The 51,730-nt window shown below is 71.8% G+C and carries 58 protein-coding genes; 35 read left to right on the top strand and 23 right to left on the bottom strand.

Translation table 11 applies throughout. The features are described from left to right. Together AC061S_RS33230 and AC061S_RS33235 are read left to right on the top strand one after the other, a co-directional pair. On the top strand, positions 1-751 hold a 751-nt coding region (locus AC061S_RS33230), incomplete at its 5' end, for an IS200/IS605 family accessory protein TnpB-related protein (RefSeq protein ID WP_478689589.1). Positions 752-766: 15 nt separating this feature from the next. Then, positions 767-1,240, top strand: a complete 474-nt coding sequence (locus tag AC061S_RS33235; protein ID WP_478689642.1) for a DUF6461 domain-containing protein — start codon at positions 767-769, stop codon at positions 1,238-1,240. A 41-nt stretch (positions 1,241-1,281) separates the two neighbouring features. Here the strand turns inward: AC061S_RS33235 and AC061S_RS33240 are convergent, their stop codons facing one another. From AC061S_RS33240 to AC061S_RS33250, 3 genes are read right to left on the bottom strand one after another with little or no spacing between them, the layout of a single operon-like run. Then, positions 1,282-1,860 (bottom strand): O-methyltransferase, encoded by a 579-nt coding sequence (locus AC061S_RS33240; RefSeq protein WP_478689590.1) that lies wholly within the window; start codon positions 1,858-1,860, stop codon positions 1,282-1,284. A 59-nt stretch (positions 1,861-1,919) separates the two neighbouring features. Continuing rightward, positions 1,920-2,111 (bottom strand): DUF397 domain-containing protein, encoded by a 192-nt coding sequence (locus AC061S_RS33245; RefSeq protein ID WP_478689591.1) that lies wholly within the window; start codon positions 2,109-2,111, stop codon positions 1,920-1,922. Beyond that, on the bottom strand, positions 2,108-2,965 hold the full coding sequence (locus AC061S_RS33250; RefSeq protein ID WP_478689592.1) for a helix-turn-helix domain-containing protein: 858 nt from the start codon (positions 2,963-2,965) through the stop codon (positions 2,108-2,110). The genes AC061S_RS33245 and AC061S_RS33250 overlap by 4 nt, the downstream gene beginning before the upstream one ends. Positions 2,966-3,120: 155 nt before the next feature. On the opposite strand from AC061S_RS33250, the gene AC061S_RS33255 reads away from it, so the two are divergent. Further along, positions 3,121-3,771, top strand: a complete 651-nt coding sequence (locus AC061S_RS33255; RefSeq protein WP_478689593.1) for an ATP-binding protein — start codon at positions 3,121-3,123, stop codon at positions 3,769-3,771. A 26-nt stretch (positions 3,772-3,797) separates the two neighbouring features. Beyond that, the gene (locus AC061S_RS33260) at positions 3,798-4,856 is read left to right on the top strand and encodes a helix-turn-helix domain-containing protein (protein ID WP_478689594.1); all 1,059 of its coding nucleotides are present in this window, start codon (positions 3,798-3,800) and stop codon (positions 4,854-4,856) included. A gap of 28 nt (positions 4,857-4,884) precedes the next feature. On the opposite strand, the gene AC061S_RS33265 is transcribed toward AC061S_RS33260, so the two are convergent. Both AC061S_RS33265 and AC061S_RS33270 read right to left on the bottom strand, forming a co-directional pair. Further along, positions 4,885-5,280, bottom strand: coding sequence for a hypothetical protein (locus AC061S_RS33265; RefSeq protein WP_478689595.1), 396 nt, complete (start codon positions 5,278-5,280; stop codon positions 4,885-4,887). A 59-nt stretch (positions 5,281-5,339) separates the two neighbouring features. After that, positions 5,340-5,936, bottom strand: a complete 597-nt coding sequence (locus tag AC061S_RS33270) for a DinB family protein (protein ID WP_478689596.1) — start codon at positions 5,934-5,936, stop codon at positions 5,340-5,342. A 220-nt stretch (positions 5,937-6,156) separates the two neighbouring features. On the opposite strand from AC061S_RS33270, the gene AC061S_RS33275 reads away from it, so the two are divergent. The 4 genes from AC061S_RS33275 (at position 6,157) to AC061S_RS33290 (ending at position 11,140) form a co-directional block, all read left to right on the top strand. Then, positions 6,157-8,025 (top strand): AMP-dependent synthetase/ligase, encoded by a 1,869-nt coding sequence (locus AC061S_RS33275; protein WP_478689643.1) that lies wholly within the window; start codon positions 6,157-6,159, stop codon positions 8,023-8,025. Positions 8,026-8,074: 49 nt separating this feature from the next. Next, positions 8,075-8,392 carry a WapI family immunity protein gene (locus tag AC061S_RS33280; RefSeq protein WP_478689597.1) on the top strand — a complete coding sequence of 106 codons (318 nt, stop codon included), beginning with the start codon at positions 8,075-8,077 and terminating at the stop codon, positions 8,390-8,392. A gap of 181 nt (positions 8,393-8,573) precedes the next feature. Further along, complete coding sequence (locus AC061S_RS33285; RefSeq protein ID WP_478689598.1) at positions 8,574-9,350, top strand: hypothetical protein; 777 nt, start codon at positions 8,574-8,576, stop codon at positions 9,348-9,350. A 227-nt stretch (positions 9,351-9,577) separates the two neighbouring features. Beyond that, on the top strand, positions 9,578-11,140 hold the full coding sequence (locus AC061S_RS33290) for an alpha/beta hydrolase (RefSeq protein ID WP_478689599.1): 1,563 nt from the start codon (positions 9,578-9,580) through the stop codon (positions 11,138-11,140). Positions 11,141-11,188: 48 nt separating this feature from the next. Here AC061S_RS33290 and AC061S_RS33295 read toward each other — a convergent pair whose 3' ends face one another. Further along, the gene (locus tag AC061S_RS33295; RefSeq protein ID WP_478689600.1) at positions 11,189-12,367 is read right to left on the bottom strand and encodes a lipase family protein; all 1,179 of its coding nucleotides are present in this window, start codon (positions 12,365-12,367) and stop codon (positions 11,189-11,191) included. Positions 12,368-12,594: 227 nt separating this feature from the next. Here AC061S_RS33295 and AC061S_RS33300 point away from each other — a divergent pair, with 227 nt between their 5' ends. The 6 genes from AC061S_RS33300 to AC061S_RS33325 all read left to right on the top strand — a co-directional run bounded on the left by AC061S_RS33300 (position 12,595) and on the right by AC061S_RS33325 (position 16,381). After that, positions 12,595-13,110 (top strand): hypothetical protein, encoded by a 516-nt coding sequence (locus AC061S_RS33300; protein ID WP_478689601.1) that lies wholly within the window; start codon positions 12,595-12,597, stop codon positions 13,108-13,110. Between the two features lie 128 nt (positions 13,111-13,238). Further along, positions 13,239-13,892: a DUF6232 family protein gene (locus tag AC061S_RS33305; protein ID WP_478689602.1), complete on the top strand. Its 654-nt coding sequence runs from the start codon at positions 13,239-13,241 to the stop codon at positions 13,890-13,892. Then, entirely contained in the window at positions 13,889-14,542 is a 654-nt protein-coding gene (locus AC061S_RS33310; RefSeq protein ID WP_478689603.1) for a DUF6232 family protein, read from the top strand. Before AC061S_RS33305 ends, AC061S_RS33310 begins: the two co-directional genes overlap by 4 nt. A 1-nt stretch (position 14,543) precedes the next feature. Continuing rightward, positions 14,544-14,930: a hypothetical protein gene (locus AC061S_RS33315; protein ID WP_478689604.1), complete on the top strand. Its 387-nt coding sequence runs from the start codon at positions 14,544-14,546 to the stop codon at positions 14,928-14,930. Between the two features lie 187 nt (positions 14,931-15,117). Then, positions 15,118-15,666: a hypothetical protein gene (locus AC061S_RS33320; RefSeq protein WP_478689605.1), complete on the top strand. Its 549-nt coding sequence runs from the start codon at positions 15,118-15,120 to the stop codon at positions 15,664-15,666. Between the two features lie 58 nt (positions 15,667-15,724). Further along, on the top strand, positions 15,725-16,381 hold the full coding sequence (locus AC061S_RS33325; RefSeq protein WP_478689606.1) for a hypothetical protein: 657 nt from the start codon (positions 15,725-15,727) through the stop codon (positions 16,379-16,381). A 50-nt stretch (positions 16,382-16,431) separates the two neighbouring features. On the opposite strand, the gene AC061S_RS33330 is transcribed toward AC061S_RS33325, so the two are convergent. Next, entirely contained in the window at positions 16,432-17,451 is a 1,020-nt protein-coding gene (locus tag AC061S_RS33330; RefSeq protein WP_478689607.1) for an AraC family transcriptional regulator, read from the bottom strand. A 119-nt stretch (positions 17,452-17,570) separates the two neighbouring features. Between AC061S_RS33330 and AC061S_RS33335 the strand changes: the two genes are divergently transcribed. Next, positions 17,571-19,394, top strand: a complete 1,824-nt coding sequence (locus AC061S_RS33335; protein ID WP_478689608.1) for an AMP-dependent synthetase/ligase — start codon at positions 17,571-17,573, stop codon at positions 19,392-19,394. 55 nt (positions 19,395-19,449) lie between these two features. On the opposite strand, the gene AC061S_RS33340 is transcribed toward AC061S_RS33335, so the two are convergent. Then, positions 19,450-20,199, bottom strand: a complete 750-nt coding sequence (locus tag AC061S_RS33340) for a class I SAM-dependent DNA methyltransferase (protein WP_478689609.1) — start codon at positions 20,197-20,199, stop codon at positions 19,450-19,452. Between the two features lie 188 nt (positions 20,200-20,387). Next, on the bottom strand, positions 20,388-21,302 hold the full coding sequence (locus AC061S_RS33345; protein WP_478689610.1) for a hypothetical protein: 915 nt from the start codon (positions 21,300-21,302) through the stop codon (positions 20,388-20,390). A 282-nt stretch (positions 21,303-21,584) separates the two neighbouring features. Between AC061S_RS33345 and AC061S_RS33350 the strand changes: the two genes are divergently transcribed. The 3 genes from AC061S_RS33350 to AC061S_RS33360 all read left to right on the top strand — a co-directional run bounded on the left by AC061S_RS33350 (position 21,585) and on the right by AC061S_RS33360 (position 23,618). Then, a complete protein-coding gene (locus tag AC061S_RS33350; protein ID WP_478689611.1) occupies positions 21,585-22,166 on the top strand; it encodes a hypothetical protein in 582 nt (193 codons plus the stop codon). A 598-nt stretch (positions 22,167-22,764) separates the two neighbouring features. Continuing rightward, positions 22,765-23,286 carry a DUF6232 family protein gene (locus AC061S_RS33355; RefSeq protein WP_478689612.1) on the top strand — a complete coding sequence of 174 codons (522 nt, stop codon included), beginning with the start codon at positions 22,765-22,767 and terminating at the stop codon, positions 23,284-23,286. Next, entirely contained in the window at positions 23,286-23,618 is a 333-nt protein-coding gene (locus tag AC061S_RS33360) for a hypothetical protein (protein WP_478689613.1), read from the top strand. The genes AC061S_RS33355 and AC061S_RS33360 overlap by 1 nt, the downstream gene beginning before the upstream one ends. A gap of 46 nt (positions 23,619-23,664) precedes the next feature. On the opposite strand, the gene AC061S_RS33365 is transcribed toward AC061S_RS33360, so the two are convergent. Continuing rightward, complete coding sequence (locus tag AC061S_RS33365) at positions 23,665-23,910, bottom strand: DUF397 domain-containing protein (protein WP_478689614.1); 246 nt, start codon at positions 23,908-23,910, stop codon at positions 23,665-23,667. After that, positions 23,910-24,779 (bottom strand): helix-turn-helix domain-containing protein, encoded by an 870-nt coding sequence (locus AC061S_RS33370; RefSeq protein WP_478689615.1) that lies wholly within the window; start codon positions 24,777-24,779, stop codon positions 23,910-23,912. The genes AC061S_RS33365 and AC061S_RS33370 overlap by 1 nt, the downstream gene beginning before the upstream one ends. A gap of 124 nt (positions 24,780-24,903) precedes the next feature. Between AC061S_RS33370 and AC061S_RS33375 the strand changes: the two genes are divergently transcribed. After that, on the top strand, positions 24,904-25,326 hold the full coding sequence (locus AC061S_RS33375) for an ATP-binding protein (protein WP_478689644.1): 423 nt from the start codon (positions 24,904-24,906) through the stop codon (positions 25,324-25,326). An 18-nt stretch (positions 25,327-25,344) separates the two neighbouring features. Here AC061S_RS33375 and fxsT read toward each other — a convergent pair whose 3' ends face one another. The 3 genes from fxsT to AC061S_RS33390 all read right to left on the bottom strand — a co-directional run bounded on the left by fxsT (position 25,345) and on the right by AC061S_RS33390 (position 29,335). Then, positions 25,345-27,873 (bottom strand): FxSxx-COOH system tetratricopeptide repeat protein, encoded by a 2,529-nt coding sequence (fxsT, locus tag AC061S_RS33380; protein WP_478689616.1) that lies wholly within the window; start codon positions 27,871-27,873, stop codon positions 25,345-25,347. A 50-nt stretch (positions 27,874-27,923) separates the two neighbouring features. Then, positions 27,924-28,361 carry a hypothetical protein gene (locus AC061S_RS33385; RefSeq protein ID WP_478689617.1) on the bottom strand — a complete coding sequence of 146 codons (438 nt, stop codon included), beginning with the start codon at positions 28,359-28,361 and terminating at the stop codon, positions 27,924-27,926. Between the two features lie 173 nt (positions 28,362-28,534). Further along, on the bottom strand, positions 28,535-29,335 hold the full coding sequence (locus AC061S_RS33390) for a thioredoxin domain-containing protein (RefSeq protein ID WP_478689618.1): 801 nt from the start codon (positions 29,333-29,335) through the stop codon (positions 28,535-28,537). A 291-nt stretch (positions 29,336-29,626) separates the two neighbouring features. Between AC061S_RS33390 and AC061S_RS33395 the strand changes: the two genes are divergently transcribed. After that, positions 29,627-31,366 carry a lytic transglycosylase domain-containing protein gene (locus AC061S_RS33395; protein WP_478689619.1) on the top strand — a complete coding sequence of 580 codons (1,740 nt, stop codon included), beginning with the start codon at positions 29,627-29,629 and terminating at the stop codon, positions 31,364-31,366. Positions 31,367-31,462: 96 nt separating this feature from the next. Here the strand turns inward: AC061S_RS33395 and AC061S_RS33400 are convergent, their stop codons facing one another. Beyond that, on the bottom strand, positions 31,463-32,074 hold the full coding sequence (locus AC061S_RS33400; protein ID WP_478689620.1) for a TetR/AcrR family transcriptional regulator: 612 nt from the start codon (positions 32,072-32,074) through the stop codon (positions 31,463-31,465). A gap of 141 nt (positions 32,075-32,215) precedes the next feature. On the opposite strand from AC061S_RS33400, the gene AC061S_RS33405 reads away from it, so the two are divergent. Both AC061S_RS33405 and AC061S_RS33410 read left to right on the top strand, forming a co-directional pair. After that, a complete protein-coding gene (locus AC061S_RS33405; RefSeq protein ID WP_478689621.1) occupies positions 32,216-33,019 on the top strand; it encodes an alpha/beta fold hydrolase in 804 nt (267 codons plus the stop codon). After that, on the top strand, positions 33,016-33,633 hold the full coding sequence (locus AC061S_RS33410) for a dihydrofolate reductase family protein (RefSeq protein ID WP_478689622.1): 618 nt from the start codon (positions 33,016-33,018) through the stop codon (positions 33,631-33,633). The genes AC061S_RS33405 and AC061S_RS33410 overlap by 4 nt, the downstream gene beginning before the upstream one ends. A 119-nt stretch (positions 33,634-33,752) precedes the next feature. On the opposite strand, the gene AC061S_RS33415 is transcribed toward AC061S_RS33410, so the two are convergent. After that, the gene (locus AC061S_RS33415; protein ID WP_398417652.1) at positions 33,753-33,959 is read right to left on the bottom strand and encodes a cold-shock protein; all 207 of its coding nucleotides are present in this window, start codon (positions 33,957-33,959) and stop codon (positions 33,753-33,755) included. Between the two features lie 237 nt (positions 33,960-34,196). Here AC061S_RS33415 and AC061S_RS33420 point away from each other — a divergent pair, with 237 nt between their 5' ends. The 5 genes from AC061S_RS33420 (at position 34,197) to AC061S_RS33440 (ending at position 39,094) form a co-directional block, all read left to right on the top strand. Beyond that, positions 34,197-35,060 (top strand): menaquinone biosynthetic enzyme MqnA/MqnD family protein, encoded by an 864-nt coding sequence (locus AC061S_RS33420; protein ID WP_478689623.1) that lies wholly within the window; start codon positions 34,197-34,199, stop codon positions 35,058-35,060. A 250-nt stretch (positions 35,061-35,310) separates the two neighbouring features. After that, positions 35,311-36,132, top strand: a complete 822-nt coding sequence (locus AC061S_RS33425) for an MBL fold metallo-hydrolase (protein WP_478689624.1) — start codon at positions 35,311-35,313, stop codon at positions 36,130-36,132. A 153-nt stretch (positions 36,133-36,285) separates the two neighbouring features. Further along, positions 36,286-37,047, top strand: a complete 762-nt coding sequence (locus AC061S_RS33430) for a prepilin peptidase (protein ID WP_478689625.1) — start codon at positions 36,286-36,288, stop codon at positions 37,045-37,047. 180 nt (positions 37,048-37,227) lie between these two features. Beyond that, positions 37,228-38,427, top strand: a complete 1,200-nt coding sequence (gene mqnC / locus AC061S_RS33435) for a cyclic dehypoxanthinyl futalosine synthase (RefSeq protein WP_478689626.1) — start codon at positions 37,228-37,230, stop codon at positions 38,425-38,427. Between the two features lie 7 nt (positions 38,428-38,434). Continuing rightward, on the top strand, positions 38,435-39,094 hold the full coding sequence (locus tag AC061S_RS33440) for an imidazolonepropionase-like domain-containing protein (protein WP_478689627.1): 660 nt from the start codon (positions 38,435-38,437) through the stop codon (positions 39,092-39,094). Here AC061S_RS33440 and AC061S_RS33445 read toward each other — a convergent pair. The 4 genes from AC061S_RS33445 to AC061S_RS33460 all read right to left on the bottom strand — a co-directional run bounded on the left by AC061S_RS33445 (position 39,060) and on the right by AC061S_RS33460 (position 41,852). Then, entirely contained in the window at positions 39,060-39,506 is a 447-nt protein-coding gene (locus tag AC061S_RS33445) for a response regulator transcription factor (RefSeq protein ID WP_478689628.1), read from the bottom strand. The genes AC061S_RS33440 and AC061S_RS33445 overlap by 35 nt on opposite strands. After that, positions 39,503-40,354: a DUF3152 domain-containing protein gene (locus AC061S_RS33450; protein ID WP_478689629.1), complete on the bottom strand. Its 852-nt coding sequence runs from the start codon at positions 40,352-40,354 to the stop codon at positions 39,503-39,505. The genes AC061S_RS33445 and AC061S_RS33450 overlap by 4 nt, the downstream gene beginning before the upstream one ends. Positions 40,355-40,432: 78 nt before the next feature. Continuing rightward, on the bottom strand, positions 40,433-41,386 hold the full coding sequence (locus AC061S_RS33455) for a hypothetical protein (RefSeq protein WP_478689630.1): 954 nt from the start codon (positions 41,384-41,386) through the stop codon (positions 40,433-40,435). 67 nt (positions 41,387-41,453) lie between these two features. Continuing rightward, positions 41,454-41,852 (bottom strand): hypothetical protein, encoded by a 399-nt coding sequence (locus AC061S_RS33460; protein ID WP_478689631.1) that lies wholly within the window; start codon positions 41,850-41,852, stop codon positions 41,454-41,456. Positions 41,853-42,168: 316 nt separating this feature from the next. Between AC061S_RS33460 and AC061S_RS33465 the strand changes: the two genes are divergently transcribed. From AC061S_RS33465 to AC061S_RS33495, 7 genes are all read left to right on the top strand, one after another. Then, the gene (locus AC061S_RS33465) at positions 42,169-42,690 is read left to right on the top strand and encodes a hypothetical protein (protein ID WP_478689632.1); all 522 of its coding nucleotides are present in this window, start codon (positions 42,169-42,171) and stop codon (positions 42,688-42,690) included. Then, on the top strand, positions 42,687-44,210 hold the full coding sequence (locus AC061S_RS33470) for an efflux RND transporter periplasmic adaptor subunit (RefSeq protein ID WP_478689633.1): 1,524 nt from the start codon (positions 42,687-42,689) through the stop codon (positions 44,208-44,210). Before AC061S_RS33465 ends, AC061S_RS33470 begins: the two co-directional genes overlap by 4 nt. After that, positions 44,207-44,974, top strand: a complete 768-nt coding sequence (locus tag AC061S_RS33475) for an ABC transporter ATP-binding protein (RefSeq protein ID WP_478689634.1) — start codon at positions 44,207-44,209, stop codon at positions 44,972-44,974. Before AC061S_RS33470 ends, AC061S_RS33475 begins: the two co-directional genes overlap by 4 nt. Further along, positions 44,971-46,296, top strand: a complete 1,326-nt coding sequence (locus tag AC061S_RS33480; RefSeq protein WP_478689635.1) for an ABC transporter permease — start codon at positions 44,971-44,973, stop codon at positions 46,294-46,296. The genes AC061S_RS33475 and AC061S_RS33480 overlap by 4 nt, the downstream gene beginning before the upstream one ends. Positions 46,297-46,350: 54 nt before the next feature. Then, positions 46,351-46,731, top strand: a complete 381-nt coding sequence (locus AC061S_RS33485) for a hypothetical protein (RefSeq protein ID WP_478689636.1) — start codon at positions 46,351-46,353, stop codon at positions 46,729-46,731. Between the two features lie 146 nt (positions 46,732-46,877). Further along, positions 46,878-47,573: a demethylmenaquinone methyltransferase gene (locus AC061S_RS33490; RefSeq protein ID WP_478689637.1), complete on the top strand. Its 696-nt coding sequence runs from the start codon at positions 46,878-46,880 to the stop codon at positions 47,571-47,573. A gap of 21 nt (positions 47,574-47,594) precedes the next feature. Next, on the top strand, positions 47,595-48,506 hold the full coding sequence (locus tag AC061S_RS33495; RefSeq protein WP_478689638.1) for a glutaminase: 912 nt from the start codon (positions 47,595-47,597) through the stop codon (positions 48,504-48,506). Positions 48,507-48,904: 398 nt separating this feature from the next. On the opposite strand, the gene AC061S_RS33500 is transcribed toward AC061S_RS33495, so the two are convergent. Then, the gene (locus AC061S_RS33500; protein ID WP_478689639.1) at positions 48,905-49,447 is read right to left on the bottom strand and encodes a GNAT family N-acetyltransferase; all 543 of its coding nucleotides are present in this window, start codon (positions 49,445-49,447) and stop codon (positions 48,905-48,907) included. Positions 49,448-49,544: 97 nt separating this feature from the next. Here AC061S_RS33500 and AC061S_RS33505 point away from each other — a divergent pair, with 97 nt between their 5' ends. After that, positions 49,545-50,828, top strand: coding sequence for a geranylgeranyl reductase family protein (locus tag AC061S_RS33505; protein ID WP_478689640.1), 1,284 nt, complete (start codon positions 49,545-49,547; stop codon positions 50,826-50,828). Positions 50,829-50,886: 58 nt separating this feature from the next. Here AC061S_RS33505 and AC061S_RS33510 read toward each other — a convergent pair whose 3' ends face one another. Further along, positions 50,887-51,333, bottom strand: a complete 447-nt coding sequence (locus AC061S_RS33510) for a PIN domain-containing protein (protein WP_478689641.1) — start codon at positions 51,331-51,333, stop codon at positions 50,887-50,889. Then, on the bottom strand, positions 51,330-51,572 hold the full coding sequence (locus AC061S_RS33515; RefSeq protein WP_383452376.1) for a hypothetical protein: 243 nt from the start codon (positions 51,570-51,572) through the stop codon (positions 51,330-51,332). The genes AC061S_RS33510 and AC061S_RS33515 overlap by 4 nt, the downstream gene beginning before the upstream one ends. Between the last annotated feature and the right edge of the window lie 158 nt (positions 51,573-51,730).

Here is a 51,730-nt window from a genome sequence, read left to right on the forward strand (position 1 = left end):
CATTCAGACGATCCCGCTAGCCACCGCGCGCGCGAAGGGCATGGTGGGTGTCGATACCAACGCCGACCACTTCGCCGCCTACCGACTCGACCCGCACGGCAACCCCATCGGCGAGCCACACCGCTTCGCCTACGACCTCAGCGGATCGGCCGACTTTCGCGACGCCCAGATCCGGCACGCCATCACCCGGCTGCTGCACTGGGCGAAGAGTGTCGGTGTCGGGGCCATCGCGCTCGAAGACCTCGACTTCACCGCCGAGAAGACACGGGAGAAGCACGGCAGCAGGAAACGGTTCCGGCAGCTCATCTCAGGGATCCCGACCGGCAAGCTCAAAGCCCGGCTCGTGTCGATGGCAGCTGAGCAGGGGCTGTCGGTCGTCGCGGTTGATCCCGCGTACACCTCCCAGTGGGGAGGCCGGCACTGGCAGAAACCGCTGGCCACCCCCCGCCGCAGAATGTCCCGTCACGATGCCGCAGGCATCGCGATCGGACGACGCGCCCTCGGACACCCGATCCGGCGACGGACAGCACCGCCCCGTAGCGACCAGAGCGATCGCTACGGGCATCGGACCGTCCAGGCCGGACCAGGAGCCCGTGGACGTGAGGGAAACCGCCCACCCGCAACGGACCACGCCCCCAGAGACGTGCCGCCGAGCGGGAAGAGAACGCGGGGACCCAGTGCATCCAAAACCGTTCGGGATGCGCCCAGTAAGCATGAATGGGTCCAAGACTCACTCCTGCACACTGGCTAGGAACGGTTCCACGGCCTGGTCTTCGAGCACACGGAGGTCCTCGACGCCTACGGGTACTCGCCCGATTCCTTCCTCGCGGGGGCCTTCACCGTGCCGGGCGAGGGCGGAGACTGGACCCTCGTGCTGGAGTTCGGCGGCGACGTGGGGACGCGGCCGCGGTTCATGGAAGCCCTGTCCGCCGGTTCGCGCGCCGTCTCGCACACGAGCAACGGGGGGAAGCCGATGGACTTCTTCCACTGGTACGAGGACGGCGAGTTGAGGGTGACCTTCGAGTACCCGGCGGACCGCACCGGCAGCACCCCCGACGAGCTGAACGGCGTACTGAGCGCGCTCGGCCTGAACCCGACGGGCGACTCGGACCCCGATGTCGACGAGAAGGCGGCGGTGTTCGCGCTCGCCAAGCGACTCACGGGCGTCCGGGTGACCGAGGAACTGCTGCGGGATGCCGCGTACGTGACCGGAGAGGTCCGGGAGGAGTCCGTGGCCTGACGGCGGTCTGACAGTCCGGCGCGCGAGGGGGACCGGCCCGGTCAGGCTGTGCGTACCGCCATCAGCAGTCCGCTCGCCCATGCCAGGCGGACGCACCGGAAGTCCCCCCGCTCGTCCAGCTCGGCCAGGAGGCGCTCGACGGACGCCTTGTGGTCCTGCGGCCAGCCGGGCTGGGGGAGGAGGTCGTCGATCAGGTAGGTCCCGCCGGGAGCCACCAGTTCCAGGGCCCGGTCGAGGTGGGCGAACTTGCCCGGCCAGGTGTCCGCGAAGACGAGGTCGAAGGGGGCGCCGTCGAAGTCCTCCAGCCACGTACCGCCGTCACCGGACACGAAGGTCACCCGCGGGTCGGCGCCCAGCTGTTCCCGGGCGACGGCCTGGACGGTGGGGTCGAGTTCGACGCTGGTCAGGCGGGAGGCGTGGTCCATGCCGCTGAGGAGCCAGGCGGTGCCCTCGCCCACCCCGGTGCCGAGTTCCAGGATCCGGCCTCCGGGCCGGGCGGCGGCGAGCGCTGCCAGGAGGCTGCCGGTGCGGTCCTCGCTGGACAGGGTGAAGCCCGCTTCGGCCGCCTTGGCTCGCAACGCGGGCAGGGCGGAGGGGAGTTGGTTCGGCGTATCGTCCATCCGGAGATCATGCGAGGGCCGCGCGCTCCCGGGCAAGGCCGTTTAACCGGGCCGAGCGGTCAGCCGGTGGAGGCGTGCACGAGGAATCCGGCCCAGGCGTGGGGCGCGAAGGCCAGGTGTGGCTGGTGGAGGTCCTTGGAGTCGCGGACGTGGATCGTGGCGGGGGTGGTGGCCACCTCGACGCAGGAGTCGCCTTCGCTGCCGCTGCTGTAGCTGCTCTTGAACCAGTCGAGCTCGGGATTGTCGATCATGTCTCTCCCAGCAGTTCCTTGATGAAGTCCTGCGACTCCCGCGGCGTGAGAGCCTCAGCCCGGATGATGCCATAGCGCAGTTCAAGGACTCGGAGCTGCCTTGGATCGGAGACCGGGCGGCCGTTGAACGCTCCTTCGGAGCGCCCGACGGCCGTGCCGTCCCCGAACTTCAGGATCTCGATTCCGCCGCCCATCCCGGCATGGGCCTCCCGGCTGTTCGGCATGACCTGGAGAGTCACGTGTCGCAACCGACCTACTTCCAAGAGCCGTTCGAGCTGTTGGCGCCATACCAGTGTGCCTCCGATAGGACGTCGCAGAGCGGATGCCTCGTGGACGAAGCTGACCGCTGGGGCAGGCGTCCGACTGAAGACGGACTGACGGGCCACGCGTGCTGCCGTGTACCGCTCCACCTCGTCCTGTGAGTACGAGGGCTGCCGCATCTCGAAGAGCGCCCGGGCGTGGTCCGCTGTCTGCAGCAGCCCGTGTACGACGTGCGTGCTGTAGACGCCGATCTCGACCGCCCTCCCCTCCAGCTTCGCCAGATCGCGGACCTTCTTCGGGTAGCGGACCTGCTCCATGTCCGCCTTCATCGCGGCGATCTTCCCGCCCGCCCGCAGCGCCTCGTCCGCCCTGTCCAGGTACTCGGGGCGGGGGATCCGCTTGCCCGCCTCGACCTTGCGGACCAGATCCTCGCCGTAGCCGATCTCCGTGCCGAAGTCACCGGCTCGGATGCCCGCCTCCTCGCGCCAGGCCTTGAGCTGGCGGCCGAGCGCGGCCAGGACCGCCACTCCCTGTTCGTCCTCGGGATCGACGTCCCAGCCGGCGTCTTCCGTACCGTCACTGTCCACACTCATGCGTGCCCCACCTTCAACGCACCGAATTCCTCAGCGCTCTGTTCCCGAGGCCCGGACGGGACAGGCACGACAGCACCGGACAACGACCGGACAGAAGCCGGACGCTCGGGCGGTTCCGCTTCTCACGGTACGCACGCCCCACCACGCTCGGTGACATGAATACGCACATCCGTGACTCCGCGCTCCAGTTCACCGCCCAGCTCGCCGGTACGCCCCTCGGTGCACGCCAGGCCCGGCGGCTCGCCGTCGAGACGCTCGACGGGTGGGGGCTGCCCAGCGAGGGGCCCGCGCTCATCGTGGCCGAGCTCGCCGCCAACGCGGTGACCCACGGCCGGGTTCCCGGGCGGGGCTTCCGGATCGGGCTCGCCGTCCGGGGCGGGGTGCTGCGGATCGAAGTGGTGGACACGCGGGGGGACCGGATCCCCGGTGTACGGGAGGCGGGCCGGGGCTCGGAGGCCGGCCGGGGGCTGGTGCTGGTCGATGCGCTCGCCGACCGGTGGGGGGTGGACGTCGGGTTGCCGCCGTGCAAGGCGGTCTGGGCGGAAGTGGACTTGGCGGGGGGGAGGGCCTGGCGACCGGGTCCCGGGTATCCAGGACCCGGCCCGGTTGGACGTAACCCCCTGAAAGGACGGGCCGAAACCAACCCAACCCACCCCTCCGGCTCCCCGTGGCGGCCCGTCACCCGCATGGGTGAACTGTGCCAACTCGGCTGGATTTCGGGAGGGTTGCCGGGCATATGCTCGCCCCACACAACATCAGACATGAGACGGCCCCCGCCGGGACTGCAATCCCGAACGAGGGCCTGACCAAAGTAGGAAGCTTCACCTTCCCCATGGCTCTTCCGCACCTTAGCGCGCCCTCGCGCGCCTCGTCCCGTGTTCCCGCCGGGACCCCCCGATCCGGTGTCGACCACGTCAACATCCGGCACGAACGCCACTTCACCGTGATCGGCAACCACCTCATCCAGCACCGCGAGCTGTCGCTGACCGCGATCGCCCTCGGCGCCTACATCCAGTCGCTGCCCAGCGGGGCCCGTGTCGGGATCAAGAGGCTGCGGGAGCGCTTCCCGGAGGGGGAGGTCCGGATCTCCGGCGCCCTGCGGGAGCTGGAGGAGTACGGGTACCTGGAGCGCACCCGGGTCCGGCTGGCGAGCGGGCAGGTGATCACCCGGACGGTGTCCTACAACCACCCGTCCGCGAAGGTCGTTTCGGGGACGGGGTCGGCCGTGCGGGAGGCGGAGCCTCCGGAGCTGGATCCCGAACCTGACCCCGAGCCCGAACCTGACCCCGAGCCCGAGCCCGAGCCCGAGCCCGAGGCCGTATGCCCGCCGGAGCCTGAGCCTGACTACGAGTCCGTGCCGGACTACGAGTCCGTGCCGGACTACGAGTCCGTGCCGGACTACGAGCCCGAGCCGGACTACGAGCCGGACTACGAGCCGGAGTACGAGTACGAGCCCGAGTACGACCCCGAGTCGGACTCCGGCGCGGAGCCCGGTTCCGTACGGCCGTCGGAGGCGTCGGAGGCTTCGGTGGGGCCGCGGCGGGAGGCCTTCGTGTTGCTCGCGCGGTTGCGGGAGGACGACCCGCGGCTGCTGCTCGCCGACCGGGACGTGCGGAAGCTGGCGCCGGGGGTCTCGGCGTGGCTGGAGCGCGGGGCGGATCCCGCGGCCGTACGGCTCGTCCTGGCCTCGGGGCTGCCCGACGACCTCCGCCATCCGGCGGCCCTCGTCGCGCACCGGCTCAAGGCCTGGCTCCCGCCCCACCTTCCCGCCGAAGCGCCCGTACGGCCCGGCAAGCGGCCGGACCCGATGCAGAACTGCGACGGCTGCGAGCGGGGCTTCAGGGCGCCGCGGCCGGGAACCAGGTGCCGCGACTGTCCTCCCGCCGACTGACCGTCCGGGGTGCCCTACCCCCAGGGGCTCAGGCTGCGGCTTCGCCGGGGTCCTCATCCGGGGAGCCGCCCCGCTCGTAAGGCCCAATGTCAATGACCCGCCCGTCGCGAAGGGTCCTCGTGTGCCCGGACACCTGGTGCTTGACGGGGCCGTTCCGTCGCTCGTCCACGGCTGCGGGGTCCGCGATCGACCCGGCGTCCTCGGAGTCCTCAGAGTCCTCAGAGTCCGCGGTGTCGTCGGAGTCCTCGGCATCCTCGCCGGCGTTCTGGTCGACGGCGTTCCTGGCGATCACGACGGCAACGGCCAGGGCCGTGCCGGCGAGGGCGACGCCGGCATGAATCTTCCCCTTGTGCTTCTCGTACAGGTGCTTCGTCTTCTCGGCGAAGGAGGTGGGCTCGCCGTCCTCGGGCGTGGAGTCGTTCACGCGCACACATCTACCGGACCCGTCCCCCACCTGTCAGGCAATCACCCGACATCGCCCGATCAGGCCTCGCCGCCGTCGGCCTCCCGCGCCGCCTGCTCCAGGCGGGCGTGGTGGGCCTGCCACCAGGTCGGGTCGGACTGGGGGAGGCCGGGGTTGGTCGGCTGCATGCCCGTGGTGCCGTCCAGGAGTTCGCGGAGGATGTCGGCGTGACCGGCGTGCCGGTGGGTGTCGGAGATGACGCGGACGACGGCGTGGTGCAGGGAGATCTTGTTGTTGTCGCTCGGCCACCACGGGACGGTGCCGATCGCGTCCAGCGGCAGTGCGTCCAGCGTCGCGTCCGCGTGCGCCCACGCGCGGTGGTAGAGGTCCACGATGTCCGCGCGTGACTGGTCGGCGGTGGCCCACATGTCGGCGTTGGGTTCGGCGTCCTCCGCGGCCCAGGGCAGGGGTTCGCCGGAGGGGCGGGCGAAGGTGTCGCCGAAGTAGCCCAGCTCCGTGGTCGCCGCGTGTTTCACCAGGCCCAGGAGGTTGGTGCCGGTGGGAGTCAGCGGGCGGCGGGCGTCGTATTCCGAGAGGCCGTCGAGCTTCCAGAGGAGGGCTTCGCGGGCGGACTGGAGGTAGAAGTGGAGGTCGGCCTTGGGGTCCGGTTCGGTCATGGGTGCATTCTCCCGGACGGGTGATCTTGCGTCATCGCGTTTACGCGGCACCTGTGCGCGGCACCTGTGCGCACGAGGTGGGGGTGTGGGCGGCGTGGCGTGGAGCATCGGTGAAAAGGCGGGCACAGGGGTGTTCAGACGTGGTTACCGCTGAGTAAATTACCGGCGGTAACACTCCGTCCGGCCAGGGAGGCACGCCGTGACCGCCGAATCGAGCCTGGTGAGGGTCGTCAAGCCGCCAAAGCCCGTCGAGCCCGTCAAGACCGTGATCGAGGGGCGGGTCCGTGAGGTGTGGGTGCCCGCGCTGGCCCCGGTGCCGGTCAGCGGGTCCCTCGGGGACATCCCCTTCGACAATGCCCGGGAGGCGCCGAGGGAGCCCGTACTCGCCCGCAAGGAGCGGGACGGGACCTGGCGGGACGTCACGGCCGCCGAGTTCGCAGGCGAGGTGCTCGCCGTCGCGAAGGGGCTGATCGCGGAGGGGCTGCGGCCCGGCGACCGGCTGGCCATCATGGCGAGGACCACCTACGAGTGGACCCTGCTGGACTTCGCGGGCTGGGCGGCCGGGCTGATCACCGTACCCGTCTACCCGACCTCCTCCGCGATCCAGGCGCGCTGGATCATCCAGGACTCGGGCGCCGTGGCCTGCGCGGTGGAGGACACCGCGCAGGCGCGCATCATCAGCGCGGAGCGGGCCAACCTGCCCTGGCTGCGCCACCTCTGGGAGTTCGACACCGGGGCCGTGGCCCGGCTGGTCAAGGCCGGGGAGCACGTGCCCGACGAGGTCGTGGCGGCCCGGCGGGCCGGGTGCGCGCCGGAGTCCGTCGCGACGCTGATCTACACCTCCGGGACGACCGGGCAGCCCAAGGGGTGCGTGCTGACGCACGCCAACTTCTTCGCCGAGGTGGACAATTCGGTGGAGCTGCTGCACCCCGTCTTCAAGTCCGTCAGCAAGGATCCGGCCTCGACCCTGCTCTTCCTGCCGCTGTCGCACGTCTTCGGGCGGATGGTGGCGGTCGGGTGCATGCGGGCGCGGGTGAAGCTGGGCCACGCGCCGAGCATCAGCAGCGAGGACCTCCTCTCCGACCTGGCCGGTTTCCGGCCGACGTTCCTGCTGGCGATCCCGTACGTCCTGGAGAAGGTCTACAACACCGCGCGGGCGACGGCCGAGAAGATGGGGCGGGCCTCCTCCTTCGACCGGGCGGCGCGGATCGCGCGCAGCCTCGGCGAGATCGCGGTCGTGGAGGGCAAGCGGCCGGGGCTGGGCCTGCGGATGGCCCGGGCCCTGTACGAACCGCTCGTGTACCGGCGGATCCGGGCGGCGCTGGGCGGGCGCGTGCGGTACATCCTGAGCGGCGGCTCCCCGCTCGGCCGGCGCCTCGCCGCCTTCTACACGGGCGCGGGCATCGAGGTCTTCGAGGGCTACGGGCTCACGGAGACGACGGCGGCGGCGACCGTCACCCCGCCGCTGCGGCCCCGGCTGGGCACGGTGGGGTGGCCGCTGCCGGGGACGGCGGTACGGATCGCGGACGACGGGGAGGTGCTGTTGCGCGGGCCGCACGTGTTCGCGGGGTACTGGAACAGCGGCGTGGCGGTCGGCGGGGAGCAGTGGCTGTGCACGGGGGACATCGGGGAGCTCGACGCGGACGGGTACCTGACGATCACCGGGCGGAAGAAGGACCTGATCATCACCTCCGGCGGCAAGAACGTGGCCCCCGCACCCCTGGAGGACTGGCTACGGGCCCACCCGCTGGTCGGCCAGTGCATGGTGGTCGGCGACAACCGGCCCTACGTCACCGCGCTGATCACCCTGGAACCGGAAGGGCTCCAGCACTGGCGGCAGATGCGGAAGAGGGTGGGCGTGCCGATCCGGGAGCTGGTGGAGGACGAGGACCTGCGGGCGGACCTCCAGCGGGCGGTGGACGAGGCGAACCGGCTGGTGTCGCGGGCGGAGTCGATCCGGCGGTTCGTGGTGCTGCCGGGTGATTTCACGGAGGAGCGGGGGCACTTGACGCCTTCGCTGAAGCTGAAGCGGGGCGCGATCGCGCGGGACTACGCGCGGGAGATCGACTCCCTGTACCGCCGGGCGTAACGGCCCGGGCCCGAGCCCGGGCCTGGGCAGGGGCCCGTGCCCCTGCCCCGTGCGGAGCCGTCGCCGGGGACCAGCCCCCGGTGACAGCGTCGAGCTCCGCCCGCTGAACTATCAGTTCGCTGCGGCCCAGGGCGACCACTACGACGACAACTGGCTCGTCATTGGTGGCACGGTGACGACTCCCGACGGAAGCTGGTCCTTCGCCGATCCGGCTCTGCTGACCGACGAAGCCCGCGCGGTCAGCGCGTGGATGCGTGCGGCAGCCGCGGGGACAGTAGCCTTCATGGAAGTGCGTGTGAACACAGCTGCACTGCTTCACGCAGCAGACCAGTGGGATCTTGCCCTGGCTTCCTTCCCGACCCGCTAATCGACGTCAGTCTCACGGACGCGATCTTGCTTTCAAGGGGAACCGGGGGCGGCACCTCCGCGGGGGTGGACCCAAGTGGGCGCTAGGGGTCGCACCCTGACATGGCATCAGGGTCTACTGGGGGTACGCCAAGGGGTCGCCCCGATAGCCCGCGGTACGGGCCCGCACGCAGGCTGAACGCATGCAGATCACCACTGACAAGCGCCCGCATGCCGCACTTCGCCGCACCGCCGCCGGAGTCGCCTTCGCCGCCGTGCTCGGCGCCGCCGCCTTCGCCGCCCCCGGTGTCGCAGCGGCCGCAGAGGCACCCGCCGCGTCCGGCTTCACGGACTTCACCGACTGCCCCGCCATCCCCGCCGGGGTCGACGCGACCCACTGGAAGTGCGAAGTCCTCACCGCCACCGGCTCGTTGACCCTCGGCAACCGAACCATCCCCGCGCTGGCCCCGATGACCATCACCCACGCCGAGGGCCCCCTCCCCGACGGCTCGAAGGGCCAGGTCTGGGGCGCCCTGCGCGGCGGGCCGACCGCCGTCCCCGGCGGGATACTCGGCGGGCCCGCCGGCGCGCACAACCCGAGGATGGCGCTGTCCCTCCAGCCGGAGTACGGCGGCCGCTCCGACTTCTACTCGGTCGGGAACAACATGGGCCTGTTCACCCTGCGCTTCCGCGCGATCAGCCCCGCCCTGCCCGAGGGCTGCGTCATCGGCGGCGGCGACACCCCGGTCGAGTTCCGCCTCAAGCGCTCGGGCAGCTCCCAGTGGATCTCCAAGACCCCGCCGGTCATCAAGTTCGACGCGTACGACGACACCTTCACCACCCCCGCGGCGACCGGCTGCGGCCCCCTCGGCGGCCTCGTCAACAACCGCCTCGGCCTCCCGGCCGCGACCGGCAACTCGATCACCCTGTCCGCGCACTACACGTTCAAGACGTACGACCAACTCCCGCCCCGCGGCTAGGCCGTCTCTTTCGGATCGTGGCCCCGATCCAGCCCCGCCGGCGTTTGAGGCGCGGGTCCGGGCGGAGCCCGGGGAACGGTGGAAGGGCGGGTAGGGACGGCCCCGCGCAGCGGTGTCCCGGGCTCGGTGTGTCAAGGGCCGGATGGGTGATGGGCTCGCGGAGCGGGGTGAGCGGGGCGCGCCTATCGTGAGCTCACTGGTTCGGGGGGTCGCCCCAGGAGGGTGCAGTGCACCGTTCCCGCCTCCGTTCACGTTCCTGCTCCCTTTCCCGGACGCGTACCCGGATAGGCGCCGGGATCGTCGGCACCGTTCTGGCCGGGGCCCTGCTCGCCGCCGTGCCCGGGGCACCGGCGCCCGCCGGTACGGGGATCCAGTGGGGCGCGTGCCCCGAGAAGCCCGTGCCCGCCGGGATGCGCTGCGGCACCCTCACCGTGCCGCTCGACTACGAGGCCGAGGGCCAGGGGCAGCGGACGGTCGGGATCGCCGTCGCCAAGCTTCCCGCCACGGGGCCCGGCGGCAAGCGGATCGGCTCCCTCGTGCTGAACTTCGGCGGACCCGGCGCCCCCGGCGTCTCCACCCTCGCCGCCGACCCCAACGGCTTCGCGGAGCTCAACAAGCGCTACGACCTGGTCGTCTTCGACCCCCGCGGTGTCGGCCACAGCGCCCCCATCACCTGCGGAGGACACCCGCAGGAGGGGGACGCGGCCCCCGACGGGCCCGCCGCCCAGCTCGCCGCCCTCCGGGCCGTCGCCAAGCGCTGCGCGCTCGGCTCCGGGCCGGTGCTCCCGTACGTCGGTACCGTCAGCGTGGCCCGCGACATGGACCTGCTGCGCCAGGCCCTCGGGGAGGAGAAGCTCGACTTCCTCGGCTTCTCCTACGGCACGCGCCTCGGCGCGGTCTACGCCGCGCTGTTCCCGCGCCGCACCGGGCGGATGGTCCTCGACGGGGTCGACACCCTCACCGAGCCCCTCGGCGAACAGGCCCTGCTGTCGGCGGTCGGCCAGCAGCGGGCGCTGGACAACTTCCTCGTCTGGTGCGCCCACCGGCAGGGCTGTGTCTACGGGACGAACACCCGTACCGCCAAGGAGAAGGTCCAGGCCCTCGTCACCCGTCTGGACGCATCGCCGCTGGCCGGCGAGGGCGGCCTGCGCTTCACCGGGCAGGACGTGGCCGACTCCATCGGGGCCGCCCTGTACTCGCAGAAGACCTGGCCGGACCTCGCGGACGCGCTCGCGCTGGTCGAGCGCAAGGGCGACCCCGTGGGGCTGATGCAGCTCGGCGGTCCGGACGAACCGCCGCCGCCCCGGGAGGAGACCGCCGGGGGCGCCGCCGTCCCCGCGGACAACGCCTCCGCCGCGCTCGTCGCCGTGAACTGCGCCGACGACCCGGACCGCGGCGACGCCAAGGCCTCCCCGGTGGCCGTCGCGCGGGAGCTGGAGGCGCTCCAGCCGGCCTTCCTCGCCGCCTCGCCGATCTTCGGACCGCGCCAGCTGATGACGGTGCCGGCCTGCTACGGGCGCCCCGCCGGCACCGATTTCATCCGCAAGATCGACCGCCCCGCCGGCATCCCGCGCATCCTGCTCGTCGGTACGCGCGGAGACCCGGCCACCCCGTACGAGTGGACGGAGGAGACGGCGAAGCGGCTCGGCAACACCGTGGTCGTGGACTACAAGGGCGACGGGCACACCGGGTACATGGCCTCGCGCTGTGTGCAGGGGTACGTGGACCACTTCCTGATCGACGGCCGGCTGCCCTCCGGGACGCGCTCCTGCCCCGCCGAGGAGGAGTGAGGAGTGAGGCCGTAGAAGAACGGCTCCTCCCGGCGGGGCAACAGCAGGTCAGCAGTTGGGGCGCGGCGCACGGCCCGCGAAGCGGTCCGCCAGCCAGTTGCCCGCCGCCGGGGACTGGGTGATGACGCCGCTGACGTGCTCGCCGATCCAGATGGTGTCGAATTCGAGGTTCGCGCCCCGCGCGCACCAGTCGGAGCGCAGCCGGCTCCCGACGGAGTACGGGATGAGCTCGTCGGCGAGCGCGTGGTACTGGAACACGGGCGCGGCCGGGGCAGTGCGCCCGAGCTTGCTCTGGTTCAGCCGGGCCTGCCAGTCCGGCTGCGCGAGCGGGTTGCGGGTGGTCAGGTCGGAGATCCGCTTGAAGGAGCCGGCGATGGCGTCGACGGCGACGCAGTGGTCCTTCATGGCGCCGACCAGCAGCTTCCCGGCCGGGTTGAGGTAGGAGTCGAGCTTCAGTTCCGGGAAGGCCGCGTCCTGGCCGGCGGCGGCCATGAAGATGAGGCCGGAGCCGTAGGAGCCGTTGTTGAAGTCGGCCACCTTCAGCAGATCGGCCGGGACGCCGCCCGTCGCGGTGCCCTTGACCTGCAACTCCGGTGCGTACGAGCCGTGCAGCTCGGCCGCCCAGCTGCTGGCCTGGCCGCCCTGGGAGTACCCCATGATGCCGACGGGCGTGTTGGCCGGCAGCCCGGCCTCGGGGAGGCGGGTGGCGGCGCGGGCGGCGTCGAGGACGGCGTGGCCGGCCGAGGGGCCGACGGTGTAGGTGTGCACGCCGGGGGTGCCGAGGCCCTCGTAGTCGGTGACGACGACGGCCCAGCCGCGCAGGGTGAGCTGCTGGATGAGGTTGGCCTCCATGGAGGTGCCGTACGGGAGGTTGTTGCTCGGTGCGCAGGAGTCGCCCATGCCGACGGTGCCGACGGCGTAGGTGACGAGGGGGCGCGGGCCGGTGCGGCCGTCCTGCGGGACGATCACGGTGCCGGAGACCACGTTCGGGGCTCCGTCGGCGGTCGTGGAGTTGTAGTGGATCTTCCAGGCCTTGGTGTGGGTGGGCTGGCCGGGCAGCGGGTGGAACGCGGAGGGCGCGCTGCTCACGATGTCGCCGGGGCGGGCGGCGGTCGCCCCGGCCTCGGAAGTGGTGATGCTCTCCTGTGCGGCGTCGGCCGTGCTGGGGATCGCGGCCGAGAGGGCCAGTGCGGCCAGTGCGGCGAGTGCTGAGCTTCGGATGCGCATGGGGCGGCTCTCCCAAGGGTCCGGTGGGGGTGGTAGGTGAGGAGAAGGTAGTGACCGACCGGTAGGAACGTCGCTGACCGCACAGCTCAGCTTTCCTGACCCGGGACCGCATCCCTGCCGTGTCGCCCACCCTGCCTGCCCGCCCACCTTGTCGGCGTGGCCGCGGGTGCGGTACAAACGCGCGACACGCAGGGCGGAATTCAGCCATGCGGACCATCAGGCTTGGCATGAACACACCATTTGGGGGAGTTGTGGCGGTCGCGACGCGCGCACAGAAGTTCAAGAACCGGGCGACCATGGGCCTGGTCCTCGCGGGGATCGGCCTCGCCGCGTTCTTCCTCGTCGGAATGGCCTCCCAGCAGCCCGCGGGCTGGGGCGCGGCCTACGCCTTCGCCGACCCGGTGACGGTCCAACTGCCGCGCAGCTGCGGGGTGGAGACGATCGTGCGCAGCGGTGGCGGATCGAGTCGCGGCACCGGAAAGTGCGAGGGCACGGCGTGGACGGCCGACGGGAAGGCCCGGACCGGCACGCTGTACTCGTACGCGGACGAGATCGCCCGCGACGGCTCGGGCAAGCTGGCGTACAAGGGCGAGGCCCGCGCGCTGGGCGACCGCGCCTACGGCAAGCCCGAGCTGTGGATCACCATCGTCCACCTGGCGGCGGTGGGCGTGGCCGCCCTCGGCGTGGTCGTCGTGCTCTTCGCCGCGCTGGCGGCGATGGTGCCGGGCCGCAGGCGGTCCTGACGGACCAGGTGGAGCCAAACACCCTTTACTCACTGATGAGTTGGCGGGTAATTGACGCTTACACAGTGAGGGGTCGGGGTGCTTAATGGTTCCCCGCGCAGTCAACTGTGCGGGGAACTGGGGGAATCATGGAATTCAACGGGGCCACAGGACCGCCGCCACAGCTGCCTTCGCAGCCACCGCAGCCACCGCAAGGACCGCCTCTGCCACCCCTGCCGCGGGGCGCGGGGGCGAGCGGTGTCCAGCTGCGGATCAGCCGGCGGCTGCTGTGGGTGGGGCCGGCCGCCTATCCGCTGCACAACATCGTCCGGGTGCAGACCGCCATGCTGACGCCGAACCGCGTGAAGGCCGTCATCGACTTCCTGAAGTGGGCGGGCGCCCTGGTCGGCGCCTACATCCTGCTCGCGCTGTTCGCCGACGACAGCCCCAGCTACGCGTACGGCAACTCCGCGGACAACACGAGCTCCACGTTCGAGGCGGTGGCGGGCGTCGGGTCCCTCGTGGGGATCTTCCTCGTGGGCCTGCTCGTCTACCGGCTGACCAGGCCGGACCTGCACGTCATGGTCGTGGAGGTGGCCAGCGCGTCCATCGCGCTGGTGACGATGGAGGACGAAGGCCAACTGGAGGCGGTCGTCCAGCACGTGGTCCACGCCATCGACCACCCGGAGGCGGAGTTCTCCATCCGGATGGACCGGGTGGAGCTGAACCTGAGGAGCTACCACCTCGGCGACAGCGTCAACATCTACGGCGGTGTGGGCAACACGGGCGTGGTGAAGACGTGACCGTGCCGCCGCAGGGGCCGCAGGGGCCGTACGAGCCGCAGGGGCCGCAAGGCCCGGCGCAGCCGCCGCAGCCGCCGGGGGTACCTCCCGCACCGCGGCCGTTCGCGCAGGCGCAGGCTCCGGGCCAGGGGGCGCCGGGGTGGAATCAGGGGATGGGTCAATCCGGCGTCTCATTGCGGATCAGCCGGCGCCTCCTCTGGGTGGACGACGCCGTCTATCCCCTGCACAACGTGGTCCGGGTGCAGAGCCTCGTGCTCAAACCCAACCGCAGGAGTGCGGTGATCCAGTTCGGCCTGTGGATGGTCCTCGTGGTGGTGCTCTTCGTCCTGCTCTCGGGCTTCGGGAACGGATTGCCGTTGATCCTCCTCGCGTCGATGATCTTCCTCATCGTGCAGCTCGTGCAGAGGCTGACCAGGCCGGACGTGCTCGCCATGGTCGTGGAGACCTCCGGCGCGCCCGCCGCGGTGGTGACGCTGGCAGAGCGCGAGGACCTGCGCAGGCTGGTGCGGCGCATCGCCGAGGCCATCGAGAACCCGGAGAGGGAGTTGTCGGTCTACGTGCACCAGCTGCACGTGAATCTCGGTCACTACCACTTCGGCGACACCGTCAACATCAACGGCGGCAGCCGCAACCAGGGGATACTGAACTGAAGTGACGGACAGAGGCAGGGACAGGGACAGGGGCGCGGACGGCGGCGCCTCGTACCGCTACGGCGACAACGTCACCATGAACGGCGGCCGGGGCAACATCGGCATCGTCAAGAACCACTCCCCGACGATCGCCCAGCAGGCGGCGCCCGCCACCCCCGAGGAAGCGATCCAGCAGCTGGAGCAGCTGCTCCTGGAGCTCCGCCGGCAGGTGACACCGGCCGACGCGGGCACCATCGACACCAGCCTGCCGGTGATCGCCTCCGCGGAGAGCACGCCGGAGGCGCGGCGCGGGGCGCTGATGGCCGTACTGGGCATCGCGACCTTCGCGGGCGAGGTCGGGCAGCCGATCATCGAGGCGGTGGGCCGGCTGCTGGAGCTGTTGGCCTAGCCGAGGCCGTCTCTTTGCTAACCGAATAGGTTCCGCCTCTGCGGATTCTTTGTTCATTCGGCCGGAAAGGCTTGCCTTCTTAGGGAAGGCAAGCCTTTCTTGCGTGTTTCCGATTTGCATTCATATACGAGTTAATTGCTAGAGTCCGCCTCGGAAAGCGATTCCCACCCCGCCCAGGAGGCACCAGATGAACGCGGCAGTGCGACAGACGGCCAAGCGTCGGGTCATCCACCGGGGTCCCGCCCCCACCCTGCGGACCGCGCTGCGCGTCGCCGACATCGGCACCCTCCGCCGCGACGGCCGCACCGCGCCGAGCGCCCGCGGCGCCCGCGCCTGTGACTGCGGAGAGCGCACCGAGCGCGGCGGCTGTGGCAGCGGTACGCAGCTCTGCGTGTCCTGCGGTGTCAGCGCCTGCCGGGGCTGCACCGCCCCCGCATCGGCCTGTACGGCGTGCGAGCTGAACGCCTGCACCTCCTGCGACGTCGCCGGCGAGGCCTGCGCCACCTGTGCGGTCAGCGCCTGCCGCGGCTGCAACGCCCCCGCCTCCGCCTGCCGCAGCTGCGAGATGAACGCCTGCCGCTCCTGCGCGGGCAACACCTGCGCCGAAGCCGCCCCCACGGGCTGCTCCGCCCAGGCCCCGGCCGCCGCCACGACCCCGAAGGGCTCCTGCGCCACCGGCAAGGGCGGCTGCGACTGCGGCCTGTTCACCCTCCAGGTCCCGAGCGCCGCCCGCTAGGGCCTGTCGTGCCGTAAATGCGATGACCTGCGATGACGGGCCGTGGCACAGTCGCGGCATGTCCGACGACGTCGCCTATCCCGTGTTCCGCACCCCCGACCCCGCACTCGCCCTGACCACCGCGCGCCGCCTCGTGGAGTTCGGCCGCTGCGCGTACTCCAAGGTCTCCGTGTACGCGGAGTTCCGCTCCGTCGCCGAGCTGCGGCGGGTGGCGAAAGACCTGCCCGCGGGGTGCTTCCGGGGGCAGGAGGAGTACGGAGAGTTCGACGGGGTGCCGCTGGAGGACCAGCCCCCGCTGGTCGTCGGCGTCCAGGCGGCCGACCTGCCGGGCGACCCGGCCGCGTACGAAGGGCGGTTTCCGGTGGAATACGAGCTGCTCAACCTGCCGGTCGGGAGCATCGAGGACGCCTTCACGGCGGCGATCGGCCCGAACACCGGCGAGATCAACGGCGAGATCAACGGCGAGATCAACTGGGACGCACTGTGCTGGCCGGACGCGCCGGAGCTGGGCTTTCACGGCGAGTCCAAGCACGCCGAGGTGACGCTCCTCTTCAACACGCCCACCCGTCACCTCAACGAGGCGGCGGACGACTGCACCGTCCTCGTCCACGTCCGCAGCGCCAGGGTCAACGGCCGCCAGAGGAGGGAGCCGTACGCCCACTGGCTCGCCGAGCAGGTGGGACTCACGGTCATCGGGCCCGAACAGCGGTCCTGAAGCCGCCCGCGCCGCACGGCCCGCCCCACGCCTCGCCCTACGCCGGCGCCCTACGCCCCGCCCGACGCGATCCGGTACGCACCCGGCGTGGTGCCCGTCCAGCGGCGGAACGCCCGGTGGAAGGCGGTGTCCTCCGAGAAGCCCAGGCGGGCCGCCAGTTCCGCGATGGGTTCGCGGCTCTCCGCCAGGCCGGCGATCGCCGCATCGCGCCGCACGTGGTCCTTCAGCTGCTGGAAGGACGTGCCCTCCTGCTGGAGCCGCCGCCGCAGCGTCGCCGGAGACACCGCCAGGCGCGCCGCCACCTCGCCCAGCTCGGGCAGCCGCGGCGAACCGCGCAGCGCCTGGGTCAGGGTCCGGCGGACCTGCTCCGCGACCGTGGTCCCGTACGCCGGCCGGGAGAGGAGGTCGAAAGGGGCCCGCCGGAGCATCGCGTCGAGTGCGGCCTCGTCCCGTACCAGCGGAGCCGTCAGCCAGTGCGCGTCGAAGGCCACGGCCGCGCCCGTGCGTGCCTCGCCGAAGCGGACCGGACAGTCGAAGAGCAGCTCGTACTCCTCCGCGTGCGGCGGCGCCGGATACGCGAAGGAGGCGTGGGCCAGGGGGATGCGCCGACCGATCAGCCAGCTGCTCAGCCGGTGCCAGATGGCGAGCACGCACTCGGTGAGGAAGCGCTCCTCGTCCCGCGCGAACTCGTTGCGCACCGCGAACCACGCCTGCCCGCCCTCGACTTCGAGCGCCAGCTCGGGCCCGCCCGGGAACAGCCCGTAGAAGGTGGCGGAGCGCTCCACCGCCGCACCGAGATCGCGGCAGCCCAGGGAGGCCCTGCACATCATCGCGAAGGTCCCGGGCCGGCTGGGGACGGTGGACAGGCCCAGGAACTCGTCCTGCGTGGCCCGGTACAGCGCCCGGAACAGCCGCGCGAACTGTGCCGGCGTGACCCGCGCCCGGTCGTCGCCCAGCAGCAGCGGCGGAATCTGCGCCTCCTGGAGCAGCGGCACGGTGTCCAGCCCGCTGCCGCGCGCCCCCGCGAGCACGGCACGCACGTGGTGCACGGTGACAGTCCGCCTCCCCATGGGTCCGACGGTAGCCGCAATGAGCGCTGAGGTCAGCGGGGGTGACGCTTCCGGTCATGCCGCGGACGCCTCCCCGGTGCCTAGCGTCATCGGTACGACCCGAGGGGGAGGCGAGCCCGATGAGCCCGATGGCTGGGAGCGAGACGGACGGATCCGTGCGGCCGCGCACGCTGGCGCTGTTCACGGAATGGACGGGCGAGCGGTACGCGCCCGAGACCGCGCTGCGCCACAAGACCGGGGAGGCCGGCGGCGGGGCCGGGGGCGGGGGCGGGAGCGAGGGCGAGGGCGGGAGCGAGGCCGGCGGCGGGGGCTGGGCCACCGTCTCCTACGGGCAACTGCGCGCCCGCGTACGGGAGTCAGGGCGCGCCCTGCTCGCCCTCGGGGTCGCCCCCGGCGAGCGCGTCGCGGTGCTCGCCGAGACCCGGCCGGAGTGGACGTACACCCACTTCGGGGTCCTGGCCGCGGGAGCCGTCCTCGTGCCGGTGTACCCGACGGCCGGGGAGGAGGAGCTCGCCTGGGTGCTCTCGGACTCCGAGGCCGTGGTGGTCGTCTGCGACGACGCCGCCCAGGCGGCCCGGGTGGAGGCGCTGCGGCCGAAGCTCCCCGCGCTGCGCGCGGTCGTGGCCATGGACGGGCTGCGTGCCCTCCCCGACCTGGCGCCGGAGGCCGAACTCCTGTCCCGCGCCGCGGCGGTGGACCCCGCGGCCGACGCCGCCATCGTCTACACCTCGGGGACCACCGGCCTGCCCAAGGGCTGCCGCCTCACGCACGCCAACCTCGGCGCGATCCAGGACGCCACCCTGCCGCTCGTGAAGGGCGGCCCGGGGGACTCCACGTACCTCTACCTCCCCCTCGCCCACCTGCTGGCCCAGCTGATCCAGTTCACCACCCTCCTGGAGGGCGGGGAGCTGTGCTACTTCGGCGGCCGCATCGAAGACGTCATCGGCGAGCTCGCCGAGGCCCGGCCGACCCATCTGCCGTCCGTGCCGCGCCTGTTCGAGAAACTCCACTCCGTGGTCCTCTCCCTCGCGGAGTCCCAGGCGGGCGGCTCGGACCGCTTCGCCGAGGCGGTCCGCCTCGGGGTCCTGGCCTCCGAGGGGCGCCTGCCGGCCGCGGACCGCGCCGCGTACGAGGCCGCCGACGCATCCCTGTACTCCCTGGTCAGGGGCGCTTTCGGGGGCCGCCTGAAATGGGCGCTGACGGGCGGCGCCCCGATCGCCCCGGCCACCCTCGACTTCCTGCGGGCCTGCGGGATCGCGGTCTTCGAGGGTTACGGCATGACGGAGTCGGGCGGGGTCATCAGCCTCAACCACCCGGACGGGATCCGCTACGGAACGGTGGGCCGCCCGATCGTCGGCTGCGAGGTCCGCATCGCCGAGGACGGGGAGGTGCTGGCCCGGGGCCCGATGATCTTCCCGGGGTACCACGCCAACGACACCGCGACGGCGGAGGCGCTGGACGGGGAGGGCTGGCTGCACACCGGCGACCTGGGCGAGGTCGACCCGGACGGCTACCTCTCCATCACCGGCCGCAAGAAGGAGCTGATCATCACCTCGGCGGGCAAGAACATCACCCCCACCGAGCTGGAGTTCGCCGTCCAGCGCTCCCGCTACGTCTCCCGCGCGGTCATGATCGGCGACCGCCGCCCCCACCCGGTGGCCCTGATCACCCTGGACCCGGAGGAGATCGCCTCCTGGGCGGCCCGCGAGTCGGTGGCCCTGGACCCCGCCGCCCCCGGCGACCACCCCGCCGTACGGGCCCTCGTGGCGGAGGCGGTGGAGGCGGCCAACGCCACGGTCTCCCGCCCGGCCCGCGTCCGCGCCTTCCGGGTCCTGCCGGGGGAGTTCACCGTAGAGGCGGGCACCCTCACCCCGACCCTGAAACTCCGCCGACGGGCGGTGGCGGAGCGGTACGCGACGGAGATCGAGGAGCTGTACGGCTGACCGGTGCTCCTGCATGAAGGCGCGGGGCGGGTGGTGGCGGGCGGTGGCGGGTTCCTCAGGCCGGCTTGCGCCACACGGAGATGTGCTTCGCGGAGTCCTCGGTGAACGGCGCCCCGCCCCAGTCCGCGACGCGACGTTCCCTCTCCAGTCCGGCGATCCGTGCCATCAGGTCGAGCTCCGCCGGCCAGGCGTAGCGGTGCCGGGAGTTGTCGCGGCGGTAATGGCCGTCGCCGTCGCCCTCGCCGTCTCGGGTGAAGTGGTTCGAGACGAGGATCTGCTCGACGAGGTCGAAGGTGTCGAAGCCGAGATGCTGCTCGGAGACGTCGAACGGCACCGCGACCTGGCCGGGCGGCAGGAACCGCAGCGGCGGCACGCCCAGCTCGATGACGAACCGGCCGCCGGGCGCCAGGTGGCGTGCGGCGTTGCGGAAGCACTCGACCTGCTCGTCCTGCGTGAGCAGGTTCGTGATGGTGTTGTAGACGAGATAGACCAGGGCGAACTCGCCGGGAACGACGGTGGTGGCCATGTCCCCGATGGCCACCGGGAGAGTCTCCTCGTCGATCTTGCGCCGCAGCACCGCCGCCATGTGCTCGGACAGTTCGATGCCCACCACCGGCACGCCGCGTTCCCGGAGCGGGACGCCCACGCGTCCGGTCCCGATGGCGAACTCCAGTGCCCGGCCGTCTCCGGCGAGTTCGCAGAGGAAGTCGAGGGTTGGTCCGAGAACGGCGGCCGAGGACGTCTCGGCCTCCTCGGCGTCGTAGCGGTCGGCGGTCGCGCGGGTCCACAGCTCACTGCTCGTCACGGGCGGCCACTCTGCCGGGTACAGAGGGGCGCTGTCGACGCATTTTGACGTGGACGTCGACCGGTGGCTGCGAGGGTCGCACCCCCGTGGCATCCCTCGCAGCCGGTATCCGGACGGGCCGAAGCCCTGGGAGCACCCGGAAGGCCCTCGGAAGGCCCGAGGGCCTTCCGAGGGCAGGACGGTGAGGCTCAGCGCTGCTGCGCCGAGCGGCGGCGGAGCAGGACGAAGCCGGCGGCCCCGAGGACCGCGGAGCCCGCGCCGGCCGCGCTCCACGCGAACGTGTCGTCGGCGGAGTCGGCCACATCGGCGCCGGCCGCCACACCGCCCTTGGGGACCACCGAGGTCTGCGAGCCGCCGTGGGCGGAGACCGCGGGCTTCGGGGTGGCGGAGGGCTTGGGCTGGGTGGAGGGCTTGACGCCGCAGTCCTTGAGGGGCTTGGGGAAGCTGATGCCCAGCCACGGGATCACGCCGTCGGCGACGCGCATCTGGAGGTGCGGCGTCAGCGGGTCGTCACTGGCCTTGATGCGCGCGCCTCCGGCGAGGCCGACGGGGTTGGCCTTGTTGAGCGTGGCCAGCGTCCGGGACCCCTTGGCGTCGATGAGCTTCGCGACCGGGCCCGACGGGCCGTTGGAGAGCTCCAGGCTGACGCCGGCGAAGGGGGTGGCCATGTGGGTCGACACCGTGCAGCCCTGCCGCGTCTCGCTGCCACCCTGCGCGAACCCCCGGGACTCCGGGTTCTTCCACGACTGGACCTGGCCCTTGCTGTTCAGGGTGACCCACATGCCGGCGATCTGCTCGCCGTCCTCCGCCTGCTCGCCCGGACCGCCGACGCTGATGCTGCCGAGCTGGCTGCTGCCCTCGGAGTAGACGTCCAGCCCGTACGAGCCCTTGCCCTTCTTCCACAGGTCCGCCTTGGTGCCGTTGGCCAGGACGAGGTGCTTGACGAGCTCTCCGCCCGGGCCCTGGACCGAAGCGCCGGCCTTGGGCGCATCGGCCGCGAAGGCGGTGCCCGGCGCGAGGAGCGCTCCCGCGAGGGCGGCGGTGGCGACGGCGGAGCGGAGGAGGGTCTGGCGGCGGGTGCGGGTGCGGGCGCTGATCGACATGGGGGACTCCGTGGCGTGGCAGTTGGTGGAAGAAGGAGAGGTCGCAGGGCACCTTCTCTGCCAGTCGGAACTGTCGAGGCTGGGGCGGGGCTGCAAGAAGAAAATTACGGACGGCGTGTAGACGAAGCGTCCGCTCCATGTCACCGGACTGTCACAGCGGTTGGGCCCCGGTGAACCTGCGTTGACCTGCACTTATCGGGCCGTGTGGGCCGCCTCGATGCCCCCTGTGCCAGACTCCCCCCCTGATCACGGGGGCGAACGCCCCCTGGCTTGGGGGGCACTGTGAACAGGACGAAGTGGGCCGCCGTGGCGGCAGCGGCCATCGCGCTCGGAGCCGCGGGCTGCGGGCCGAGCAACGCCGGCACCGGAGGGGCCGCGTCGGCGTCCGCGTCGGCGTCCGCGTCGGCGTCCGCGTCCGCCGCGGCATCGCCCCGCCCCGAGGGCACCGGGCCGCTGACGAGGGAGGCCGTGCGTACGGACCTCGACACCTCGGCGGCGGCCGCGGGTGCGCCGGCGAACGACCCGGATTACGTCCGCATGAGCGAGAACGCTCCGGCCGACTCGGTGACGTCGTGCGCCGTCTCCTTCAAGGGGTTCGGGACCGAGGCCGCGCCGGTCGACCTGGCCCGGTTCGAGGCGACGGTGCGCGAGCTGCGCGAGCGCGACTGGAAGGACGCCGGGAAAGCGGAGCAGCGCAAGGACAAGCGCGGCGAGGTGTACGTCTCCAAGGTGCTCCTGGAGCAGCGCGGCTGGAGGATCGGCGCCGAGTACATGGACACCCCGGACGGCGGCACGATCGGGTTGACGGCCTTCGACAACGCCTGCATGAAGGCGCACGGCAGAGAAGCGGGTCCGGTCGGCTGACCGGCCACCCCACCCGTACGCCTGCGGCGAGCAGTCCCACGTACGTCACGAACAGCCCCGCCACCAGCACGTTGTCGCCGATGTCGGCACCGGTGTTCTCGTACTCGTCCAGCGAGTACAGCTCCCCCTTGTGGTCGCCCTCGGCGAGCATGAAGCCGATGTCCCGGCCGAAGCCGGTGTCCGGGTCGTAGCACGGGGCTTCGAGGCGGGCGTCCCGGTCGGGGTCGCACCGGTAGGCGCCCGCGCGGTCCCGTGCGGCGTACGGGTCGTGCCGGCGCACCTCGCAGCGGCCGTCCGTGTCCTCGTTGAGGACGGTCAGGTCGATCTGGCGCAGCTCGGGAAGCGGGGTTGCCTCGTACAGGCCCGCCGAGAGCCCGATCAAGGCGATTCCCGCCACCAGGACCCACCACCAGGACCACGGTGCTCCGACCACCCCCGCCTCCCGGCCGCAGGGGAACCCGGCATTCCGCCGTGCGGCGTGTCAAGCGGAATCCGGAATGGATCATGACTACGTCGAAATGGTCCAATCCCTACTTGGCCGGTCGGACCCGCCCTACACTTCGTGCCGTCAACGCCAAAAAGAGCCAGGGGGCGCGATATGGCGGGTAGCAATTCGACGGTCCAAGTCCGTGTACAAGAGGGTGTGCTGTGGGTCGACGGTGAGGCTTATCCGTTGCACAACATCTCCCACGTAGGGCAGCGTGTATTGGAGGTGGACAAGGGGGCGGCTTGGCGCAGGTTCATCGGCCGGTCCTTCCTCTGCCTCATCATCGGCGGAATCGCGGCGGCCATCTTCGGGAACGTCGCCGGAGTCATCGCGGTCGCCGTCTTCGGGCTGCTGATCTGGCAGCTCGTGAAGGTGATCAGCAGGCCCCCGGTGTACGGCCTGGTCCTCAACACCTCGGGCATCCAGCGCGAGGCGGTGTGGTCCCTGGACCGCGCCGAGATCGAGAACCTGGTCTTCGAGATCACGAAGGCCATCGGCCGGCCCAACGCCGCCCCGGTGACCATCAACATCAAGGAAGCCGTCATGGGCGACCAGATCAAGCAGTACGGAGCCGGCAGCATCGGCCGGGCCGAGCACAGCGGCTCCGGAGACATCCGGGGAGGTGGTCGGTGATGGCCGGCGACAGCTACACGCAGCACGGCGACGGAAGCATCGGAAACGCCACGCACAGCGGCTCCGGAGACATCGTGGCCGGAGGTAAATACGTCGGCGGAAAGCCGCCGGAAGCCTTGGCGATCGAAAAGCTCCTCGAAGAAGTCCAGGCGATGAGGCAGCACCTGGACGAGGCCGACCGGGCGGAAGTCGACGCGGCGGTGGAAGAACTCCGTGAGAATCCCCCCGAGGCGAGATTCAGGAGAATCCTCGGGACGTTCTCGGGAATTGCGACACTCGTCGGAGAAGCCGGAGTTCCGGTGATCGCGGCGGTCAAGGCCCTGCTGGGCTGACCCGCAAACGGAAGGCGAGGGGGCCACGCGCTGTGGCCCCCTGGTCCTACGCCGTGGCGACCCCGCCGAGGAACGCGGCCCACGCCCCGGGGGCCACCGCGAGCCGGGGTCCGGCCGGGACCTTGGAGTCCCGGATGTGCACGGAGTCGGCGCAGCCGGCGACCTCGACGCACTGGCCGCCTTCGCCGCCGCTGTAGCTCGACTTCCGCCAGTCGAAGGCGACTTCGAGGCACTCGCCGCCCTCGCCGGAGCTGTAACTGCTCTTGAACCAGGCCAGGTCCGTGGTGTTCATTACCGTTCTCCCAGCATCTTCTCGATCAGGGCAAGGGACTCGTGGGGCGTGAGTGCCTGTGCCCGGATGATTCCATAGCGCTCGCTGTAGACCCTCACCTGTTCTGGATCGGTGATGAGGTTCGCGTGACCGTAACTCTCGGTGTAGGCAACCTCGTTACGCCCCTTGTGGCGTAGCAGGGTGAAGGCGCTGTCCAGAGCGGGGTGTTCGTCGCGGTCCAGCGGCATCACCTGGAGCTGGACGGTGCGCAGGCTGCCCACGCTCAGCAGGCGGCGCAACTGAGCACGGTGGACGTCGTTGCCGCCCGTCGGGCGCAGCAGGACGGACTGCTCCAGCACGAAGCTGAAGGTGGGTGCGGGCCACCGTTCCAGGATCACCTGGCGGGCGAGTCGGTCCGCCACGCGTTTTTCGATGGTCTCCTCGTCCAGTACGGGACGGCGGTGCCGGAACAGGGCCCGGGCATAGGCCTCGGTCTGAAGCAGCCCAGGAATCGCCTGCACTCCGTAGTAGTGCAGCGCCACTGCCCTCGACTCCGCGTCCGCGAACTTCCGGAACCAATCCGGATGCCGGGTCCGCGCCCGCTTCAGCGCCTCCTTCACGTCCGGGATGGCCGCGTTCAGGACGCCCCCGGCGCCAAGCGCCCGGTCCATGTTCTCCAGGAAGTCCGGCTGGGGTGTCCGTACGCCCCGCTCGATGGCGGACACCAGGTCCTCTCCCACATGCACGAGCGCGGCGAGCTCTTTCTGCTGCAAGCCCGCCCGTTCCCGCAGCACCTTAATGATTTTGCCGAGCGCCTTGAAGAGGTACGCGGTGCCGTCGACCTCCACCGGTCGCTCCGGCTCCTCTTCGCGCTCCGACAGGTCGTTCATACGCTGAACCGCCCTCGTCCGTACAGGCCGTACACGCAACCACCGCCAGCCCTACGGGGGTTCCCCGTAGCGCCGCCGTTCCTGGAAAGCGTACGGCGGACCGGCCACGCTCGGTGACGTGACGATGGAATTGAGTGACATGGCACCGGCGGAGTTCCGGCAGCTCCTCTCCGCCACCCCGCGCGGGGCCCGGCTCGCCCGGCGGCTGGCCGGGGTGCAGCTCGCGGCCTGGGGGATTCCGCACGGCTGCGCCCTCGCGGAGGACGTGGAGCTGGTGGTCGGGGAGCTGGCGGCGAACGCCGTGCTGCACGGGCGGGTGCCCGGCCGGGACTTCGAGGTGCGGCTCGGCTACGACGGGCTGCGGGTCCGGATCGAGGTGAGCGACGCCCGGGGGGACCGGCTGCCGCCCGAGGCGGAGGCGGCCGTGGACCCCTGGTCGGCGGAGGGCGGGCGCGGGCTGGTGCTCGTACGGGCCCTGGCGCGGGAGTGGGGCGTCGCGCCGAGGGCGCAGGGCGGGCCGGGGAAGACGGTGTGGGCCCGCCTGTGACCGGGGGAGCGGCGGCGGTCATCGCTCGCTGGCCTCCCGGCGCCAGTGGGCGAGATAGGCCCGGGTGGTGAGGGTCTGTGGATGCTCCGGTCCCAGCACGCGCAGGTGGTCCTCCAGCAGCATGGTGAGTGCGGCGGCGGCTCCGGTCGGATCCCCGGCCTCGCCCCGCATGTTGGCGAGGCTGTTCCCGGTGGCGAGGGTGTGGCGGTGGTCCGGTCCCAGCACGCGCAGGTGGTCCTCCAGTAGGGCGGCGATTTCGCCTGTGGCCCCGGTCGGATCCCCGGCCTCGCCCCGCATGTGGGCGAGATTGTTGCGGGTGGCGAGGGTGTTGGGGTGGTCCGGGCCTAGGACCCGCAGGTAGTCCTCCAACAGGGCACGAAACGCGGCAGCGGCCCCGGCCGGATCACCCGCCCTCCCGCGCCGGCTCGCCAAGTTGTTCCGGGTGGCGAGGGTGTCGGGGTGGTCCGGTCCCAGGACTCGCAGGTAGTCCTCCAACAAGGCGCCGAACGAGGCAGCGGCCCCGGTCGCATCTCCAACCTCGCCCCGCATGTGGGCAAGGTTGCTCCGGGTGGCGAGGGTGTCGGGGTGGTCCGGTCCCAGCACGCGCAGGTGGTCTTCCAGCAGGGCTGCGAATGCGGCAGCGGCCCCCGCCGGATCACCGGCGATCCCACGCCAGCTCGCCAAGTTGTTACGGGTGGTGAGGGTGTTGGGGTGGTCCGGGCCTAGGACCCGCAGGTAGTCCTCCAACAGGGCACCGAAGGCGGTAGCGGCCCCGGTCGCATCCCCAGCCTCTCCGAGCCAGAAGGCGAGGTTGTTCCGGGTTATGAGGGTGGCGGCATGGTCCTGGCCCAGGACCTTCGATTGGTCGTCCAACAGGGCACCGAACGAGGCAGCGGCCCCGGTCGCATCCCCCGACCTCCCCTGCAAGGTGGCTAGGTTGGAACGCGTGCTGAGGGTGTTGGGATGGTCGGTACCCAGAACCCTCAGTCGGTCCTCCAGCAGGAGGGCGAATGCCTCCGCTGCCCCAGCGATGTCCCCAGCGTCCCCACGCCAGAGGGCGAGGTTGGACCGGCTGGTGAGAGTGCTGGGGTGGTCCGTGCCCAAGTAGTGGGTGGCGGTGTCCGAGAGGTGCTGGAGGTAGTGGATGGCGGCAGCCACTTGCCCGGACTGCCCGAGGCTTTCCCCCAGGCGGTACAACACCCGGTGGACGGAACGCTGGAGCAGGGCGCCCTCGGCACACGCGATCAGGGCGGTGGTGTTGGCGCGCAGGGCGCTGGCCAGGCCGGTGTCGCGTTCGGTGTCGGGCCAGGCTGCGGCCAGGGTATCTGCCGCAACTCGGGCGAGCAGGTCCCGGTGATCGGGGGAGAGCGGGTCGCGGACGGCCCGTTGGACGATCTGGTGGACGCGTACGGCCTGGTGGGCCTCTTCGGGGGAGTGGTCGATCAGGCTCAGCCGGTGGAGCGCCCGTAGCGCGCCGGTCGCGTCCTCCTCGGTGACCGCGGGGGTTTCCGGGTCGGTGCTGTGGCGGTGCAGGAACGCCCGGTGGGCCGTGAGGTAGCTGAGGGCCGGATCGCCGGTCAGGACCTCGTGCGGGATCCCGTTCGGGTCGAGCATCGCGGCGAGTTGGAGCATGGGTCGGGCCAGGCCCGCCGGGCGGAGCTCGTCCGCACGGTCCACGGACAGGGCCCAGGCGGCGGCCGCGGGAGCCGACTGGTCGTCGGGGAGGCAGCCGGGCTCGGGGAGCAGGTCGGCCAGGTGGCGCGCGCGGTCGGCGAGGCGGGCGCGGTAGCGGGCGACCGTGATGTGGGTGTCGGTGAGGTAGGCGGCGGCCGGGGACAGGGCGAGCGGCAGGTGACCCAGGTCCCGGGCCAGGGCGGCGAGGTTCGCTTCGGGTTCGCGGCGCCCCTGGGCGGCCAGGGCGTGCTCCAGGTGGGCCGTGGCTTCGGCCGGGGTGAACAGGCCCACCGGGACCAGCCGGCCGTGGGTGGCGAGGGCGGCGTCGCGGCGGCGGGTGGTGACCAGGGTCCGGCCGTGTAGATGGGCAGGCGGCCACAGGTCGCGCAGGTCGGCCGGGTCGGCGACGTCGTCCAGGACGATCAGCCACCGGGGCCGCCCGGGCGCGGGTTCGAGCCAGGCCAGGAACGCCTTCGCGGCCCGCTCCGGGTCGGCGGGGTCCGCGTGCAGGACGTCGGCGGCGGCCTGGGCGTAGGCGTCGATGACGGCCTGGCGGGTGGCGGCGGTGACCCACACCAGCAGGTCGACCTGCCCGTCGGCCCAGGCGTGGCGGGCATGGTCGGCCGCGAGCTGGGTCTTGCCCACCCCGCCCATCCCGGCCAGGACTTGGCAGACCACGGCCGTACCCCCGCCCTCCACGGCGGAGCGCAGGCGGTGCACCTCGGCCCGGTCCTGGAACGAACCGGCCCGGCGGGGGATCACCCCGACCTGGTGCGGCCAGGAGACGGCAGGCCGGGGAGCGGGAGCGGCCTGGTAGGTGACGTGGTCGACGCGGTACGCCGCCAGGCTGCCCTGCCCGGCCTGGACCCGCACACTGCCGACGGGCGGTGTGCCGTCGGGAGGGCTTGAGAACGCCGGTCCGGTCAGCCCCGGGACGGATCCGGCACGGGAGGGGGGCCGATGTGCGCGCCTCCGTGCAGCACGGCCGCCGCGATCGATCCGCCCTCGGCCGTCACGGTGACGTCCCGCCCGGCGGCGACTCCGCCGGCTCCGGCGGCGACCCCGCGGGCCGCCGCGGTGTCCTCCAGCAGGGCGCGCAGCTCGGCGGCGGCCTGCTCCCGCTCCGTGTCGTCGGCCAGGCCTTCCAAGAGATCCTCGATGCGGGTCTGCCACGCCCTCGCCTGAAGGCTCCGTTCCTGTTCCCGTTCCTGCTCCGAGCCGCCGCCGGCCGCGAGTTCGGCCGCGGTGCGGTCCAAGCGCTCCAGTTGCACGCGCTCCCGCCCGCCGTCGCCGCGCCCGAACCACTGCGCGACCCGGTCGCGCAGCTCCGTCCAGGCGTCCGTCGTCGCGGCCTGCACCACTGCGGTGCCCCCAACCGCGGCCAACGCCGCCAACGATTCCGCCAGCACCCCGCCCACCCCCGTGCTCCCCGGGTCCGCCGTGCTCCCCGGATCCCTCGTACGCGGCCCCCGACGAGCCCCTGACGAACGTACTTCCGCGCGGCGGTGCGCACGGAGCTTTCGCCCAAGACGGGTTACTTCAGGTTGTCGGCGATCAGCTTCTTGAACTCGTCCGGGGTGATCGAGTCGATCCCCTTGCCGGAGTTCACCGTGAGCTTGGTGCCGTCGATGGAGACGTCCGGAGTGCCCTTCATGTCCTGGTCGTAGAAGGCCTGGCCGACCTTTTCGACCCACGGCATGTAGGTGAGTTCCTTGACCGCCTTGTTGAAGGCGGGCGTCCGCAGGCCCGGGACCTGCTCCGCGAGGTCCAGCAGGGTGGCCGTGGAGCCGAACTTGTCGTCGGATTCCTTCTCCGGGTGGTTCTTGTAGAGCACCTGGAGGTACTCCATGAACTTCTCCGGGCTCTCGTTCACCGCGGCGCCCAGCGCGTTGACCGCCCGCTTGGAGCCCTTGCCGCCGCCCAGCGCCTTGTCCAGGAACGTGGCGAAGTGGTACTCGACGCGGTACGTGCCCGCGTCCGCCTGCTCCTTGATGGTCTTCCCGAGGCCGATCTCCACGCCCGCGCAGTAGGGGCAGCGCGGGTCGAGCCAGACGGAGAGGACGTTCTTCGCGTCGGCCTTGCCGTACGGGATGACGATCCCGTCCTTGCCGGTGGTGTTGGCCGGCTGGACGAAGGGCTTGCCGGCGGCCTCGTCGCCGGAGTCCGAGGAGTTCGCCGCGTACACGCCGATGCCGACCGCGAGGGCCAGTACGGCGACCAGCGCGCCGCCGATCAGCACGCGCCCGCGCAGCTTCTCGCGCCGGGCCCGGGCCTCGCGCTCCTCGCGCATCCGGTCGCGGGCCTCGCGCCGCTGGTCCTTCTTGCTGCTTGCCATTCCCCAAGGGTAAAGATCGTAGAGCGGTCAAGTAGGTGCCATTGGTGCGAATCGGGCAGAGGCGTAAGTCCTTTGTCCGTTTCGGGACAAGGTCCCGTGAAGGTCAGGCGAAGGGTGGGACACATCTCCCGGGGCGGCGGCGAGTCGCGTGCGAAGAACTGATAGACACTTAACCTCCACGGCCCGATCGGCCGTCCGCACGAAGGTGTTCGGGGCGTGCGGAGCGTTATACGACTTTTTACGTTTTACGGGGGCCTGGATCGGCCGCCGCTCTGGGGGGATCGCCGCACTGTGAAGCCACTTCACCGTCACCTCGTCAACACCTCGCGCAAAGTCATGTGCACGGCCGCCCTCGCGGCCAGCCTGACCACTGCCGCGGTCGTGACCAACACACCGATCGCGGGCGCAGGAGAAGCCGAGCCGACCCCCGACAGCCCCCAGGCCGCCGATCGCGGTGACGCCCGGCTGGACCTCCCGGACCTGGTCGCCGACCCGCCGCCGGCGCCCCCCGGCGCCGCCAGCCCCGACGGGGCCACCGCCGGCATACCCGCGACCGCCCTCGACGCCTACAAGCGTGCCGAGATCTCGGTGGCCGCCGCGCTCCCCGGCTGCCGCCTCCCCTGGCAACTGCTCGCGGGCATAGGCAGGGTGGAGTCCGTGCACGCCTCGGGCTACGGGCTGAAGGCGGACGGGTACACCGAGAAGCCGATCCGCGGGCCGCGCCTGGACGGCAACGGCTTCGCCGAGATCAGGGACACCGACAAGGGCGAGTGGGACGCGGACGCCGAGTACGACCGCGCGATCGGCCCGATGCAGTTCATCCCCTCCACCTGGTCGACCTGGGGCGCCGACGGCAACGCCGACGGCAAGCGCGACCCGAACAACATCTACGACGCGGCGCTGGGTGCGGGCCTCTACCTCTGCGCGGGGCAGCGCAACCTCTCCGACGCGGGCGACCTCGACAAGGCGGTCCTCAGCTACAACAGGTCGCGCGAGTACGTGAACACGGTGCTCGGCTACATGCGGCAGTACCAGGCCGGCCAGGGCGCGACCCCGGTGCCGAACCCGCCGCCGGGCAACTACCCGACGCCGAACCCGCCGTACCTGCCGACGCCTACCCCCGTGCCGACGCCGACTCCCACCCCGACGCCCACGCCGACCCCGACCCCGACGCCGACTCCCACGCCGACGCCGACCCCCACGCCGACCCCCACCCCGACGCCGACGCCCACCCCGACCCTGGACAAGCTGGTCCGGATCGGCACGGCCGAGCTCACGGCCGAGGCCGGGACCCAGTTCCCGCACACTCCGCTCATCAAGGCGGTGCTGACCGACGGCATGCCGGCCGTCGACCAGGTGATCGTGATCTCGGTCGACGACGACACCACCGGCCGCACCGTCTTCGCGGCCGACGGCAAGGACTTCGCGGTCCTGCGCACCGACGCCAAGGGCCTGGTCAGGGTTCCGCAGCTGAAGGCGGGCAGCAAGGCGGGCGCCTTCACCCTGCGCGCCACGGGCTACGCCGCCTCGGTCGAGGTCTCCGTGAGCATCGCGGGCAAGGTCACCCCGGCCAAGCCGGTACCCGTCCCGGAGGCGGACGAGCTGGTCCGCAGCGACGCGAACGCCGGCAAGCCGCTCACCGCGGAGGCCGGGACCGGGATCAAGGGCGTGCAGTTCCTGGCGACGGCGAAGGACAAGCCGGTCGCCGGGGCCAAGGCCACGGCCGGGCTCGGCGCGAAGGACGCGGACGGGAAGTGGGTCCCCGCGGACCCGGCCAAGGCGGGGGAGACCCCGTACTTCCTGGACAAGGACGGCAAGAAGCTGACGGAGCTGGCGCTCCCGGCGACCGCCGTGGACGGCAGGATCGCCCTGCCGGAGCTGTCCACCACGGGTGTCGCCGCGGGCACGTACACGCTCCGCGTGCGGATCTCGGACCAGGTGGTCCTCTTCCTGGACATCACCGTCACCGCGGCCGAGCCGCCGGTCACCGAGCCCCCGGTCACCGAGCCTCCCGTCACCGAGGTCCCGTGACGGAGCCGCCGGTGACCGGGCAGCCGACCCGGCAGAGCTAGTACCGCTCGACACGCAGGTCCAGGACCCCCGGGAACGATCCCGGGGGTCCTGGCCTCATGCCCGGTAGGCGCCGAGGAACGCGCGGATGCCGCCGGCGGCGTAGCGGTCGAGGTCGGCATCGGTGTGCTGGGCGCTGCCGTGGAACATGGCCCGGTTCACCGGGATCCACAGCAGCAGGCCGGCGAAGTGGTGGGCGGCCAGCACGGGGTCGTCGGTCTTGAGCAGCCCTTCGTCGGCGAGCCGCCCGAAGGTGGCCGCCAGGGTCGCCAGGACCCGCTCGAAGCCCTGCTCGTACCAGGCGGCGCCCACCTCGGGAAACGTGTCGGCGTTGGCGATGATCAGGCGTCGCAGCTGGATCACCTGGGGCTGGGTGAGGGCCTCCAGGAACCGCCGGGCGAGACGGGTCAGGTTCTCTTCCAGGCCCTCGGCGTCGGCGGGTACGCCGGCCACCAGGTCGACCATGCCGTCGATGCGGTCGGTGGTGGCCAGGACGATCTCGGCGAACAGCTTCTCCTTGTCCGCGAAGTGCTTGTAGACGGTCTGCTTGGACACCGCGGCCAGCTTCGCGATGTCGTCCATGCTCGTCCCGGAGTACCCCTTTTCCAGGAAGACGCTGGTCGCGGCCTCCAGGATCGCCTCGTGCTTGCGCGCTGAACGGCTGTCCATCACCGACATCCTCTCGATCCGTCTCGTGTCTCCCAGAACAGTACTGGACTGATCAGTACTCATGTGAGTACTGTACGGTCTAGTTCCAGAGCGCAGGGCGTTCGGCCCCGCGTACCGCGCAGACATTTGGAGTGGTTTCCCATGGACAAGGTGTTCTCCGCAGACGGCACGGCCATCGCCTACGAGCAGCAGGGCTCGGGACCGGCCGTGATCCTCGTAGGCGGCGCTTTCATGACGCGCGGTGATTCCGCCGCACTCGCCGCGCTGCTGGCCGACCACTGCACCGTGATCACCTACGACCGCCGGGGTCGCGGCGACAGCGGGGACGGTGCGGCGTACGAGGTCCAGCGCGAGATCGAGGACCTGGACGCGCTGATCGGGCAGGCGGGCGGCGAGGCCATGCTGTTCGGGATGTCCTCCGGTGCCGTGCTGGCCCTGGAGGCCGTGGCCCGGGGCAGCGCCGTCTCGCGGCTGGCCGTGTACGAACCGCCCTTCATCACCGACGACAGCCGCCCGCCGCTGCCGGCCGACTACGTCGCCCACCTGACGGAGCTCGTGCGGCGGGGGGCGTACGGCGACGCGGTTGCCTACTTCATGACCGCGGCCGTGGGCATGCCCGCCGAGGCCGTCGCCGGAATGCGCCAGGCCCCCTTCTGGGCCGGCATGGAGGCCACCGCCCGCACCCTGCCCTACGACGGGCAGGTCATGGGCGACACCATGTCCGGCCGCCCGCTGCCCGCCGACCGCTGGCGGTCCGTGACCGTGCCCGTCCTCGTCGGCAGCGGGGACGCGGGCGCACCGCACATGCTGGACGGCGCTCGCGAGCTCGCCGCACTGGCCGACAACTTCGCCCTGCACGTCTTCCCCGGCCAGGAGCACACCATCGACCCGCAGCTCCTCGCCCCCGTCCTGACCGGCTTCTTCACCGCCGGGGTGCAGGCGTGAGCAAGGTTTTCGCCAGCCTGGGCATGTCCCTGGACGGCTTCATCGCAGGCCTCGGCTCCTCTCCCGACAACCCGCTAGGCGACGGCGGCATGCGCATCCACGCATGGGTCTTCGGCGTCGAAAGCTGGCGGGAGCGCCAGAGCATCAAGGGCGGGGAGGCCAATCAGGACGACGCCATCGTCCAGGAGAACTTCTCCCGCGCGGGCGCCTACGTCATGGGGCGGCAGATGTTCGCCGAAGGAGAGGCCGGCTGGCCGGACCCGCCGCCCTTCCGCGCCCCCGTCTTCGTCCTCACCCACACCCCGCGCGAACCGTGGGTGCGGCAGGGCGGCACCACCTTCACCTTCGTGACCGAGGGCATCGACAGCGCGCTGGCCCGGGCCCGCGAGGCCGCGGGGGGCAAGGACGTGCAGGTCTCCGGCGGTGCGGACGTCGTACGGCAGTACCTCGGCGCCGGGCTGCTGGACGAACTCCAGATCCACCTCGCCCCGATCGTGCTCGGCTCGGGCGTCCGGCTCTTCGACGGGGTCTCACCCGGTCTCGGCCTCGTGCCCACGCGGGTGGTCGACTCCCCGCAGGTCACGCACCTCACGTACCGGATCACCTCGTCCTAGGGCGTGGCGTGCCGATCAGGCCGGGGCAAAAGGCAGGAGCCCCGTCGACTCTGCTCGCGCAGAGAAGACAGGGCTCCTTGGGTACTGCATATCCAACCGCGATTGGTTGGCCCAGGCGACTAGTTCGCCGGGGTGACGTTCTCCGCCTGCGGGCCCTTCGGACCCTGCGTGACGTCGAAGTTCACCAGCTGGTTCTCCTCAAGGGAGCGGAAGCCGGCGGCGTTGATCGCGGAGTAGTGGACGAAGACATCCGGGCCGCCGCCGTCCTGGGCGATGAAGCCGAAGCCCTTTTCAGCGTTGAACCACTTGACGGTTCCGGTAGCCATGAGCCCTCCTATGGGCCAAAGGGTCGCCCTGCTCCAGAACCTGCTAAGAAGTCTGAAAACTACAAAAGCCTGCGGGTCACATTCTCCGCAGGCCTCGTACTGCAAGGGAAACCAAACTGCAACTTGCGTCGAGCCTAGCACGCACCCTGCGGCCGAGACCAGAGGGAAAGATCACGTCACTCGGACGTTTGAGACCCGCCAGACGGCTGACGGAGACATGGGGGCTAGTCTCGCGATGTGGACGCCTACCGCAGCCGGCCCCGTGTCGGCCACATTCAGTTCCTGAACTGCCTGCCCCTCTACTGGGGGCTGGCCAGAACCGGCACGCTGCTGGACCTGGAGCTGACCAAGGACACCCCGGAGAAGCTCAGCGCGAGCCTCGTCCAGGGCGGCCTGGACATCGGTCCCATCACCCTCGTGGAGTTCCTCCGCAACGCGGACGAGCTCGTCGCCTTCCCCGACCTCGCGGTCGGCTGCGACGGCCCCGTCATGTCCTGCGTGATCGTCTCGCAGGTCCCCCTGGACCGGCTCGACGGCGCCCGCGTCGCCCTGGGATCCACCTCACGAACGTCCGTACGCCTGGCCCAGCTGCTGCTCGCGGAGAAGTACGGGGTGCGGCCCGACTACTACACCTGCCCGCCTGACCTGGGCCTGATGATGCAGGAGGCGGACGCGGCGGTGCTGATCGGCGACGCCGCGCTGCGGGCCTCGCTGCACGACGCGCCCCGGCTCGGGCTCGCCGTCCACGACCTGGGGGCGATGTGGAAGGAGTGGACCGGACTGCCGTTCGTCTTCGCCGTCTGGGCCGCCCGCAAGGAGTACCTGGAGCGTGAGCCGGAGGTCGTGAGGAAGGTCCACGAGGCCTTCCTCGCCTCCCGGGACGTGTCCCTGGAGGAGGTCGGCAAGGTGGCCGAGCAGGCGGCCCGCTGGGAGGCCTTCGACGCGGAACTGCTGGAGCGCTACTTCACGACGCTCGACTTCCGCTTCGGCCCCGACCAACTGGCCGGCGTACGCGAATTCGCGCGGCGGACGGGACTGACGACGGGCTATGCGCCCGACGTGAACGTGGAGCTCCTGCCGGTGGGCGTGCCGGGTCATTAGCGCGGCTTATGCCGGAATTCGCCTTTCCAGGCTTTCCGTAGAGCGGAAAAGCCGGGAAAGGTGAATGCCCGCTGTTCACCGGGAATGCGTTTCCCTTTCACCGTCCCTTTCACCGTCTCCTTCGCCGTCCCCTTCGCCGTCCCCGCGCGGGCGTGCGGGCGGGGACGCCCGGGGACACGATGAAGGGGGCAGGGGGAAGCCCCGGGGACGTCGCGAGCGTGCTCACCCAGGGGGCCGCGGGAGCTTCGCCATGACCACACGCACGATCGGCCGGGACATCACGGTCCTCGGGGACGCCCTCGAAGTGCCCGGCGTCGGTTTCATCCCGGTCAACGCCTTCGTCCTGCAGGCCCGGGAGCCCGTGGTCGTCGACACCGGCCTCGGCCTGCCCGACCGGGACTTCCTGAAGACCCTGTCCGAGGCCATCGACCCCGCCGACGTGCGGTGGATCTGGCTGACGCACCCGGACCGGGACCACACCGGCGGGATCTTCGCCCTGCTGGAGGCGGCCCCCGGGGCCCGCGTGGTGACCACGTTCCTCGGCGCGGGCGAGATGACCACGGAACGGCCGCTGCCGATGGACCGGGTCTACTTCCTTAATCCCGGCCAACGGCTCGACGTGGGCGACCGCTCGCTCACCGCCTTCCGGCCGCCCCTCTTCGACAACCCGGCGACCGTGGGCTTCTACGACGACCGGTCGCGGGCCTGCTTCAGCTCCGACTGCTTCGGCTCGCCCCTCCCGGACGGAGACCTCGCGGCCGGCGGCGACGCCGGGGCGGTCGGGCCCGAGGACCTGCGGGCCGGGCAGCTGTTCTGGGCTTCTGTGGACAGCCCCTGGGCGGCCGTCGCCGACCGGGAGAAGTTCCTCGCCACGGTCCAGCCGATCAAGGACATGGATCCCGAGCTCGTGCTCTCCACCCACCTGCCGCCGGCCGCCGGGATCGGGCTCATCGCCCGGATGATCGAGACGGTGGGCCTAGCCCCGGGCCTCGACCCCTTCGTGGGCCCGGACCAGCAGGCTCTGGAACGGATGCTGGCCGGGTTCGAGCCCATGGGCGCGGCCGGTTCCTGAGGGGTGCCCGGTGGCGTATCCACAGTCCTTGAGGGCGCCCGTGGCCGCTGCTAGCGTGCGTCGCCAGGTCACGGGGTGCGGGGCGGGGGCGTGGGATGAGGAACCGGGAACGGGCGGCCGCTCCGGGCCGCCGAGCAGCGGTGGCGGGCTGACGTGGGCATCACGCTGTTCGTGGCCGGGATCACGCTCTGGGGCGCGGCGACGGGACTCCTCCTGCCCCGGGCCGCCTACCGCCTCTCCGTCGAGGCGGGCCTGCCCCGGCGCTCGGCCTGCCCGGCCGGCCACCCGCTGACCGGCCCCGCCGGAGGCTGGCTGGGCCGTGCGGTGTGCCCCGGGTGCGGGCCCGCGGGCCGGTGGCGCGGTGGCTACGCGCCCGCCGCCGGGGCCGTGCTGGCCACCACCCTCGTCTGTCTCGCCCTCGGGGCCGGAGTCGGGGCGCGGCCCGAGCTGGCCGCCTGGCTGCTGCTGGCGCCGATCACCGTCCTGCTCTGCTTCGTCGACCAGGCCGTGCACCGGCTGCCCGACGTACTGACCCTGCCGCTGGCCGCCACCACCGCGGCCGCGCTCGGAGTGGCCGCCCTGTTCACGGGTACCGGCGGATCCTGGACGCGCGCGCTGCTGGGGGGAGTCGTCCTCGGGTCCGTGTACCTCGTCCTCCATGTGATCTACCCGCCCGGCATGGGATTCGGCGACGTCACCCTGGCCCTGACCGTGGGGCAGGTCCTGGGCTGGTACGGGTGGTTCGAGCTGATCGCGGGCACCTTCGCCGCGTTCGCCGCGGCCACCGTGCACGGGTACGCCCGGCTCGCCCTGCGCCGGGCGGAGCGCGGGAGCCCGATCGCCTTCGGCCCGTTCATGGCCGGCGGCGCCCTCGCGGGCGTGATCTACGCGGGCCTGGGTCTGGGGGTTCAGTGAGCCGGTTCGCGGGCGGGTTCCCGGGGCGTGTCCGGGACCCGGGCTCTTCGGGACATTCCGCAGGGGGCCAGACCGGGAGCCGGAGGGGCTGGCGTAGGCTGGATCGGTCCGGAGCCTTGACACAGCCGAACGCCGGGCGAACGACCCCGCCGAACGACCCAGCCGAAAGGTGACGCACCGGTGACCGACCAGGCCGCTCTCCAGTCAGTCCTCGACCGAGCCGCCGCCGGGGGCCGGATCACCCAGGAAGAGGCGCTCGACCTCTACCGCCACGCGCCGCTGCACGCGCTGGGCCAGGCCGCCGACGCGGCCCGCCGGCTGCGCTACGCCGGTACGGAGCACATCGCGACGTACATCATCGAGCGCAACATCAACTACACCAACGTGTGCGTGACGGCGTGCAAGTTCTGCGCCTTCTACGCGGCCCCCAAGGACGCGAAGAAGGGCTGGTCCCGCGACCTCGACGACATCCTGCGCCGCTGCGCGGAGACCGTCGAGCTGGGCGGCACGCAGATCATGTTCCAGGGCGGCCACCACCCGGACTACGGCGTCGAGTACTACGAGCACCACTTCTCCGCCATCAAGAAGGACTTCCCGCAGCTGGTCATCCACTCCCTCGGCGCGTCCGAGGTCGAGCACATGGCCCGGATCTCCAAGGTGTCGGCGGAGGAGGCCATCCAGCGCATCCACGCCGCGGGTCTCGACTCCTTCGCGGGCGCCGGCGCCGAGCTGCTCCCGGCGCGGCCGCGCAAGGCGATCGCCCCGCTCAAGGAGTCCGGCGAGCGCTGGCTGGAGATCATGGAGATCGCCCACAAGCTGGGCGTGGAGTCCACCTCCACCATGCTCATGGGCACCGGCGAGACCAACGCCGAGCGCATCGAGCACATCGCGATGATCCGCGAGACGCAGGACCGCACGGGCGGCTTCCGCGCCTTCATCCCGTACACCTACCAGCCCGAGAACAACCACCTCAAGGGCCGGACCCAGGCGACGGTCTTCGAGTACCTGCGCATGATCGCCATCGCGCGGCTCTTCCTCGACAACATCGCCCACATCCAGGGCTCCTGGCTGACGGTCGGCAAGGAGGCGGGCCAGCTCTCCCTGCACTACGGCGCCGACGACCTCGGTTCGATCATGCTGGAGGAGAACGTGGTCTCCTCGGCCGGTGCCAAGCACCGCTCCAACCGCATGGAGATCATCGACCTCATCCGCAAGGCGGGCCGCGTCCCGGCGCAGCGCGCCACGACGTACGAGCACCTCCTCGTGCACGAGGACCCGGCGAACGACCCGGTCGACGACCGCGTGGTCTCGCACATCTCCTCGACCGCCATCGAGGGCGGCACGGCCCACCCCGAGCTGAAGCTCATCTCCTCGAACTGACGCGCCCGTGCTGACGATCCACACCGCCGAACTCCTCGTCACCGGTCCCACCGGGACCGGTGCCGGAGCCGCGCCGCTGCCCGGCGGCGCGGTCCTGGTCGAGGGGGACCGCATCGCCCGGGTGGGCCCGTACGAGGAGCTCGCCGCGGCCTATCCGCACGCCCGCGCCCGCAGTTGGCCGGGGGTGCTGACCCCGGGGCTGCTGGTGCGCGGCGGCGACGAGTTGCTGGAGCGCACGTACTACCCGGACGACCCGTACGAGATCACCGAGCTCGGGGGCGAACCGATCAGCGGCGCCGCGGCGCTGGCGGACCTGAAGATGACCGAGCCGCGCTGGGGCAACAGCGCGCGGCGCGGCACGCAGAAGCTGCTCGCCCGCGGGGTGGTCGCGGTGGCCGGCCGCTTCACCAGCCCGGCCGTCCGGACGGCGGTGGTCCGCTCCGGGCTCACCGTCGTTCCGCCCGCGCCCTACGCGGGTCCGGCCTCCCTGGACCCGCTCGCCGGCCGGACCGCGGCCGAGGAGGCCTTCCACGGAGTCCTGGAGCCGGGCGCCCCGGCGCGGTTCGCGGTCTTCGCGGTGTCCGGTCCGGCGGAGCTGCTGGTGGAGGGCCCGACGAGCTGTGTGGCCACGGTCATCGGCGGCAGGCTGCTCCACCGTCGTCGCTGAGCTCCGCGGAGTCGGTCTGGGCGAGCGCGGACAGGAGACAGATCTGGAGGCGGCTGAGCCCGCCGAGCTTCTCGCGGATATTGGACACGTGGAATTTCACGGTGCCGACGGACAGGCTGAGCTTCTCCGCGAGCTCCGAGTTGCTCGCGCCCGTGCATAAATTCATGAATACGACCGACTCTTGGCGCGTGAGCTGAATTTCCCCTTGTGGTCCGGACTCGGCTCCGCACTCCGGCCCGGCCGCTGGTCCGGACTCGAAGCGGCTGGGCAGACTGATGCTCATGCCGTTGTCGATTTCCATGATCCCCCCCCGAGATGTTTCGATCGATTTTTCATTGTAACTGCGGGGCCAGAGGGGGGAATGGCGGGTTTCGGTCAGAACTGTGACGATCCGGTGGGGGCGGTCGATCAAGGGACGAGAGGACCTCTCACGTAATTCCCGCGCGCGTCGAACGGCCAGGCGTTGGGCCGGCAGCCCAGCAGCCCCTTGAGCTGCTGCATCATCGCCGGCGCGGGCAGCCCCGGGCCGGGGCAGGTCTCGTGGCCGCGGCCCAGCTCGTGGCCCACCTCGTGGTTGACGATCAGTGCCCGGTACTCGGCCGCGGTCCCGTCGAACTGGGGCGAACCGAGCTGCCAGCGCCGCAGGTTGACGATCACCTGGTGTCCGCTGCGGCAGTTCGTCTCCCCCTTCAGCTCCGGGGTCACCACCTGGCAGAGCCGGTCCGTGGTGGCCGGGGTGGCGATGCGCACCGTGAACTCCACCGGGCCGGACGCGGTCAGCCGGAACGCGTACCGCGGGTCGCGGGTCCAGCCGCGCGGGTCGCCGAGTACGGCGTCCACCGCGCGGGCGGCCTCGTCCGGATCGACGCCGGAGCCGTCCTCGGCCTCGACCCGGTAGCGCCGTACCGGGCCGGAACCGTGGCGGGGGCCCGAGACGGCGGAGGCCCGGAAGGTGCCGGGCCCGGTCTCCGGGACGGCCGGGGGGTTCGGGGCGGGCGTCGGCGAAGGCGGGGGCTCGGGCGTGGGCGTGGGCGGGGGCGCCGGTATGGACGGGGATATGGGCGGGGGTTCGAGCGCGGTCGTCTGCCCGGACGGCGGCGGCCGCGGGGCGGAGAGGTCCGGGCGGGGCGCGTCGGGCTGGGGCAGGAGCCCCGCCACGGCCGCCGCGACGGCCGCCCCCGAGCAGAGCGCGAGCGGCAGCACCAGCCGTGCGGGCCGGCGGCGGGCGGAACGGCGGTGGGCGGAACGGTGTTTCGTCATGTCAGAGCCGAGTCGGGTCGGGTCGCGCGGCGCCGAGTCGTGCCGCGTGGCGTCGAAGCGTTGTGCGGGCGTCGTGGATCAGGTGGAGGTGAGCTGGGCGGCGAGTCGCATCCGCTCTTCCAGTTGTGTCTTGGCCAGGGCCAGTACTTCGGCATTCTGCTCGATCAGCCGCTTCTGGTACGCGACTTCGACCGTGAACCAGATGCCCACCAGATTGGTGCGCTGTTTGCAGGCCACGTCCTGCTGGGCTGCGGTGACCGCCTGCGGAGAACCGAGGGTGGCGTCGTTGAATCCCAGCTCGGGGCTCACCGGGTTGTCGGTCTGATAGCCCTTTTCCGCCATGCACGCGGACCATTCCTTGATCGCCTTTCCGACCCGGCTGTCCTGCCGGGAACGTCCGTAGGCGTCGAATCCGAAGTTCTGCGGGACCATGATGTCCACGGAGTTCTTCACCGGTGCGTAGAGCTTGAGGAACGATTCCCGCATGCAGCCGCCCGACGGAACCTTCTTTCCGTCGACCGTGAGGGAGCCCAGCCCCGATTTCTCGGATTCCTCCTGGCTCATGGGGATGGGCTTCGCGGGATCGACCTGCTCCTCGCCGTTCAGGAAGAGCTTCTCGTTCGGTCCGAGCTGCTTGGGCGCGGGCTTGGGCGGACGGTTCTCCAGCACCGGGTTGTTGTAGCCGTAGCGCGTGGCGACCGAGGCGTCGGACAGCCCGTAGCGCCTGCTCTCGTCGCGCGGCTGCGCCACGGACCCGGCGCGCGGGGACTCGTACCGGAACCCGTAGCGCTGCATGCACTGGTCGACCAGCCTGTCCTGGGCCTTCGCCAGCTGGGAGTTCTGCTCCCCGGTCGGTACGTACGCGTCGAGCGGGAAGCGGAGGTCGGCGCTGGCCGGCAGGGTCGGAACGGCGCCGGTCGAGGGCTCCTCCGCGTCCGGGCCGCCGCCCGGGTCCGAGCCGCCGCACCCCGCCAGGGCCAGGGGCAACAAGGCGACGCCGAGGGGTCGCAACAGGCGGCGGGAGAAGGGCATGAGGGCTCCGGTGGGAGATGAGACGATGTGGGCGCGCGGATGAAGACGCGGCAGCGGTGAAGAGGTGTCAGCGGACCCAGTACGCCGAGGAGATGGCGTTCTTGAAGGTGGCACTGGCGTTGCCCGCGTAGCCCGCGGGGATCGTCCCGTGGGAGCCGCCGCGGTTCCAGTTGGTGTAGACGTCCCAGGTGAACGAGTCCAGATTGCGGTAGGACTCCGTGTAGTCGTTGGTGGTGTGACCCGCGCAGGACTGCGAGCCCTTGAAGTAGTCGTTGGCGAAGTTGACGTCGTCGAGGACGAGGTCGAACACCGAGTTGCCCTGGTTCTGGAAGCAGAAGAGACCGAACTCGCCGGACGTGATCCAGCCGTCCTTCTCGGCGGCGGTGGCCGAGCCGAGCGAGAGGCCTACGGCGGACAGGGCGAGAGCTGCTGTGACGGCGGCGCGCATGACGATGCGAGAACGCATATCTGTGCCTTTCCGTGAAGAGCGTGGGAAGCGTGGGTACCGGGGTCGGGTGCCTGCAGACACCGGACCGGCAGATGCTCGGGCCCAGCGGACCGGCCTGAAGTCAACGGGGTCCCGGCCACCCGGACAACTAGCCTTCGGGCCAGTTACGTCTGGGGTGGGTGGCTCCTACGGTGTAGGCGGAGGCGCCCTGTGCCGTACGGCGCCCGCTCCGGAGCCGGCTCGCGGCGGGAGCGTACGAAGGGGTCGATTTCCTGTGTCATCTTCACGCGTCCGGTCCGCGCCGGCGCCGTCGTCGCCCGTGCCGTCGTCGCCCGTGCTGCTGTCCCTGGCGTCCCTGATGTCGGTGGTGTTCCTGGTGTCCGGCTGCTCGGGGGGAGAGCCGGGCGGCCCGGCCGCCGCCCCGTCCGGAGCCACGGGGACCGGTACGGCGACGGCCGTCGCACCGGACCCGACCGCCAAGGACGCAGCCGATCCCAAACTGGCGGCCTTCTTCGCCTGCCTGAAGGACCAGGGACTGCCGATGAAGGACACCCCCTCGGGGGTGCAGGTCGTGGACCCGGCCAAGGCCGACCCCGCCAAGGTGCGGGAGGCCGAGACGGCCTGCGCGGCCAAGCGGGTGCGGCCCTCGGTGGACGCGGCGACGCTCGCGAAGGCGAAGGAGTTCGCCGCGTGCATGCGCGCGAACGGGGCCGCGGACTTCCCCGACCCCGACCCGGTCACCGGTGACTCCGGGGTCGACGCCGGGCTCAAGACCGACCCGAAGGCCGCGGCCGCCCTCCGCGCGTGCGCCGACAAGGTCCCGGCGGGTTCGTCCTCGGGCGTGGTGGGTGGATGAGCGCGAAGCACCGTAGGTGGGTCTTCGCGGTGGCCGGCGGGGCGGTCCTGCTCGCGGGCGCCGGAGTCGGGGCCTCGGCGCTGATCAAGTCACCGGCGCAGGTGGCGGCCGACGCGGGGCCGCCGCCGATGGACGTCCTGGTGGCCCGGGTCGAGAAACGGGTGCTCCGCGACACCGTGATCCTGCGCGGCACCGCGACCGCCACCCAGACCGTGCAGGTCACGCCGACCGCGCGGGCCGAGGGCGGGGCGGCGCCGGTGGTCACCAAAGTGGCGGCCGTCGCCGGGACTCCGGTGGAGGCCGGGCGGGTCCTGCTGGAGGTCTCGGGGCGGCCGGTGTTCGTACTGCCGGGCAAGCTGCCCGTGTACCGGGACCTCAAGCCGGGGGCCACCGGGGAGGACGTCAAACAGCTCCAGCAGGCGCTGGCCGGGCGGGGACACCCGACGGGCGGCGACAAGGCCGGGACCTTCGGCGCCGGCACCAAGACGGCGCTCACCGCCTTCTACCGCTCGATCGGCTACGACGCGCTGCCCGCGCTCGCCGACGGCGGAGAGGCGGTGGAGGCGGCGGAGGAGGCGGTGACGGCGGCCCGGCGGACCCTGGAGGACGTACGGGCCGGGGCGGCGGCGGAGGGCAAGCCCGGCGGGGCGAAGGGCGGCGGGGCGAAGGGCGGCGGGGCGAAGGGCGGCGGGGCCGGCTCGGCGGTGAACTCCGCGGTGAACTCCTCGGTGTCGGGGCCGCTCTCGGGGCCGGTTTCGGATCCCGTCTCGGATCCGGTCGCGAACCCGGGTTCCTCGCGGGCCGTGCGCCGGGCCGAGGAGGACCTGGCCAAGGCGCGGCGCGAGCTGACCGAGGCGCAGGAGGTCGCGGGCCCGATGCTCCCGGCCGGGGAGGTCGTGTTCCTGGAGGGCTTCCCCGCGCGGATCACCACGGTGAACACCCGGGTCGGCTCCGTGGCAACCGGTCCCGCGCTGACGCTGTCCGCGGGGGCGCTGGTGGTGCGGGGGCAACTCCAGGAACACCAGAAGGGGTTGGTCCGGGCGGGCCAGCGGGTGGAGATCAGGTCCGAGGTCAGCGGGGTGACGGCCACGGCCAAGGTCACCTCGGTGGCCGACACGGCCGCGGCCCCGCCCGCGCAGCCGCAGGGCGGTACCGGGGAGGGCCAGCAGCAGGCCCCGCCGGGAGCACCGGGCTACGCCATGGTCGTGGAGCCCGACAGCCCGCTGGACCCCGCGCTCGCGGGACAGGACGTACGGCTGACCGTGGAGGCGGCGGCGACCTCCGGCGACGGGCTGGTGGTCCCGGTGAGCGCGGTCTCGGCGGGCGCGGACGGGCGCACCAGCGTGTCCGTCGTCGATTCCGCGGGGAAGCGGCGGCAGGTGGAGGTCCAGGCGGGCACGACGGGCGACGGCTACGTGGAGGTGAAGCCGACCGCGGCCGGCGCACTCGCCGAGGGGGACAACGTCGTCACCGGGGTCAACCCCGGCCTGAGCGGGGCCGCCGGAGGGAAGAAGCCGTGACCCCGGCGGGTACCGGCCGCGGCCGGGTGGTCATCGAGTTCCGGGGGGTCGGGCTCGCGTACCCGGGGCCGCCGCCCGTCGTCGCGCTCACCGGCTGCGACCTGGTGGTGCGCGGCGGCGAGTTCGTCACCGTCGTCGGGCCTTCCGGGTCGGGCAAGTCCACCTTCCTCAACATCGCCGGGCTGCTCGACGCCCCCACCGCCGGCACGTACCTGCTGGACGGAGTGGACACCGGGGCGCTCGGGGACAGCGGCCGGGCGGCGCTGCGGGGCCGCCGCATCGGATTCGTCTTCCAGTCCTTCCACCTCCTCTCCCACCGGTCCGCCCTGGAGAACGTGGCCCTCGCCATGCTCTACAACGGCTTCCCCCGCCGGGAACGCGAACCCCGCGCCCGCGAAGCCCTCCTGCGGGTCGGCCTCGGGCACCGCGTCGAGGCCCTGCCCACCCGGCTCTCCGGCGGCGAACGGCAGCGGGTCGCCATCGCCCGGGCCCTGGTGACCCGGCCCTCGTTGCTGCTCTGCGACGAACCGACCGGCAATCTGGACACGGAGAACGCGGCGACGGTGCTGGAGCTCCTGGACGAACTGCACGCGGACGGGATGACCGTCCTGGTGATCACCCACGATCCGGAGGTGGCGGCCCGGGGAGGACGTACGGTCCGCATCCGCGACGGCGTGCTCGCCGAGGACGACCGGCCGCCGGTCCGGAAGGCGGCCGTACGAGGCCGTTCGGAAAGAGGCCGTTCGGAAAGAGGCCGCTCATGAAGAGGCCGCTCATGAGGAGGCCGCTCGGTACGGGGCCGCTCGCTACGGGGCCGTTCCGGCGCCGCCGGGCCGCCGAGGGCGCCGGCGCGGCCCCGCCGCTCCCCGCGCCCGAGCGGTCCACCCGCCTCGCACCGCGGGACGTCCTCGGCGAGGCCTTCGCCGGGCTGGTGCAGCGCCCGGCCCGCTCGGCGCTGACCGCGCTGGGCACCGTACTCGGCGTCGGATCCTTCGTCGCCATCCTCGGGCTGACGGCCACGACCTCCTCCCAGATCGACGCCCGCTTCAGCGTGCTCGGCGCCACCGAGGTCACCGTCGAGGACGTGGCCCGCAGCCAGGACCAGTTCGCCGGCCCCGGCTTCCCCGCCGACGCGGACGAACGCACCGAGCGGCTGGGCGGCGTACAGGACGCGGGCGTCTACTACACGGTCCGGCTGCCCGCCGACGGGACCGTCCGCGCGGCCCCGGTCGGCGACGCCGCCCGGGGCGAGCGGATCGACGTCATCGCCGCCTCACCGGGCGCCCTGCGGGCCGCCGTTCCCCGGATCGACCGGGGCAGGCTCTACGACGCCTACCACTCCGGCACCCGCCAGCGGGTCGCCGTCCTGGGCGCGGCCGTCGCCTCCCGGCTCGGCATCACCACGCTGGACACCGCGCCCGCCGTGTTCATCGGGGACGAGCCCTTCACCGTGGTGGGGATCGTCGGCAACGTGCAGCGCAAGGCGGACCTGCTCCTGTCCGTCATGGTGCCGCGCACCACCGCCGAGGAGATCTGGGGACCCCCGGAGGGCGACGGCGCCCGGATGCTCATCGCCACCGACCTCGGCGCGGCCCAGCAGGTGGCCCGGCTGGCCCCTACGGCGCTCCGCCCCGACCACCCCGAACACCTGAAGGCCGTCGCCCCGCCGGACCCGCGCTCGCTGCGCACCAACGTCTCCTCGGACCTGGGCCGGCTCTTCCTCGTCCTGGCCGGGATCTGCCTGATCATCGGCGCCGTGGGCATCGCGAACACGACGCTGGTCGCGGTCCTGGAGCGCACCGGGGAGATCGGCCTGCGCCGGGCCCTGGGGGCGCGGGGCCGGCACATCAGCGGCCAGTTCCTCGCCGAGTCGGCCGCGCTGGGCGCGCTCGGCGGCCTGGTGGGGACTTCGCTGGGCTGCGTGACGGTGGTGCTGGTGGCGGTGTTCCGCGACTGGACCCCGGTCATCCACCCGGCGACGGTGCTCGCCGCCCCCGCGATCGGCCTGCTGACGGGCCTCCTGGCCGGCCTCTACCCCGCTTGGCGAGCCTCCCGCATCGAACCGGCGGAGGCCCTGCGCCGCTGATACCGGGGCGGGGCGGGCGAGAACGCTCCGCCGAGGCTGTGATCCACTCGGCCCATGAGCTTGACGGTGGATGTCTTCGTTGTCGGTGCCGACGGCAAGAGGCAGGTGCAGGACGTTCCGGACGGATCCTCCGATTGCGCGGGTGCCGAGAGCTGGCGCACCCGGGTGTGGGGCGCGGAGGTGGTGCGCTCGCTCGGAGCCGCCTTCCTGCCGGTTCTCGCCGAGCAATCGGAGCTGTGGGTAGAACCCGAGCAGGTCCCCGCGTTCCTGCGCGAGTGCCTCCTGCTCCGCGAGAACCTGGAGCGGATCGTTGCCGGTACGGAACCCGTGCGAACGATCGAGGAGCACCGGGACACGCTCGCCGAGCGCTTGGAGATCATCGAGGATGCCGCAGGGCGGGCGGACGCCGTGGGCGGCGGTGTCCTCATCTGGTGACGGGCCCGGTCGCGCCGGCGGCACACGTACCGGTGCGGGCCGCCGGTGCGGTGCCCGGGGGGCCTGCGAGAATGGCGGGGCGGTCCGCAGGACCCTGCCGAACCGTTCGCCGAACCATTCGCACCGCACCCGAGGGGCCCACGCCAGTGACCACCGCTTCCCTGGACAAGCAGCCGCACGAAGTCGCCTCCATGTTCGACGGCGTGGCGGCGAACTACGACCTCACCAACGACGTCCTCTCCCTCGGGCAGGCCCGCCTGTGGCGCAAGGAGGTCGCCAAGGCGGTCGACGCGCGCCCCGGGCAACTGGTCCTCGACCTGGCCGCCGGCACGGCCACGTCCTCGCTGCCCTTCGCCGCGACCGGTGCGTACGTCGTGCCCTGCGACTTCTCCCTCGGCATGCTCCGCGAGGGCAAGAAGCGCAACCCCTGGCTCCCGCTGACGGCCGGCGACGCGACGAAGCTGCCGTTCAAGGACGGCTCCTTCGACACCGTCACCATCTCCTTCGGCCTGCGCAACGTCCAGGACACCGACGCCGCCCTGCGCGAGCTGTACCGGGTCACGAAGCCCGGCGGCCAGGTCGTGATCTGCGAGTTCTCGCAGCCCACGTGGGCCCCCTTCCGGACCGTGTACACCGAGTACCTGATGCGCGCGATGCCTCCGGTGGCCCGCGCCGTCTCCTCCAACCCCGACGCGTACGTCTACCTCGCCGACTCCATCCGCGCCTGGCCCGACCAGCCCGCGCTGGCCGCGCTGCTGCAGAAGGCCGGCTGGTCCAAGGTGGCCTGGCGCAACCTCAGCGGCGGCATCGTGGCCCTGCACCGCGGCACCAAGCACGCGTAGTACGGACCCGGGACCCCTCCGATGGACTACCAGGCACTGCTGGAACAGGTCGCCACCGACATCGCCCCGCTGATCGGCAGCGGCACCACCGCCGAGTACATCCCGGCGCTGGCGTCCGTCGACCCGCGGCAGTTCGGGATGGCCATCGCCGACCTCGACGGCAACGTCTTCGGGGTGGGGGACTGGCAGACGCCGTTCTCCACACAGTCCATCACCAAGGTCTTCGCGCTGGCCCTCGCGCTCGCCGAGGGCGGCGACAGCCTGTGGGAGCGGGTGGGCCGGGAACCCTCCGGCAACCCGTTCAACTCCCTCGTGCAGCTGGAGTACGAGAACGGCATCCCGCGCAACCCCTTCATCAACGCGGGCGCGCTCGTCGTCACCGACCGGCTCCAGACGCTGACGGGCGACGCGAGCAGCGAACTGCTGGACTTCCTCCGGGAGGAGAGCCAGAACCCGGACGTCGCCTTCGACGCGGAGGTCGCCGCCTCCGAGCAGGAACACGGGGACCGCAACGCGGCGCTGGCCCACTTCATGGCCGCCTACGGGAACATCGACAACCCGGTGCCGATGCTGCTGGAGCACTACTTCTGGCAGTGCTCCATCGAGATGAGCTGCGCCGACCTGGCCCGGGCCGGCCGCTTCCTGGCCCGGCACGGGCTGCGCGCAGACGGCTCCCGGCTGCTGACGCGCAGCGAGGCGAAGCAGGTCAACGCGGTGATGCTGACCTGTGGGACGTACGACGCGGCGGGGGAGTTCGCCTACCGGGTGGGCCTGCCCGGCAAGAGCGGTGTGGGCGGGGGCATCGTCGCGGTGGTGCCCGGCGCGTGCACGCTGGCCGCGTGGAGCCCCGGCCTCGACCCCCAGGGCAACTCGGTGGCCGCGGTGGCCGCCCTGGACCGCTTCACGACCCTGACGGGCCTGAGCGTCTTCTAATATCGCGCCCCTCGCACCGCTGCGCGGGCTTCGGGCCGCTGCGCCGGACTCCGTCCGGCGGTGGCGGGTCGGCGGTGGCGCCACTGCCGCGTGGGGCGCGGCCCGGTGGGCGGGTGCGGCTGGTGGTGCCCTGCGGGGCTGGGGTCCCCTACCCGCCCTTCGCCCGTTCCCCGGGGCTGCGCCCCGGACCCGTTGTCGTGTGCGGCGCCGTTGCCGGGGTCCGGGGCGGAGCCCCAGGGGGTCCGGGCAGAGCCCGGGGAACGGGCGAAGGGCGGGGAGGGGACTTCGCCCCGCGCAGCGGCGAGGGTCGCTGCGGGGACTTCGCCCCGCGCAGCGGTGCGCACCCCGCGGTCGGGGCCGGGCCGCGGCGAGCGGGGGGCGGCTCCGCGCAGCGGGGGTTACTCGGGGGCGAGGGTCAGCGCGTAGCGGCGGGCGTGGCGCCGGCCCCCGGGCAGCGGGAAGCGCTCCGCCAGGGTCATCCCGAGCCGCTCCGCCACCGCGATCGAGCGAACGTTGGCATCGTCGATCATCGCCACCACCTCCGGAACCCCAGCCCCCCGCACCCGCTCCAACGTCGCCAGCGCAGCGGCATACGCATACCCCCGCCCCCACGCGGAGCGACCGAGCCGCCACCCGATCTCGATCTCCCCGACCGGCCCCCACTCCTTCTCCGCCGGCCACGGCTGAGCCCCGGTGAAACCGAGGACCTCCCCGTCCCCGTCCAGCAGCGTCCACAGGCAGAAGCCGAGCCGCGCGTCGTGCATCCGCTGCCGCGCGGTGATCTCCTCGTAGAAGGAGAGCTCGGCCGGTCCGCCGAGGAACTCCATGACATCGGGGTCGCGGAAGACCCGGTGCCAGGCGTGCGCGTCCTCGTCCGTGGGCACACGGAGCTGGACGACGGGCAGGGGCCGGGTCGGCGGCCGGGTCGGCGTGGTGGTCACAGGGGGCAGCCCTTCGGATCGCGATCTCTCTCGCTGCATAGACTGCACATGTCTTGTGCCGTTGGGCACCCTTTATCGAGCCTTCGGGAGACCCGCCGTGACCGAGCCCCTCTCCGAGCACTCCGCGGACGTGATCGTCGTCGGGGCCGGTCCCGCCGGCTCGACCACTGCTTATTACCTGGCCAAGGCCGGACTTGACGTCCTCCTCCTGGAGAAGACGGCGTTCCCGCGCGAGAAGGTCTGCGGCGACGGCCTGACGCCGCGCGCCACGAAGCAGCTCGTGTCGATGGGCATCGACGTCTCCGAAGAGGCCGGCTGGCTGCGCAACAAGGGCCTGCGGATCATCGGCGGCGGCCAGCGGCTCCAGTTGGACTGGCCCGAGCTGGCCTCCTTCCCCGACTACGGCCTCGTCCGCAAGCGCGACGACTTCGACGAGACCCTGGCCCGCCAGGCGCAGAAGGCCGGAGCCCGGCTGTACGAGCGCTGCAACGTCGGCGAGCCCGTACGCGACCCCCGCACCGGGCACATCACCGGTGTGAAGGCGAAGCTGGGCGAGGAGAAGACCGAGGTCACCTTCAAGGCCCCGCTGGTCGTCGCCGCCGACGGCAACTCCTCGCGGCTCTCCCTGGCGATGGGCCTGCACCGCCGCGAGGACCGCCCGATGGGCGTGGCCGTGCGTACGTACTTCACCTCGCCCCGCCACGACGACGACTACCTGGAGTCCTGGCTGGAGCTCTGGGACCGGCGTGGGGCCGAGGACCGGCTGCTGCCCGGCTACGGCTGGATCTTCGGCATGGGCGACGGCACCTCCAACGTCGGCCTCGGCATCCTCAACTCCTCCTCCGCCTTCAAGGAGCTGGACTGGCGCGAGGTCCTCAAGGCCTGGTGCGCCTCGATGCCGGAGGACTGGGGCTACACCCCCGAGAACATGACGCAGCCCATCCGCGGCGCGGCCCTGCCGATGGCCTTCAACCGCCAGCCGCACTACACCAAGGGGCTGCTGCTCGTCGGTGACGCGGGCGGGCTCGTCAACCCGTTCAACGGCGAGGGCATCGCCTATGCGATGGAGTCGGGCCAGATCGCCGCCGACGTCATCGTCCAGGCCCACTCCCGCGCCACCCCCGCCCTGCGCGAACTCACCCTGCACAGCTACCCGAAGGTCCTCAAGGAGACCTACGGCGGCTACTACACCCTGGGCCGCGCCTTCGTGAAGCTCATCGGCAACCCGAAGATCATGAAGATCGCGGCCCAGCGCGGTCTGAGCCACCCGGTGCTGATGAAGTTCACCCTGAAGATGCTGGCCAACCTGACCGACCCGACGGGCGGCGACGCGATGGACCGCGTCATCAACGGCCTTTCGAAGGTCGCGCCAAAAGCCTGATCGTTCAAGGCCTGGCCGCTCGGTGGAGAGCTGAGCGGCCGGGCTCTCCGCGTGCGGCTCAGACGTTGACGATCTTCACCGTCGGTGAGCCCGGAAGCTCCTCGGAGGCCTTGCACAGCGCCGGGATGTGCGACGTGTCAGACGTGACGAGCAGTACCGGGGGAGTGCAGAGCGCGGCCGTGGCCACCACGAGTGCGTCCACGAGGCATTCGTGCCCGTCGAGGCCCGAGGCGTCCAGCAGCTTCGCCGCGGCGTCTGTCACCGCGTCGTTGACCGGTTTCACGTCGAACCGGGACAGCAGGAACTGGAGTCGCTTGGCGGCTTCTCCGGTTCGGCGCACCTCCAAGGGCGTCAGTACGGACAGCGCCACGCGCCGACCGCTCTGCTCGGCGACCTCGATGCGCGCGCGCATCCCCTCGTCACCGTCGACGTGCAGTGAAAGCCCTCGGGCGTCCAGGACGAGCGTGCCCTCGCTCTTTGCCCTGACCTTGAGGCGCTTGCTCACCACTCCTGTTCCGCCTGCCGCCGTGCTTCGGCGGAGACGGGGCCGAACGCCTTGCGGTCGGCGGTCACGACCTCGCGGAGCTTCTGTGCGGCGAGCCATTCCTCCAGGGCTTCGGCCACGACGGAGGAGAAGCCGTTCTTGCCGGTGCGCTCCTCGACTTCCTTGATCAATGACTGGGCGAGCGACACGGATCTCTTGCCGGCACGCTCGGCGGCCTGGGGTGCTACGTGACTGCTCATACCTAAAAAGTAACACCGCTGGTAGGAATTTTGGCTCTGTCGCGAGTTCCGTGAAACTCGAGATGTTGATCTCTGTAGGTCGTGATCATGCCGGGTGTCCGTCGCTGATCTTCTCGCCGTTTTGTTCCCGCACTTCGCCCGTCTGCACATCGAGTTTG

Source organism: Streptomyces sp. CA189 (genome assembly GCF_056428985.1).

Bases quoted from the DNA above. Each gene is read 5' to 3' on its own strand.
- AC061S_RS33390 (WP_478689618.1), bottom strand. From the start codon at position 29,335: ATGGCAAGCAGCAAGAAGGACCAGCGGCGCGAGGCCCGCGACCGGATG.
- AC061S_RS33450 (WP_478689629.1), bottom strand. From the start codon at position 40,354: ATGACGAAACACCGTTCCGCCCACCGCCGTTCCGCCCGCCGCCGGCCC.
- AC061S_RS33485 (WP_478689636.1), top strand. From the start codon at position 46,351: ATGAGCTTGACGGTGGATGTCTTCGTTGTCGGTGCCGACGGCAAGAGG.
- AC061S_RS33495 (WP_478689638.1), top strand. From the start codon at position 47,595: ATGGACTACCAGGCACTGCTGGAACAGGTCGCCACCGACATCGCCCCG.
- AC061S_RS33365 (WP_478689614.1), bottom strand. From the start codon at position 23,910: ATGAACACCACGGACCTGGCCTGGTTCAAGAGCAGTTACAGCTCCGGC.
- AC061S_RS33400 (WP_478689620.1), bottom strand. From the start codon at position 32,074: ATGGACAGCCGTTCAGCGCGCAAGCACGAGGCGATCCTGGAGGCCGCG.
- AC061S_RS33305 (WP_478689602.1), top strand. From the start codon at position 13,239: ATGGAATTCAACGGGGCCACAGGACCGCCGCCACAGCTGCCTTCGCAG.
- AC061S_RS33335 (WP_478689608.1), top strand. From the start codon at position 17,571: ATGAGCCCGATGGCTGGGAGCGAGACGGACGGATCCGTGCGGCCGCGC.
- AC061S_RS33300 (WP_478689601.1), top strand. From the start codon at position 12,595: ATGAACACACCATTTGGGGGAGTTGTGGCGGTCGCGACGCGCGCACAG.
- AC061S_RS33325 (WP_478689606.1), top strand. From the start codon at position 15,725: ATGTCCGACGACGTCGCCTATCCCGTGTTCCGCACCCCCGACCCCGCA.
- AC061S_RS33245 (WP_478689591.1), bottom strand. From the start codon at position 2,111: ATGATCGACAATCCCGAGCTCGACTGGTTCAAGAGCAGCTACAGCAGC.
- AC061S_RS33360 (WP_478689613.1), top strand. From the start codon at position 23,286: ATGGCCGGCGACAGCTACACGCAGCACGGCGACGGAAGCATCGGAAAC.
- AC061S_RS33295 (WP_478689600.1), bottom strand. From the start codon at position 12,367: ATGCGCATCCGAAGCTCAGCACTCGCCGCACTGGCCGCACTGGCCCTC.
- AC061S_RS33260 (WP_478689594.1), top strand. From the start codon at position 3,798: ATGGCTCTTCCGCACCTTAGCGCGCCCTCGCGCGCCTCGTCCCGTGTT.
- AC061S_RS33425 (WP_478689624.1), top strand. From the start codon at position 35,311: ATGACCACACGCACGATCGGCCGGGACATCACGGTCCTCGGGGACGCC.
- AC061S_RS33370 (WP_478689615.1), bottom strand. From the start codon at position 24,779: ATGAACGACCTGTCGGAGCGCGAAGAGGAGCCGGAGCGACCGGTGGAG.
- AC061S_RS33455 (WP_478689630.1), bottom strand. From the start codon at position 41,386: ATGCCCTTCTCCCGCCGCCTGTTGCGACCCCTCGGCGTCGCCTTGTTG.
- AC061S_RS33415 (WP_398417652.1), bottom strand. From the start codon at position 33,959: ATGGCTACCGGAACCGTCAAGTGGTTCAACGCTGAAAAGGGCTTCGGC.
- AC061S_RS33355 (WP_478689612.1), top strand. From the start codon at position 22,765: ATGGCGGGTAGCAATTCGACGGTCCAAGTCCGTGTACAAGAGGGTGTG.
- AC061S_RS33240 (WP_478689590.1), bottom strand. From the start codon at position 1,860: ATGGACGATACGCCGAACCAACTCCCCTCCGCCCTGCCCGCGTTGCGA.
- AC061S_RS33470 (WP_478689633.1), top strand. From the start codon at position 42,687: ATGAGCGCGAAGCACCGTAGGTGGGTCTTCGCGGTGGCCGGCGGGGCG.
- AC061S_RS33375 (WP_478689644.1), top strand. From the start codon at position 24,904: ATGGAATTGAGTGACATGGCACCGGCGGAGTTCCGGCAGCTCCTCTCC.
- AC061S_RS33460 (WP_478689631.1), bottom strand. From the start codon at position 41,852: ATGCGTTCTCGCATCGTCATGCGCGCCGCCGTCACAGCAGCTCTCGCC.
- AC061S_RS33515 (WP_383452376.1), bottom strand. From the start codon at position 51,572: ATGAGCAGTCACGTAGCACCCCAGGCCGCCGAGCGTGCCGGCAAGAGA.
- AC061S_RS33250 (WP_478689592.1), bottom strand. From the start codon at position 2,965: ATGAGTGTGGACAGTGACGGTACGGAAGACGCCGGCTGGGACGTCGAT.
- AC061S_RS33285 (WP_478689598.1), top strand. From the start codon at position 8,574: ATGCAGATCACCACTGACAAGCGCCCGCATGCCGCACTTCGCCGCACC.
- AC061S_RS33255 (WP_478689593.1), top strand. From the start codon at position 3,121: ATGAATACGCACATCCGTGACTCCGCGCTCCAGTTCACCGCCCAGCTC.
- AC061S_RS33480 (WP_478689635.1), top strand. From the start codon at position 44,971: ATGAAGAGGCCGCTCATGAGGAGGCCGCTCGGTACGGGGCCGCTCGCT.
- AC061S_RS33270 (WP_478689596.1), bottom strand. From the start codon at position 5,936: ATGACCGAACCGGACCCCAAGGCCGACCTCCACTTCTACCTCCAGTCC.
- AC061S_RS33345 (WP_478689610.1), bottom strand. From the start codon at position 21,302: ATGTCGATCAGCGCCCGCACCCGCACCCGCCGCCAGACCCTCCTCCGC.
- AC061S_RS33330 (WP_478689607.1), bottom strand. From the start codon at position 17,451: ATGGGGAGGCGGACTGTCACCGTGCACCACGTGCGTGCCGTGCTCGCG.
- AC061S_RS33405 (WP_478689621.1), top strand. From the start codon at position 32,216: ATGGACAAGGTGTTCTCCGCAGACGGCACGGCCATCGCCTACGAGCAG.
- AC061S_RS33320 (WP_478689605.1), top strand. From the start codon at position 15,118: ATGAACGCGGCAGTGCGACAGACGGCCAAGCGTCGGGTCATCCACCGG.